Annotated in this window: 49 protein-coding genes, 1 tRNA gene and 1 riboswitch (1 of these 51 running past the window's edge); of the genes, 26 read left to right on the forward strand and 24 right to left on the reverse strand. The window is 63.2% G+C overall.

Features of this window, described 5'->3' with window-relative positions; genetic code table 11:
• Positions 1-175: 175 nt before the first annotated feature.
• From HNQ95_RS23435 to HNQ95_RS23445, 3 genes are read right to left on the reverse strand one after another with little or no spacing between them, the layout of a single operon-like run.
• Entirely contained in the window at positions 176-463 is a 288-nt protein-coding gene (locus HNQ95_RS23435; protein ID WP_067958390.1) for a PTS sugar transporter subunit IIB, read from the reverse strand.
• A 21-nt stretch (positions 464-484) separates the two neighbouring features.
• Positions 485-946, reverse strand: a complete 462-nt coding sequence (locus HNQ95_RS23440; protein ID WP_182575417.1) for a PTS sugar transporter subunit IIA — start codon at positions 944-946, stop codon at positions 485-487.
• 57 nt (positions 947-1,003) lie between these two features.
• On the reverse strand, positions 1,004-2,440 hold the full coding sequence (locus HNQ95_RS23445) for a PTS galactitol transporter subunit IIC (protein WP_067958385.1): 1,437 nt from the start codon (positions 2,438-2,440) through the stop codon (positions 1,004-1,006).
• Between the two features lie 258 nt (positions 2,441-2,698).
• Here HNQ95_RS23445 and omp10 point away from each other — a divergent pair, with 258 nt between their 5' ends.
• From omp10 to HNQ95_RS23485, 8 genes are all read left to right on the forward strand, one after another.
• Entirely contained in the window at positions 2,699-3,088 is a 390-nt protein-coding gene (gene omp10, locus HNQ95_RS23450) for an outer membrane lipoprotein Omp10 (protein WP_067958382.1), read from the forward strand.
• Positions 3,089-3,301: 213 nt separating this feature from the next.
• Positions 3,302-5,266 (forward strand): 5'-nucleotidase C-terminal domain-containing protein, encoded by a 1,965-nt coding sequence (locus HNQ95_RS23455; protein WP_067958378.1) that lies wholly within the window; start codon positions 3,302-3,304, stop codon positions 5,264-5,266.
• A gap of 221 nt (positions 5,267-5,487) precedes the next feature.
• Positions 5,488-6,552 (forward strand): ferrochelatase, encoded by a 1,065-nt coding sequence (gene hemH, locus HNQ95_RS23460; RefSeq protein WP_182575416.1) that lies wholly within the window; start codon positions 5,488-5,490, stop codon positions 6,550-6,552.
• Between the two features lie 65 nt (positions 6,553-6,617).
• On the forward strand, positions 6,618-7,832 hold the full coding sequence (locus HNQ95_RS23465; RefSeq protein ID WP_182575415.1) for an NAD(P)/FAD-dependent oxidoreductase: 1,215 nt from the start codon (positions 6,618-6,620) through the stop codon (positions 7,830-7,832).
• A gap of 113 nt (positions 7,833-7,945) precedes the next feature.
• Complete coding sequence (locus tag HNQ95_RS23470; RefSeq protein ID WP_067958370.1) at positions 7,946-8,896, forward strand: SPFH domain-containing protein; 951 nt, start codon at positions 7,946-7,948, stop codon at positions 8,894-8,896.
• A 36-nt stretch (positions 8,897-8,932) separates the two neighbouring features.
• Complete coding sequence (locus tag HNQ95_RS23475) at positions 8,933-9,397, forward strand: NfeD family protein (protein WP_067958367.1); 465 nt, start codon at positions 8,933-8,935, stop codon at positions 9,395-9,397.
• 121 nt (positions 9,398-9,518) lie between these two features.
• Positions 9,519-10,124: a TetR/AcrR family transcriptional regulator gene (locus HNQ95_RS23480; RefSeq protein WP_182575414.1), complete on the forward strand. Its 606-nt coding sequence runs from the start codon at positions 9,519-9,521 to the stop codon at positions 10,122-10,124.
• A 93-nt stretch (positions 10,125-10,217) separates the two neighbouring features.
• Entirely contained in the window at positions 10,218-11,426 is a 1,209-nt protein-coding gene (locus HNQ95_RS23485) for an MFS transporter (protein WP_154387493.1), read from the forward strand.
• A gap of 33 nt (positions 11,427-11,459) precedes the next feature.
• On the opposite strand, the gene HNQ95_RS23490 is transcribed toward HNQ95_RS23485, so the two are convergent.
• Complete coding sequence (locus HNQ95_RS23490) at positions 11,460-12,458, reverse strand: KpsF/GutQ family sugar-phosphate isomerase (RefSeq protein ID WP_067958356.1); 999 nt, start codon at positions 12,456-12,458, stop codon at positions 11,460-11,462.
• 150 nt (positions 12,459-12,608) lie between these two features.
• On the opposite strand from HNQ95_RS23490, the gene HNQ95_RS23495 reads away from it, so the two are divergent.
• A complete protein-coding gene (locus tag HNQ95_RS23495) occupies positions 12,609-14,294 on the forward strand; it encodes an outer membrane beta-barrel protein (protein WP_067958352.1) in 1,686 nt (561 codons plus the stop codon).
• On the opposite strand, the gene bluB is transcribed toward HNQ95_RS23495, so the two are convergent.
• Positions 14,291-15,046, reverse strand: a complete 756-nt coding sequence (gene bluB, locus HNQ95_RS23500) for a 5,6-dimethylbenzimidazole synthase (RefSeq protein ID WP_376769270.1) — start codon at positions 15,044-15,046, stop codon at positions 14,291-14,293. The genes HNQ95_RS23495 and bluB overlap by 4 nt on opposite strands.
• Positions 15,047-15,072: 26 nt before the next feature.
• Positions 15,073-15,255, reverse strand: a riboswitch (cobalamin riboswitch).
• A 63-nt stretch (positions 15,256-15,318) separates the two neighbouring features.
• Positions 15,319-16,206, reverse strand: a complete 888-nt coding sequence (gene galU / locus HNQ95_RS23505) for a UTP--glucose-1-phosphate uridylyltransferase GalU (protein ID WP_067958348.1) — start codon at positions 16,204-16,206, stop codon at positions 15,319-15,321.
• 247 nt (positions 16,207-16,453) lie between these two features.
• On the opposite strand from galU, the gene HNQ95_RS23510 reads away from it, so the two are divergent.
• Together HNQ95_RS23510 and HNQ95_RS23515 are read left to right on the forward strand one after the other, a co-directional pair.
• The gene (locus HNQ95_RS23510; protein ID WP_067966192.1) at positions 16,454-17,671 is read left to right on the forward strand and encodes a lytic murein transglycosylase; all 1,218 of its coding nucleotides are present in this window, start codon (positions 16,454-16,456) and stop codon (positions 17,669-17,671) included.
• A 15-nt stretch (positions 17,672-17,686) separates the two neighbouring features.
• Positions 17,687-18,928 carry an SGNH/GDSL hydrolase family protein gene (locus HNQ95_RS23515; protein ID WP_067958347.1) on the forward strand — a complete coding sequence of 414 codons (1,242 nt, stop codon included), beginning with the start codon at positions 17,687-17,689 and terminating at the stop codon, positions 18,926-18,928.
• A gap of 66 nt (positions 18,929-18,994) precedes the next feature.
• Here HNQ95_RS23515 and HNQ95_RS23520 read toward each other — a convergent pair whose 3' ends face one another.
• Entirely contained in the window at positions 18,995-20,449 is a 1,455-nt protein-coding gene (locus HNQ95_RS23520; protein ID WP_067958344.1) for a glutamate synthase subunit beta, read from the reverse strand.
• 116 nt (positions 20,450-20,565) lie between these two features.
• On the reverse strand, positions 20,566-25,296 hold the full coding sequence (gene gltB / locus HNQ95_RS23525; protein ID WP_067958341.1) for a glutamate synthase large subunit: 4,731 nt from the start codon (positions 25,294-25,296) through the stop codon (positions 20,566-20,568).
• A gap of 501 nt (positions 25,297-25,797) precedes the next feature.
• Here gltB and HNQ95_RS23530 point away from each other — a divergent pair.
• Complete coding sequence (locus tag HNQ95_RS23530) at positions 25,798-26,847, forward strand: threonine aldolase family protein (protein WP_067958338.1); 1,050 nt, start codon at positions 25,798-25,800, stop codon at positions 26,845-26,847.
• A 74-nt stretch (positions 26,848-26,921) separates the two neighbouring features.
• Here the strand turns inward: HNQ95_RS23530 and HNQ95_RS23535 are convergent, their stop codons facing one another.
• On the reverse strand, positions 26,922-27,389 hold the full coding sequence (locus HNQ95_RS23535) for an Hsp20 family protein (RefSeq protein ID WP_154386971.1): 468 nt from the start codon (positions 27,387-27,389) through the stop codon (positions 26,922-26,924).
• Between the two features lie 464 nt (positions 27,390-27,853).
• On the opposite strand from HNQ95_RS23535, the gene HNQ95_RS23540 reads away from it, so the two are divergent.
• The gene (locus HNQ95_RS23540) at positions 27,854-28,813 is read left to right on the forward strand and encodes an alpha/beta fold hydrolase (protein WP_182575413.1); all 960 of its coding nucleotides are present in this window, start codon (positions 27,854-27,856) and stop codon (positions 28,811-28,813) included.
• 6 nt (positions 28,814-28,819) lie between these two features.
• Here HNQ95_RS23540 and hisN read toward each other — a convergent pair whose 3' ends face one another.
• Together hisN and HNQ95_RS23550 are read right to left on the reverse strand one after the other, a co-directional pair.
• Positions 28,820-29,590: a histidinol-phosphatase gene (gene hisN / locus HNQ95_RS23545; RefSeq protein ID WP_182575422.1), complete on the reverse strand. Its 771-nt coding sequence runs from the start codon at positions 29,588-29,590 to the stop codon at positions 28,820-28,822.
• Positions 29,591-29,815: 225 nt separating this feature from the next.
• Positions 29,816-30,706 carry an N-formylglutamate amidohydrolase gene (locus HNQ95_RS23550; RefSeq protein ID WP_182575412.1) on the reverse strand — a complete coding sequence of 297 codons (891 nt, stop codon included), beginning with the start codon at positions 30,704-30,706 and terminating at the stop codon, positions 29,816-29,818.
• A gap of 228 nt (positions 30,707-30,934) precedes the next feature.
• Between HNQ95_RS23550 and cpdR the strand changes: the two genes are divergently transcribed.
• Complete coding sequence (cpdR, locus tag HNQ95_RS23555) at positions 30,935-31,297, forward strand: cell cycle two-component system response regulator CpdR (RefSeq protein ID WP_018429348.1); 363 nt, start codon at positions 30,935-30,937, stop codon at positions 31,295-31,297.
• 126 nt (positions 31,298-31,423) lie between these two features.
• A tRNA-Val gene (locus HNQ95_RS23560) sits at positions 31,424-31,498 on the forward strand.
• An 83-nt stretch (positions 31,499-31,581) separates the two neighbouring features.
• Here the strand turns inward: HNQ95_RS23560 and HNQ95_RS23565 are convergent.
• Together HNQ95_RS23565 and HNQ95_RS23570 are read right to left on the reverse strand one after the other, a co-directional pair.
• Positions 31,582-33,069: a flavin-containing monooxygenase gene (locus HNQ95_RS23565; protein WP_182575411.1), complete on the reverse strand. Its 1,488-nt coding sequence runs from the start codon at positions 33,067-33,069 to the stop codon at positions 31,582-31,584.
• 109 nt (positions 33,070-33,178) lie between these two features.
• Positions 33,179-33,631 (reverse strand): cupin domain-containing protein, encoded by a 453-nt coding sequence (locus HNQ95_RS23570; RefSeq protein WP_067958320.1) that lies wholly within the window; start codon positions 33,629-33,631, stop codon positions 33,179-33,181.
• Between the two features lie 247 nt (positions 33,632-33,878).
• Between HNQ95_RS23570 and HNQ95_RS23575 the strand changes: the two genes are divergently transcribed.
• From HNQ95_RS23575 to HNQ95_RS23585, 3 genes are all read left to right on the forward strand, one after another.
• Positions 33,879-34,829 carry an AraC family transcriptional regulator gene (locus tag HNQ95_RS23575; RefSeq protein WP_246340947.1) on the forward strand — a complete coding sequence of 317 codons (951 nt, stop codon included), beginning with the start codon at positions 33,879-33,881 and terminating at the stop codon, positions 34,827-34,829.
• 102 nt (positions 34,830-34,931) lie between these two features.
• Positions 34,932-35,183 (forward strand): hypothetical protein, encoded by a 252-nt coding sequence (locus HNQ95_RS23580; RefSeq protein WP_182575409.1) that lies wholly within the window; start codon positions 34,932-34,934, stop codon positions 35,181-35,183.
• A 360-nt stretch (positions 35,184-35,543) separates the two neighbouring features.
• Positions 35,544-36,311: an aspartate/glutamate racemase family protein gene (locus HNQ95_RS23585; RefSeq protein ID WP_067958311.1), complete on the forward strand. Its 768-nt coding sequence runs from the start codon at positions 35,544-35,546 to the stop codon at positions 36,309-36,311.
• Here the strand turns inward: HNQ95_RS23585 and HNQ95_RS23590 are convergent.
• Positions 36,308-37,048 (reverse strand): GntR family transcriptional regulator, encoded by a 741-nt coding sequence (locus tag HNQ95_RS23590; RefSeq protein WP_182575408.1) that lies wholly within the window; start codon positions 37,046-37,048, stop codon positions 36,308-36,310. The genes HNQ95_RS23585 and HNQ95_RS23590 overlap by 4 nt on opposite strands.
• Positions 37,049-37,180: 132 nt before the next feature.
• On the opposite strand from HNQ95_RS23590, the gene HNQ95_RS23595 reads away from it, so the two are divergent.
• From HNQ95_RS23595 to HNQ95_RS23630, 8 genes are all read left to right on the forward strand, one after another.
• The gene (locus HNQ95_RS23595; protein WP_154386965.1) at positions 37,181-38,194 is read left to right on the forward strand and encodes an ABC transporter ATP-binding protein; all 1,014 of its coding nucleotides are present in this window, start codon (positions 37,181-37,183) and stop codon (positions 38,192-38,194) included.
• 470 nt (positions 38,195-38,664) lie between these two features.
• Positions 38,665-40,230 (forward strand): ABC transporter substrate-binding protein, encoded by a 1,566-nt coding sequence (locus tag HNQ95_RS23600; RefSeq protein ID WP_182575407.1) that lies wholly within the window; start codon positions 38,665-38,667, stop codon positions 40,228-40,230.
• Between the two features lie 60 nt (positions 40,231-40,290).
• Positions 40,291-41,256 carry an ABC transporter permease gene (locus tag HNQ95_RS23605; RefSeq protein ID WP_067958301.1) on the forward strand — a complete coding sequence of 322 codons (966 nt, stop codon included), beginning with the start codon at positions 40,291-40,293 and terminating at the stop codon, positions 41,254-41,256.
• Positions 41,253-42,176 carry an ABC transporter permease gene (locus tag HNQ95_RS23610; RefSeq protein WP_182575406.1) on the forward strand — a complete coding sequence of 308 codons (924 nt, stop codon included), beginning with the start codon at positions 41,253-41,255 and terminating at the stop codon, positions 42,174-42,176. Before HNQ95_RS23605 ends, HNQ95_RS23610 begins: the two co-directional genes overlap by 4 nt.
• A gap of 18 nt (positions 42,177-42,194) precedes the next feature.
• The gene (locus HNQ95_RS23615; protein WP_182575405.1) at positions 42,195-43,394 is read left to right on the forward strand and encodes an amidohydrolase family protein; all 1,200 of its coding nucleotides are present in this window, start codon (positions 42,195-42,197) and stop codon (positions 43,392-43,394) included.
• Positions 43,391-44,353: an ABC transporter ATP-binding protein gene (locus HNQ95_RS23620; protein WP_154386963.1), complete on the forward strand. Its 963-nt coding sequence runs from the start codon at positions 43,391-43,393 to the stop codon at positions 44,351-44,353. The genes HNQ95_RS23615 and HNQ95_RS23620 overlap by 4 nt, the downstream gene beginning before the upstream one ends.
• Before the next feature lie 64 nt (positions 44,354-44,417).
• Positions 44,418-44,993: a glycosyltransferase gene (locus tag HNQ95_RS23625; RefSeq protein WP_246719267.1), complete on the forward strand. Its 576-nt coding sequence runs from the start codon at positions 44,418-44,420 to the stop codon at positions 44,991-44,993.
• A 100-nt stretch (positions 44,994-45,093) separates the two neighbouring features.
• Positions 45,094-45,597 carry a hypothetical protein gene (locus tag HNQ95_RS23630; protein WP_182575423.1) on the forward strand — a complete coding sequence of 168 codons (504 nt, stop codon included), beginning with the start codon at positions 45,094-45,096 and terminating at the stop codon, positions 45,595-45,597.
• A 54-nt stretch (positions 45,598-45,651) separates the two neighbouring features.
• Here HNQ95_RS23630 and HNQ95_RS23635 read toward each other — a convergent pair whose 3' ends face one another.
• From HNQ95_RS23635 to HNQ95_RS23680, 10 genes are all read right to left on the reverse strand, one after another.
• On the reverse strand, positions 45,652-47,307 hold the full coding sequence (locus tag HNQ95_RS23635) for a GMC family oxidoreductase (protein WP_182575404.1): 1,656 nt from the start codon (positions 47,305-47,307) through the stop codon (positions 45,652-45,654).
• Between the two features lie 8 nt (positions 47,308-47,315).
• The gene (locus tag HNQ95_RS23640; protein ID WP_182575403.1) at positions 47,316-48,092 is read right to left on the reverse strand and encodes a 3-ketoacyl-ACP reductase; all 777 of its coding nucleotides are present in this window, start codon (positions 48,090-48,092) and stop codon (positions 47,316-47,318) included.
• The gene (locus HNQ95_RS23645; RefSeq protein ID WP_182575402.1) at positions 48,089-49,594 is read right to left on the reverse strand and encodes a GMC oxidoreductase; all 1,506 of its coding nucleotides are present in this window, start codon (positions 49,592-49,594) and stop codon (positions 48,089-48,091) included. The genes HNQ95_RS23640 and HNQ95_RS23645 overlap by 4 nt, the downstream gene beginning before the upstream one ends.
• 1 nt (position 49,595) lies before the next feature.
• Positions 49,596-50,711, reverse strand: a complete 1,116-nt coding sequence (locus HNQ95_RS23650) for an ABC transporter ATP-binding protein (RefSeq protein WP_067958279.1) — start codon at positions 50,709-50,711, stop codon at positions 49,596-49,598.
• A gap of 4 nt (positions 50,712-50,715) precedes the next feature.
• The gene (locus tag HNQ95_RS23655; RefSeq protein ID WP_067958276.1) at positions 50,716-51,597 is read right to left on the reverse strand and encodes a carbohydrate ABC transporter permease; all 882 of its coding nucleotides are present in this window, start codon (positions 51,595-51,597) and stop codon (positions 50,716-50,718) included.
• On the reverse strand, positions 51,594-52,511 hold the full coding sequence (locus HNQ95_RS23660) for a carbohydrate ABC transporter permease (RefSeq protein WP_067958274.1): 918 nt from the start codon (positions 52,509-52,511) through the stop codon (positions 51,594-51,596). The genes HNQ95_RS23655 and HNQ95_RS23660 overlap by 4 nt, the downstream gene beginning before the upstream one ends.
• A gap of 164 nt (positions 52,512-52,675) precedes the next feature.
• Positions 52,676-53,929, reverse strand: a complete 1,254-nt coding sequence (locus HNQ95_RS23665) for an ABC transporter substrate-binding protein (protein ID WP_182575401.1) — start codon at positions 53,927-53,929, stop codon at positions 52,676-52,678.
• Positions 53,930-54,014: 85 nt separating this feature from the next.
• Positions 54,015-55,535, reverse strand: a complete 1,521-nt coding sequence (locus HNQ95_RS23670) for an aldehyde dehydrogenase family protein (protein ID WP_067966190.1) — start codon at positions 55,533-55,535, stop codon at positions 54,015-54,017.
• On the reverse strand, positions 55,535-56,314 hold the full coding sequence (locus tag HNQ95_RS23675; RefSeq protein WP_067958266.1) for an enoyl-CoA hydratase/isomerase family protein: 780 nt from the start codon (positions 56,312-56,314) through the stop codon (positions 55,535-55,537). The genes HNQ95_RS23670 and HNQ95_RS23675 overlap by 1 nt, the downstream gene beginning before the upstream one ends.
• Positions 56,307-57,671, reverse strand: partial view of an acyl CoA:acetate/3-ketoacid CoA transferase gene (locus HNQ95_RS23680; protein WP_067958265.1) — the 3' portion only. The gene runs 246 nt beyond the window's last position; only the last 1,365 of its 1,611 coding nucleotides appear in the window; the start codon falls outside the window, past its right edge; it ends in the stop codon at positions 56,307-56,309. The genes HNQ95_RS23675 and HNQ95_RS23680 overlap by 8 nt, the downstream gene beginning before the upstream one ends.

Raw genomic sequence — 57,671 nt, forward strand, 5'->3', positions numbered from 1 at the left:
AAGGTGATCAACTGGAACCAGTTGATCGAGCGTGACGATCTCAAGTGCGGTTTGTTCAGGGCCGGCTCGCTTCAACATCACCCACTGAATCACAACCCCCCAACTCTCGCCAGGGGTTTGTCAGCAGTCTGAGCCCGCCGGATGGCGGGCTTTTTGCTTGCTCGCGGAGGTGGAGCTACTTGCGCAGCTCGGCCTCGATGTCGTCGAGCGCCTTGTCCTTGCCGATGCCGGTCAGGAAGGCGAGCCCCTTGATGACAGGGACAGTCACCGACGCCGAAATGGGCGTGGTCGACACGATGAGGTCGACATTGTCGGCGAGGCTCGGCACTTCGGTCGCCTTGCACTGCATGGCGTTGAAGATCAGCCCGCGCGATTTCATGGCTTCGGTGACGGTGGCGTTGACCGCCGTCGAGGTGGCGACGCCGGTGCCACAGGCAAAGAGAACGGTCTTCTGTTTGGCCATCGAGTAAATCCCTTCCTATGGCTAGCCGAGCACTGCGCCGATGTCTTCGATCGACCTGGCGTTGCTGAGGCTGGCAAGCGCCGCCTCGCTCTGGATGGTGTCCATGATTTCCTGAAGCATATCTATCTGCTTGTCCTTGTCGTTGATGGCAAGCAGGAACACGTAGCCGACCGGCACCGCCTCGTCGGGATCTTCCATGTTGGCGAAGTCCACCGGCTTTCGCAGCACGGCCAGCGCGATCCCCGGTTTCAGGACATGCTCCGGGTCGGTGTGCGGAATGGCGACATTGAGGGCGTAGCCGAGCGGCAGGCCGGTCGGCATCGTCGCCTCGCGCTTTACCACGGCGCCCGAATAGGATGGCCGGACATAGCCGAGCGCCTCGAGCTTGCCGGCCAGCAGGCGGATGACCGCTTCGTTGTCTTGTGCCTCGACCCCCAGGGCAATGGCTTGGGGATCGAGAAAGTTCATCAGGGCTCGCGCCATTCAACTACTCCAGTGTCCGAAACCGGCGGCACGCGCCGCCGGTCCGGGTTTTCGATGTCAGGCGTGTGCCGAAGCCTTGGCGCGGACGGCAGGGGCTGCCTGCTCGGCTTCGTCCTCGGCACCCGCCGCGCGTTCCCATGCCGCGCTGTTGCGGCGGTAGAGGACGAACAGCAGGGCAATCACCGCCGCGAGCAGAACTAGGCCGGCGATGGCGAGGCCCTGGATCGCTTCGATGATCACGTAGGGGATCCACAGGAAGCCGTCGACGACAGAGGTGATCTGCACCGCATTGGCCGGCATCTGGAAGCCCGACGAGACGGCAGCACTAGTGAACAGCGGCGCCAGCGCGTTGGCGACGTAGAAGCCGAGCGCCAGCGTGACGGTGCCGACGATGACCATGCGGAAGACGTTGCCCTTGAGCAGCGGCGCGGTCATGGCGACAATGAACGGAATGACTGCAAGATCGGCGAACAGGATGACGCGGTTGCCGGGCAGGATGACCGACAGCACGATGGCGATCGGTACCAGGATCAGCGACGACGAGATGGCGGCGGGGTGACCGATCAGGATCGCCGAGTCGAGGCCGACGAGCAGCTCACGGTCACCGGTGCGCTTGCGGACGAATTCCTGGGCGGCGTCCGAAACTGGCAGCAGGCCTTCCATCAGCACCTTCACCATGCGCGGCAGAAGCAGCATCACAGCAGCCAGCGTCATGCCCGTCGTCAGCACCTTGGACAGCACGGTGCCGAAATCGCCGGCGTTGTAGTACGCGATCACACCAAGCACGAGGCCGATGATCAGGCCGAGCACGACCGGCTCACCGAACACGCCGAAGCGCTTCTCGATGGTCTCGGTCGAGATATTGATCCTGTTGATGCCAGGAATGCGGTCCATGATCCAGTTCAGCACGATGGCGATGGGCAGGATCTGCGCCGAGGCCAGATGCGGCACCGACACACCGGGAATGCCGTAGAACTGCTGCACCGCGCGTGCCGACCAGTCGGCGAACAGCAGCGCAAGCGCTGCGACGAGCGCTGCGACCGCCAAGCCGTAGCCGAGGCTGCCGGTAGCGGCGGTGGCCAGCGAACCGACGAAGGCAAAGTGCCAGAAATTCCAGACGTCGACGTTGAGCGTGCGCGTCAGTCGCAAAAGCAGCAGCGCGATGTTGACGGCAATACCGATCGGAATGACCCACAGGCCGACCGACGAGCCGAAGGCAATGGCGGCAGCCGACGGCCAGCCGACATCGACGATGTCGCGCTGGATGCCGGTGTTGGTGACGATCGCCTTGGCGACGTCGCCGATCGAGCCGAGCATCAGCCCAAGCACCAGGTTGATGCCGATGAAGGCGACACCGATGGTGATGGCGGCGCGGAACGCCTTGCCCACCTTGGCGCCGAGAACCACAGCGATGATGAAAATGACGATGGGCAACAGTACCGTTGCTCCAAGCGTGTCCACGGCCGCTTTCAGGCCGGTCAGAAACGAATCCATGTTGCCTCCCCAAGGCGTCTAAGTTGCTCCAGGCACATCCCTTGCCTAGAACATTTGTGTTTTACGGCATACGAAAGTTGCATCGTTTACAAAAACTGTCAATCTACCCATGCGGTCCCGACGGCCCAACGGGCGGGCAAATCGGCCACAGTCGCAGTCAATTCGCAATTGCCCGACCGACGATGTCGGCCGGCAAAGCCTTGCCTTGAAAGCAAAATCGGGCGATTGAAGGCTGCGGACTGAGGAGAGGATTCTTTCATGACGACTTCGCGCAAAATTGCTTCGGCCGGAGTGCTTGCCTTGCTTGCGGCCGCCATTGCCGGCTGTTCGACCAGCGGCGGCGGATCTTCGGGCGGCGGTGGCGTGAGGCCAGCGCCGACGGGTGTGGAAGGTGCCTGGCTCGACGCCAAGGGCACTGGGCTCTCCACCTTTGCCGCCGGCTCGTTCCAGACGGTCGCGACCGACACCGGCCAGAAGCTCTCGGATGGTACCTACATCCTGACTGGCGCCAACTCGGTCCAGATCAACGGCACGTCGCTGATCCGCCAGTCGCCGATCAGCTTCAACTGCCTGCTGATCTCGGCCAACCAGCTCAACTGCACCAGCTCGGCCGGCCAGCAATTCACCCTGACCCGGCGTACCGCCTGACGGCATTCCAAGCCCGCTTCGGCGGGCACGGCATCTCCTTTCAGGCTTCCGGCGCGGCCGGAAGCCATGCCCGGCAAGTAAGCCGGCTTTTCGTTTCCGATTCTCCCTTGCATCCGAAAATTCGGAATGTGAACATGGCGCCAAGGAATGTGTAACATTCCGATCAAGCGAAGACGCTAAACGTCTCGCGGGGGTCATTCGGGAGATTTCATCATGAAAAGATTGGCTGCCATTGCGGCTTTGTCGGCCTCGGCATTCGGCTATTCCGCCGCGCCGTCATTCGCCGACTATACGTTGACCATCATGCATATCAATGACTGGCACAGCCGCATTGAGAGCAACAACAAGTTTGAATCGACCTGCTCCGCCGAAGAAGAGGGCAAAGGCGAGTGCATCGGCGGTGCCGCGCGCCTGGTCACGGCGATTGCCGAACAGCGCAAGAAACTCGAAGGCCAGAACGTTCTCTTGCTCAATGGCGGTGACAACTTCCAGGGCTCTTTGTTCTACACCACCTACAAGGGCGCGGTTGAAGCCGAATTCCTCAACCAGATGAAGTTCGACGCCATGACCGTGGGCAACCACGAGTTCGACGACGGCGAAGAAGCGCTGGTGCCTTTCCTCGAGAAGATCCAGTTCCCGGTTCTCTCGGCCAACGTCCACCCGAATGCCCAGTCCAAGGTCGGCGACCGCATCAAGCCGTCACTGGTGCTCGAGGTCGGCGGCCAGAAGATAGGCATCATCGGCGCCGTCACCACCGATACCCCGGAAATCGCCTCGCCCGGCCCGAACATCGCCATCGAAGACGACATCAAGACGATCACCGCCGAAGTCGAGAAGCTGAAGGCCGAGGGCGTCAACAAGATCATCGCGCTGACCCATGTCGGCTATCCCCGCGACAAGGAACTGATCGCCAAGATTCCCGGCGTCGACGTTGTCGTCGGCGGCCACTCGCATTCTCTGTTGTCGAACACCGACGCCAAGGCTGAGGGCCCCTACCCGACGATGATCGACAACCCCGAGGGCTACAAGGTTCCGGTCACCCAGGCCGCGTCCTACTCCAAATATCTCGGCGAGTTCACCGTCACCTTCGACGACAACGGCGTGGTCAAGGGAGCCAAGGGCGACCCGATCTATCTCGACAACTCGGTCAAGCCGGACGAGGCGGTTCTCGCCCGCATCAAGGAACTCGGCGCGCCGATCGAAGAGCTGAAGAACAAGGAAGTCGCCGAGGCCACCGACCTGATCGACGGCAGCCGCGATAATTGCCGTGCCCGCGAATGTGCGATGGGCAACCTGATCTCCGACGCCATCCTCGACCGGGTCAAGGACCAGGGCGTCACCATCGTCTTCCAGAACGGCGGCGGCATCCGCGCCTCGATCGACAAGGGCGTGGTGACGATGGGCGAAGTTCTCACCGTGTTGCCGTTCCAGAACACGCTCGCCACTTTCCAGCTCTCCGGCAAGGACATCGTCGCCTCGCTCGAGGCAGGCGTCAGCGAGATCGAGGAAGGCAAGGGCAAGTTTCCGCAGGTCGCCGGCCTGAAATACTCCTTCGACAAATCGGTCGCCGCCAATGCCGGCCGCATCAAATCGGTCGAGGTGATGGACGGCGGCGCCTGGAAGCCGATCGACGAAGCCAAGGTCTATACGGTCGCGACCAACAACTACGTCCGCCAGGGCGGCGACGGCTACAAGCTGTTCGCGTCGAACGCCACCAACGCCTACGACTATGGTCCGAGCCTCGAACAGGTCGTTGCCGACTATCTCGGCAAGAACCGTCCGTTCACGCCCAAGCTCGACGGCCGCATCACCGAGATCGCCGCGACCGTTGCCGCAGCGCCTGCTGCCGAGCCGGCCAAGCCGGCTGAAGCCGCCCCCGCGGCAACGACCGAAGCCACACCGGCAACGCCTGCGCTGCCGAGCGCCTCGGGCGAGATCGCCGGCACGCCTCCGACAGTCGAGCCAGCCAAGCCTGCCGAGGCAACTGCACCCGCTGCGGCGTCACCGGCTGCCGCCGGCAAGTCGCACACCATTGCCCGCGGCGACACCTTCTGGGATCTGGCCAAAACCTATCTCGGTGACGCGACCAAGTGGCAGGCGATTGCCGCGGCCAACCCGGACGCCAAGGCCGAGGACCTGCATATCGGCGGAACGCTTTCGATCCCGTCGGCAAACTGAACAGGGCCACTTGCTTAAGACAAACCCGCCCGGCATGCCGGGCGGGTTATTAGATTCCGGGCAGGAGAATCGGGCAATAGGGCAGTAAGCAATAAGGTACTGGGGCGACAAAACCCTACTCCCAGCTGCCCTGTTGCCCTATTCCCTTGCAGGGTGCGGCCAGACGCGACATTGAATGCCCACCCCATTCAATTAGGTATCCCGCGTAACGGAGACACCGAATGAACCTGACGACCACAATCGACGAGACATCGGCCAAGGCACTGGGCGCGTTTCCAAACGGTCATCCGGCGGTGCGCAAGGGCAAGGTCGGCGTTCTCCTGGTCAATCTCGGCACGCCCGACGGCACCGACAAGAAGTCGATGTGGCGCTATCTCCGCGAATTCCTGTCCGACCCGCGCGTCATCGAGATGCCCAGGGTGCTTTGGTATCCCATCCTCTACGGCATCGTTCTCAACACGCGGCCGAAGAAGTCGGGCGAGAACTACAAGAAGATCTGGAACACCGATCGCGATGAGTCGCCGTTGCGCACCTTCACCCGCGCCCAGGGCGAGAAGCTGGCAGAAGCGCTCAGCGACCTGCCTGACGTCGTCGTCGACTGGGCCATGCGCTACGGCAACCCGTCGACCGAGAGCGTCGTCAAGAAGCTGATCGCCCAGGGCTGTGACCGCATCGTCATGTTCCCGCTCTATCCGCAGTTTTCGGCAACGACGACGGCGACCGCCAGCGACCAGCTGTTCCGCGCGCTGATGAAGATCCGCGCCATGCCGTCGATCCGCACGGTTCCCGCCTATTATGACGAGCCGGTCTATATCGAAGCGCTGGCCCGCTCGATCGAGCAGCACCTGGCCAAGCTCGACTTCGAACCGGAGGTCATCCTCGCCTCCTATCACGGCATCCCGAAGCCCTATTTCGAGAGGGGCGACCCCTATCACTGCCATTGCGTGAAGACGACACGGCTGCTGCGCGAGCGGCTGGCGATGAGCGACAAGAAGCTGATGACCACCTTCCAGTCGCGCTTCGGTGCGCAGGAATGGCTGCAGCCTTACACCGACAAGACCGTCGAGCGGCTGGCCAAGGAGGGCGTCAAGTCGATCGCCATCGTCAACCCCGGCTTCTCGTCCGACTGCATCGAGACGCTGGAGGAGATCGCCGGCGAAAACGCCGAGATCTTCCACCATGCCGGCGGCAAGAATTTTTCCCACATCCCTTGCCTCAACGACAGTCCGGAAGGCATGGCGGTGATCGAGACGATCACGCGTCGCGAGCTCATGGGCTGGGTCTAACCGCCGGCGGCGGAACCTCCATCGGTGCGCGGCGTTGACCACGGGCCAGGGAGATCCGCCCGTCTATGACCCGCAAGCTTGACCTCAGGACCGGACGGCCCGTCTGGCACGCCTACCGCGCACCGTCCGTGCCGACAGGTAAGCTCACCCGCGACATCAGGACCGACGTAGCCATCGTCGGCATGGGCATCAGCGGCGCATTGATCGCCGAAGCCCTGACCGATGCTGGCCATGCTGTCGTCTGCATCGACAGGCGCGGACCGCTCCTCGGCTCGACTGCGGCGACCACCGCACTCGTCCAGTTCGAGATCGATCAACCGCTGTCGAAACTCGCCGGCAGCATCGGCCGTGAACAGGCCGAACGTGCCTGGCGACGTTCGCGTCTTGCGGTGTTGAACCTCAGGACGCGCGTCGGCGAACTTGGCATCCGTTGCAACATGGAAACCAGGTCTTCGCTCTATCTTGCCGGCGATGTTCTGGATGCGCCGGCATTGCGCGACGAGGCAGAAGCCCGGCGCCTTGCCGGCATTCACGCCACCTATCTTGCCGCATCCGAACTGCAAGACCAGTGCGGCATCCGACGCCAGGGCGCCATCCTGAGCCACGACAATCTGGCACTCGACCCGAGAAAGCTGACCGCCGGGCTGTTGCACAGGGCGCTGGAGTGCAAGGCACGCTTCTACGCCCCCGTCGAGGCTGTCTCCATCCAGACCGGACGCGAAGAGGCGGTGGTGGTGACGGCGGAAGGCCCGACGATTACGGCCGGCCATGTCGTGCTGGCGACCGGCTACGAACTCGTCGCCAACCTGATACCCGCCACCGACCACAAGATCATCTCGACCTGGGCGATCGCAACAAAACCACAAAGGCAGGCGCTTTGGCCGGGCAGGCATCTGATCTGGGAGGCCTCCGACCCCTATCTTTACTTGCGCGCGACGGCGGACGGTCGGGTGATCTGTGGCGGCGAGGACGAGGATTTCGCCGATGAGGTTCGGCGCGACGCGCTGATCGCCGAAAAATCGGATCGCATTTCGGCGAAGCTGAAGCGGCTTTTCCCGCGACTCGATGCCAAACCGGCATTCGCCTGGGCCGGTTCGTTCGGGACCACGCCGACCGGCCTGCCCTATATCGGCACCATTCCCGGCCACCCGCGCATCCATGCAGCCATGGGTTATGGCGGCAATGGCATCACCTATTCACGCATCGCGGCGGAGATCGTCAGCGCCGGCATTTCCGGCCACCGGGATGCCGACGCCGACCTGTTCGCCTTCCCACGCTAAGCCGGACGACATTTCCGGCTTGCTGTGTTGTATCGCCGCTGAAACGCCCTTAAGTCTTCAACGCATGTGGCGCGACTTGTGAATCGCGCACTCAACTTGCGGGGGAGTTTCGCATGGGCTTCAGCGGCTTCGATATCGTCATCCCGGTACTTGTCGTTCTCGTGCTCCTGGTGCTGTTCGCCGGCATCAAGACGATTCCCCAAGGTTACAACTACACTGTCGAGCGTTTCGGTCGTTACACCCGGACGCTGACGCCCGGCCTCAACCTGATCATCCCCTTCATCGACCGCATCGGCGCCAAGATGAACATGATGGAGCAGGTGCTCGACGTGCCGACGCAAGAGATCATCACCAAGGACAATGCGATGGTCGCCGTCGACGGCGTTGCTTTCTATCAGGTGTTGAACGCGCCGCAGGCGGCCTATCAGGTCGCCGGCCTGCAGAACGCCATTCTCAACCTGACCATGACCAACATCCGCACCGTGATGGGTTCGATGGATCTCGACGAGTTGCTGTCGAACCGCGACGCCATCAACGAGCGCCTGCTGCGCGTCGTCGACGAAGCGGCACACCCCTGGGGCATCAAGATCACCCGCGTCGAGATCAAGGACATCAATCCGCCGGCGAATCTGATCGAATCGATGGGTCGCCAGATGATGGCCGAACGCAACAAGCGCGCCCAGATTCTCGAAGCCGAGGGCATGAAGCAGGCGCAGGTGCTGGAAGCAGAGGGCCGCAAGGAAGCCGCCTTCCGCGACGCCGAGGCGCGTGAACGCTCCGCCGAGGCCGAGGCACGCGCCACCCAGGTGGTTTCGGAAGCCATCGCCAAGGGCGACGTCCAGGCGATCAACTACTTCGTCGCGCTGAAGTACACCGAGGCGCTGGCCAAGGTTGGAACAGCCAACAACAGCAAGCTTGTCCTGATGCCGATGGAGGCGTCGTCGCTGATCGGCACACTTGGCGGTATCGGTGAGATCGCCAAGGAAGTCTTCCGCGACGGCGGCACGGCAGGCGGGCAGCGCCAGGCCTCCCGGCCACCGAGGATTCCGCCCGAGCAGGGCTGAGCCTCTGACCGGACGAGGTGAATTGAGGAACCGCACATGATCGCAAGCATCGTTGCCGAACTCGGTCCCTGGAACTGGATGCTGCTCGGCTTCATCCTGCTGTGTCTGGAAATCTTTGCGCCGGGCGTATTCCTGCTGTGGATCGGCATCGCCGCGCTGATCGTCGGCTCGGCGTCGCTGCTGCTCTGGGACGCGGCGTTCTGGACCTGGCAGGTGCAGGTCCTGATTTTCCTGGTGCTCTCGCTTGCCTCCGCCTATGTCGGCAAGAAGCTCGTTCGCGACCGCGAACAGGCATCCGACCAGCCCCTTCTGAACAATCGTGGCGCCCAGATGATCGGCCGCACGGCAACGCTGGCCGAACCGATCAGGGAAGGCCGTGGCCGCATCAAGCTCGGCGACACGACTTGGCGGGTCTCCGGCCCCGATCTGCCCGCCGGCGCGCAGGTGCGTGTCATAGGCGCTGCCGACACCGACCTGGAACTGGTGGTGGAGCCGGTCTGAGGCAAGCTCTCCTGATCGCTTGAGCGGCACCTCGCCAGCCCCCTGGAGCATCCCTTTGACTTGACCACATGACTACGCTCAATTATTAGATTGATCAATCTAATAATAAACGAGAGCGCGGATGCGCAAGGTCGACCCAGAAAAGTTCGAGGCAAAAAAGCAGCAGATCCTGACTGCGGCGATCACCTGTTTTACCCGGAAAGGTTTTCACGGCACCTCGACCGCGGAAATCTGCGCCGAAGCAGGCATGAGCCCCGGCAACCTGTTTCACTACTATCCGACCAAGCACGCCATCATCGCGGCAATCGTCGAGCAGGATCGCCGCGAGACGGCGGCCTATTTCGCACAGATCGACAACAGCCAGGACCTGTTCGGCGAGATCCTCAAATTCATGGACATCGTGCTCGAACTGGCCGCCGACCCGGCCTATTCGAGCCTCGCACTCGAAATCGCGGCGGAGGCGATGCGCGACCGGCAGATCGCAGCCCTCGTCACGGCCCATGACGCCGAAATGCGCACAGCACTCGCCCTGATCCTGCGCGATGCCGCCGCGCGCGGCGAGATCGGGCCGGGGCTCGATCCTGCCGACGGCGCCCAATGGATCTCCGCGCTCATCGACGGCGTGTTCGGCCGCGTCGCCGTCGACCCCGGCTTCAAGCCGCTCGAGCAAAAGAAGACATTGCATCTGCTGTTGACCCGCTTTCTCAGGCCGGGAGCAACTACATAGGCGAGACAGACGGGCACAGGCCGGCAAGGCTTGCCCCGGAAATCCTGGAAACCAGAACCAGCAAAGGATGCTGCGGCTCGCAGCGAAACTGTCATGAACACCTTGCGCCTTGCCAGGACACGCGCCCCATTTGCCGGGCTGCAGCTGGCCAGTATCTTCTTCAGCCTGGGCAATGCAATCACCGCCATCGTCTATCCCTGGCTGGTCTACGACCTCACCGGCAGCGCCAGCTGGATGGGCATCGTCGCCTTCGTGACACTCGCTCCGGCTATTCTCGGCAGCGCGTTTGGCGGCCCTGTCGCCGAAAGACTCGGCATCCGCCAGACCGCCATGATCGCTGTCGGGCTCGGCTGCGCAGCGTCGATTGCCGCCGCCCTGCTTTACGGCTTCGGCATGCTGACCATCGGTGCACTCGTCGCGCTTGCCTTGCTCGGCGCCATATTCGACGGCCCCGGCAGCGTCGCGATCGAATCCCGCGTTCCCGAAATCGCGCGTCTGGCGCGCATGCCGCTGCTGCGCGCCAATGCCATCGACGACCTTGTCGACAACGGCGCCGCCATCGTCGGGCCGGCGATCGCTGCCTTGCTGGTGGCGATCGTCGAGACCTCTACGCTGTTGTGGATCATCGCCGCACTCAACATCGTGACCGCATTGATGACCGCGCTCAGCCTGCCCCAGTTCCGCCTGCGGCAGATGTCCTCAACCGCGTCCACTGAACTGGCTGGCGCGATGCGCATCATCTTCGGATCGGTCCGCCTGCGGACGGCCCTGCTGCTGGCAAGCCTTGGCACCGGCACCTTCGTCGCACTCGAAAATGTTGCCCTGCCGGCAATTCTGCGCGCCGAAGGGCAGTCGGCTTCGACATTGGGGCTCTATCTCACCGCCGCCGCGGCCGGTGCCATAGCGGTCAACCTTGCAATGGCCGTAATCGGCGGTCGGCCCGCCTTGCGCAGTGTCTTCGTTGCCGCCTTCGTCGGCCTGGCCGCCGGCGTCATCATGCTCGTGATCGACCGCGCGGTGCCCACGCTGATTGCATCAGGTGCAGTTCTCGGCATCGCCGCCGGCCCGCTCTCGCCTGTTTTCACCACCCTGTTGCAGACCAGTGCGCCGAAGAACCTGCGCGCCCATGTCATCGGCGCATCGATCGGAATGATCCTCGTCACGGCCCCGCTTGCCGCTCTCGTTGTCGGTGCCGCGCTGGATCTGTTCGGCCCGACAGCTGTTCTATCGGCATGCGCGGCCATGCTTGCCGCCTGCGCGGTCATCGGCGCGCTCGCCCTCGGTCCGGACGAAGCTGAGTAGGGGGCCGTCAGGCAGTTGGCAGCAGGGCGCCGGTCAGGCGGCGCCAACCCGGAGCAGATCGTGGAAGTGGATGATGCCGACAGGCTTGTCGCCTTCGACCACCGGGATGGCGCTGATGTTGTGCTCGTTGAGCATTGCCGTCGCAGTGCCCGCCAGCATCTGCGGCGGCACCGTCTTGGGCTGTCGGGTCATGATGTCCTCGACATTGGTCTCGGCGAGATTTCGATCGAGATTGCGCGCCAGGTCACCGTCGGTGACGATGCCGGCCAGCCGGCCCTGCTCGTCGACGACAACGACGCAACCGAAACGCTTCTTGGACAGTGTCTTTACTGCCTCCGGCATCTTGGTGCCGACGGCGACGATCGGCATTTCCTCGCCCTTGTGCATCAGGTCGCCGACCGGCATCAGGCTCGCGCCGAGCTGGCCGCCGGGATGGAAGGTGCGGAAATGATCGGCAGTGAAGCCGCGCGCCTCGAGCAAAGCCACGGCCAGCGCGTCGCCGACGACGAGTTGCAGCAGCGTCGACGTCGTCGGCGCAAGACCGTGCGGACAGGCTTCCGGCGCCCGGGGCAATGACAGGACGACGTCGGCCTGACGCGCCAAGGCGGACGTATCGCCGGCCGTCAGCGCAATCAGCGGGATCGAAAAGCGCCTCGAATAGGCAACGATACCCTTGAGCTCTGCTGTTTCACCCGACCAGGAGAGTGCGACGATCGCGTCTTCCCTGGTGATCATGCCGAGATCGCCGTGAATGGCTTCCGAAGGATGGACGAAATAGGCCGGAGTCCCGGTGGAGGCGAAGGTCGCCGCCAGCTTGGAGCCGATATGCCCACTTTTGCCGACGCCGGTGATGATCGCCCGGCCGCTGAGCTGGCCCAGGATCGAGACAGCCCTGGCGAATGGCTCGGCGAGCGGGCCTTCAAGCGCTGCGACAAGCGCGGCGATGCCGGCCTGCTCGATGGTGACGGTGCGGAGCGCGGAGGCGATCGACGCCTGCCCGTCCGGCTCTTTTTTCAGCGATCCAGCGTGCATGGCGCATGCGTTAGCGCGTCGGCGTGCGGCTGTCCATGATTATCCGCCCAAAACGAGGCCTCTCAGGGCGTGCGGGAAACGCTCCGTTAACCATGGCGATTTACCAGTTGGTAAGTGCGACGCCCTTGCGTCGGCGAAGCAGTGGGAAAGATGGCGCAGATCAGGCCGGAGCAACGGACACAGACCACGGCACTCCGCATCTTGCTGGCGACGGCAAGCGTGGCGACGTTGCTGTGCGCCGCACCGCTGCATGCCCAGGAAACCGCCTTGCGCGGACCGGTCAGCGAAGACGACATCAACAACACCCTGCGGCTTTACAAAAGGCGCCCTGCGGCCGAGCAGGCGCAGGACCAGGCACCGGCCTACCAGCCGGTCAGCCCCGGCGCGATTCCAACCCAGGCTGACGCTGAGGCCACCGATTTGTTCAGCGAACCGCCCAACGCCGACGGCACATCGGCCGGCTCCTTGCCATCCGCCCGTCCGCCCACGACCGCGCGCCAGCGCGCCCGCGAGGCACGTGAGCGGCCGGCCGGCACCGCCGCGCCGACGGCTGCCGAGCGGCCAGCAGTGCCGGCAGCCGACGAAGAGCTGACCACCGGCACCGTGCGCCAGGGCACCGTCGATTCCGAAACGGAGATCGAGAACGGACCCGAAGCCGAGCGCCAGCGCGCCATCGAAGGCCGCAGGCCTCAGCCGGATGCGAACCCGTTCGAGCCGACTGGCATCCGTTTCGGCACCTTCGTTCTGAAGCCGAGCCTTGAACAGGGCGTCACCGCGACGTCGAATGCGGATTCCAGCTTTAACGGAAAGTCGGCCGTTCTGTCCGAGACGACTCTCAGGCTGAACGCCGCGTCCGATTGGGAAAGCCATTCGGCGACCATCGACGCCTATGGCAACTACCGAAAATCCATCTCCGGCCAGGAGGTCAAGGATCTCAGCGGCGGCATCGACGGGCGGCTGCAGCTCGATCTCGCCGACGACATGCGCGCATTGGCGCGGCTCGGCTACAGCATGCGCCCGGAATCGACGTCGTCGCCCGTGGTCATCTCCGGCACCGCCGAGCGGCCGACCCTGCACACGCTGAACGGCGCGCTGGGTGTCGAAAAGGCCGTCGGCAAGTTCCGCTTCGGAGTGACCGGCGAAGCTGTCGACGAAAGCTACAGCGACGCCGAACTGACCGACGGCACCACGCTCTCACAGAAGGACCGCGACTCCAGACTCTATACCGGCAAGGTCCGCGTCGGCTACGAGGTCTCACCGGCGTTGACGCCCTTTGGCGAGGTCGAATTCGGCCGCCGGGTCTATGACCTGCGCTTCGACACCGCCGGTTTCGAGCGCTCGTCCAAGCGTACCGGCGCCCGCGCCGGCGTCGAGATCGACATGGGCGAAAAATTCGGCGGCGAGATTTCGGCCGGCTGGATTTCGGAGGATTTCGACGACGACCGGCTGAAGACGGTTTCCGCCGCGACGATTGCCGCTGATCTCAGATGGTCGCCGATGCGCGGCACGATCGTCGGCCTGACCGGCGAAACCCTGGTCGAAGGTTCGACCACTGCCGGCGACAGCGGTTCGGTGCTCTACAACGGCCGCCTCAGCGTCGAACGGCAGATCCGTTCCAACCTGACTGCATTCCTCGCCGGCGGCGTCGGCTACCGCGACTATGCCAGCTCGAACGACCACGAGCTGAGGCTCAGCGCCGAAGCGGGCCTGACCTGGTGGCTCAACCGCTACGCCGGCCTGACCGGCAAGCTGCGCCATGAGACCTTCGACAGCACCTTGCCGTTCCGCGACGCCAAGACCAACAGCGTCTTCGTCGGGTTGAAAATCCAGCGCTAACCTGCTTGGGGCAAACCGCCGATCGCGGCGGCTGCGGCCCTCAAGGCCGTCTCCCCCTGCCCCGCATAGACCTCGCTCATGATCAGCTCGGCAAGCGGCAGACGGCATCCCCAGCCATGGCGCTCGAGATCGGGCTTGTCGGCGAATTCGCTGACGTGGCCGACGCAGAGATAGGCCACCGGCACGACGTGATCGGGAATGCCTAGCAACTGCTTCAGCGCCTCGCGATCGAGGATGCTGACCCAGCCGACGCCTATGCCCTCGGCACGCGCGGCGAGCCAGAAATTCTGAACCGCGCAGACGGTGCTGAAGAGGTCCATCTCGGGATTGTGCCATCGCCCGAGCGGAGAGTTTGCCGAACGGCTGCGGTCGCAGGTGATGACCAGGTTGAGCGGGCTTTCGCAGATGCCTTCGAGCTTGAGCTTGCGGTACAGCTCCCGCCGCTCCTCGGCGATCTCAGGCAGTTCCTGCTGCCGCGCCGCAAAGAACAGGTCGCGGACCCGCTCGCGTCGTTCGCGATCTCTGATGACGATGAAGTTCCACGGCTGCATGAAGCCGACCGACGGCGCGTGATGGGCAGCCAGCAGCAGCCGCGCCAGCACATCGTCGTCGATCGGATCAGGCAGAAAATGGCTGCGAACGTCGCGGCGCGTGAAGATGGCGCGGTAAACGGCATCCTGTGCGGCGATATCGAAACAGCCTGAAGCGGCCTTCAACTGGTCAGCAAGCATCGCATATCCCCTGGCGAGCATGTCGGTTCCCTCCGCCTGACCATGCGGAGGTCGATGTCTGCCGGGCCGGTCTTCTGGCTCGAGTTCAACCCGTCTGCGGCGCCTTCCCGTTGGATGAACAGTGGCCTCTGCCGATACGGTCCCTCTTACAGCGTTGGGCACGCCACGGATTTGCACCGTGTTCCCGATTCTCCCGCATCGCTGCGGGCACCTGGCAGGGTATTTCTAGCGGCAGCAGCGGCCGAAAGCCATCGCACCGTGCGTCCAATCCTGACGCACAGGCGACATGTGGCTTATTTGCCCGGCTTGATCTCGCCGAGCAGCCCTTCGATGACGCCGGCCATGCTCCTGCTGAGATCGGAGCGCGACAAGGCAAAGGCAACGTTGGCTTCGACGAAACCTTCCGGCGAGCCGCAGTCGAAGGTGCGGCCGCGATAATGATAGCCGTAGAAGGACTGCATCTTCTCGAGCTTGAGCATGGCGTCGGTCAGCTGGATCTCGTCGCCGGCGCCACGCTCCTGGCTTGCCAGGATCTTGAAAATCTCCGGCTGCAGAATGTAGCGGCCATTGATGAACAGGTTCGAGGGTGCCGTGCCCTGCTTGGGCTTTTCCACCATGCCCTCGATCTCGAAGCCGGTGTGAACCGACTTGCCCTTGCCGACGATGCCGTATTTGTGCGCCTCGGCCGGGTCGCATTCCTGGACGGCGATGATGTTGTTGCCGGTCTCGGCATAGAGCTCGACCATCTCGCGCATGCAGCTCTTTTCCGACTGCATGATCATGTCGGGCAACAGCAGCGCGAAGGGCTCGTCGCCGACCAGCTCGCGCGCACACCACACTGCGTGGCCAAGGCCGAGCGGTACCTGCTGTCGCGTGAACGAGGTCTGGCCCGGGGCCGGCTGCAACCGCTGCAGGCGCTCCAGTTGCTCGGTCTTGCCGCGCTGGGCCAGCGTATCATAAAGTTCGAACTGGACGTCGAAATGGTCTTCGATGACCGCCTTGTTGCGGCCCGTGACAAAGATGAAATGTTCGATGCCCGCTTCGCGCGCCTCGTCGACCACGTACTGGATCACAGGGCGATCGACCACAGTCAGCATTTCCTTGGGGATAGACTTGGTGGCAGGCAGAAAACGCGTGCCAAGGCCCGCGACCGGAAAAACTGCCTTGCGAACTCTTTTCATTGCGTGGTCGTCCGATAGAGGGATGTATCGGACGCCAACTTTGCCACGCCCGAATTGATGAATACTGAATGCGTTCACATATTCGGCGACAGCGGGCAAGACCATTGATCACGCGATCTTGATTGTCCGAACAGCTAGGTGGACAATCCCTCAACCCGCTTTTCGTTCCCCAACGGGTCTATGGTAAACTGATTGATAACCGGCATCGGCGATGAATCGTGTTTCTGATCTCTCCAAGGAGGAAAGAATGCCCCTTCGCAAGACCGCCAAAGGCCTCCTGAGCGCCGCTGCCCTTTCGCTGGCATTGATGCTTCCGGCCGGCCCGGCGGCCGCCGAAGCCGGTTTCCAGCGCTGGGTGGCGAGCTTCCGCTCCGTCGCCGCAGACAACGGGATTTCCGGTTCGACCTATGACCGCGCCTTTCGTGGCGTGACCTCGGCCGACCCCGAAGTACTTGAAAAGGCCCGGTTCCAGCCCGAATTCACCGCGCCGGTCTGGGATTATTTCGACAATCGCGTCCATGACCAGTCAATTGCTGTCGGTCGCGAGATGGCGCGCAAGTGGAAACCCTGGCTCGACCGCATCGAGGCCAAGTATGGCGTCGACCGCTACATCCTGCTCGCCATCTGGTCGATGGAATCGAACTACGGCGAGATTCTCAAGAACGACAAGGTGATGCGCAATGTCGTGCGGTCGCTGGCGACGCTCGCCTATGGCGACCAGCGCCGGGCGAAGTTCGCGCGCACCCAGCTGATCGCGGCGCTGAAGATCCTGCAGCGCGGCGACATCGACGAAAGTCACCTCGTCGGCTCCTGGGCCGGCGCGATGGGCCACACCCAGTTCATCCCGACCAGCTACCAGGCCTACGCGGTCGATGCCGACGGCAATGGCAAGCGCGACATCTGGAACTCCGTGCCCGACGCGCTCGCCACCGCAGCCAACCTTCTGAAGAAGAACGGCTGGCAGGCCGGCAAGACCTGGGGTTACGAAGTGGTGCTGCCCGCGGGTCAGAAGTTCCCGACGGGATCGCTGACGCTCGACAAATGGGCATCGCTCGGCATCGAACGCGCCAACGGCAAGGCCTTCAAGCGCGGCTCCGACGTCGCCACCCTCAAGGTGCCGGACGGCCGCGGCGGACCGGCCTTCCTGATGACCAAGAATTTCTCGGTCATCAAGCGCTACAACAACGCCGACAAATACGCGCTCGCCGTCGGCCTTCTTGCCGACGAGATCGCCGGCTATGGTGGCCTGGTGCAGGACTGGAAGCGGCCGTTCACCAAGCTCAGCTTCGAGGAAAAGCAGGAGTTGCAGAAACGGCTGTCGGCGCATGGCTATTACGACGGCAAGAGCGACGGCAAGATCGGCGAGGGTTCGCGCTCGGCAATCAAGGCATTCCAGGCACAGCTGGGCTTGACGCCGGACGGTCATCCGAGCATGGAAGTGCTGAAGTTCCTGCGGCGTAACTAGCAACCGGAGGCTGTATTGGCATTGACGCGTCGTCCGCGGTTTTCGCTGTTGCGCCTGACGACGCCACTGGTCGCGGTGGCGGTCGCCTTGACCGCCATTTCGTCGACAATGCCGACGCCGGCCGTGGCGCAGGAAGGCATTCTGCGCAAATGGTCCCTGCGCGACCTGTTCATGCCGCGCCGCGAACCGCGCGTCGATCCCTTCATCATTGACGAGCCGCAGCCGCGCAAGAAGATCCGCAAGACGCCACGCAAGCCAAAGGCAACCGCCGGCAATATCGGCAGGGCTGCCGATCCGGCCGTTCCGGTGGTCGAAAAGCTGGCTGACGCGCGTGTCGTGTTGGTCATCGGCGACTTCCTCGGCGGCGGCATTGCCGAGGGGCTGGGCACGGTCTTTGCCGAGAATGCCAAGATCAGGGTCATCGACAAGACCAACGGCTCGTCGGGCCTCGTCCGCGAGGACTATTACAACTGGCCCGAGAAAGCCAAGGCGCTGATCGAGCAGGAAAAGCCTGCCGCCGTCATCATCATGATGGGCTCCAACGACCGCCAGCAGATGCGGGTCGCCGACACCCGCGAGCCACCGATGAGCGCCGCCTGGACCAAGGAGTACGCGGCGCGCGCGGACAAGCTGGCCAAGGCCATCGCCGACACCAAGGTGCCGTTCCTGTGGGTCGGCATGCCCGCCTTCAAGTCGTCGAAGATGAACACCGACATGCTCGCCTTCAACGACATCTACCGTGCTGCAACGGAAGCCGCAGGCAGCGAATTCGTCGATGTCTGGGACGGCTTCGTCGACGAGGCCGGCGCCTTCGTCACCAGCGGCCCCGACATCAACGGCCAGCCGGTGCGCCTGCGCGCCGACGACGGCATCAACGTCACCCGCGCCGGCAAACGCAAGCTCGCCTTCTTCGCCGAAAAGCCGCTGAACAAGCTGCTCGGCATCACGCCTCAAGGTACCGAAACCGTCGTGCCGGCAAGCCTGCCGCAGGCGACGCCCGGCGAACTCAATGTGCCTGTCAACATCGACCGGACGGTGCCGGTCTCGCTCTCCGATCCGGAACTCGACGGTGGCACGGAGCTTCTCGGCGGCCAGACGGCTGCCACGTCCGACCCGCGTTCTCCAGGCGAAAAGCTTGCCGTGCAAGGCATCGCCCCCGCAGCACCTGCCGGCCGCATCGACGACTTCTCCTGGCCGCCAAAGCCGCTGCCTGCAGCGCAAGGAACCGAAACGACGACCGCCATCATCAGGCGCTAAAGTTGTCGACCGGAAACGAAAAAGGCGCCTCGCGGCGCCTTTTTTGTTTGCTTGGTTCCGGCCAGCTTAACGCGGCAGGACGCTCGACCCCATCAGGTCGGCATCTATCGAATGCGCGGCCTGGCGGCCTTCGCGGATCGCCCAGACCACAAGCGACTGGCCGCGGCGCACGTCGCCGGCGACATAGAGCTTGTCCACATTGGTCTTGTAGTCGCGGTCGTTGGCGGCAACATTGGTCGAACGGCGGCTGTCGGTGGTGATCTCGAGCTTGCCCTCGAGTTCCTTGACCATACCGTCGGCGAGCGGCCCGGCGAAGCCGATGGCGATGAAGGCGAGATCAGCGCGGATGACGAACTCGGTGCCCGGGATCGGCTTGCGCTTGTCGTCGACTTCGCAGCACTTCACGCCGGTCAGCTGGCCTTCCTCGCCGATGAACTCCAGCGTCGCCACCTGGAACTCGCGCTGCGCGCCTTCGGCCTGCGAGGACGAGGTGCGCATCTTGGTCGCCCAATAGGGCCACACGGCGAGCTTGTTCTCGCGCTCCGGCGGCTGCGGGCGGATGTCGAGCTGGGTGACGCGCACGGCACCCTGGCGAAATGCGGTGCCGACGCAGTCGGACGCCGTATCGCCGCCGCCGACGACGACGACATGCAGGCCACCAGCGACGATCGGTTCCGACTGCCAGGCAACCGACTGGATGTCTTCGCCGCCGACGCGCTTGTTCTGCTGGACGAGGTAAGGCATCGCGTCATGCACGCCCTTAAGGTCGTCGCCGGGAATGCCCGCCGGACGCGGCGTTTCGGAGCCGCCGCAGTAAAGCACGGCATCATACTCGGCCAGGAGCTCGGTCACCGGCTTGTCGACGCCGACATTGACGCCGCAATGGAACGTCACGCCTTCGCCCGTCATCTGCTCGACACGACGGTCGATATAGTGCTTCTCCATCTTGAAATCAGGAATGCCGAAACGCAGCAGGCCGCCGGGACGGCTCTCGCGCTCATAGACATGCACGTCGTGGCCGGCGCGGCCGAGTTGCTGCGCCGCTGCCATGCCGGCAGGGCCGGAACCAATGACAGCGATCTTCTTGCCGGTCTTCTTCTCTGGCGGATAAGGCCTGATGTAACCGGTCTCGTAAGCCTTGTCGGCGATCGCCTGCTCGACGGTCTTGATGGCGACAGGAATGTCCTCGAGGTTCAGCGTACAGGCTTCCTCGCAAGGTGCCGGGCAGATGCGACCGGTGAATTCGGGGAAGTTGTTGGTCGAATGCAGGTTGCGGATCGCGTTGTCCCAATCGCCATTGTAGACGAGGTCGTTCCAGTCCGGGATCTGGTTGTGCACCGGACAGCCCGTCGGGCCATGGCAGAACGGAATGCCGCAATCCATGCAGCGCGCAGCCTGCTTTTCGACTTCCTTGTTCGACATCGGCAGCGTGAATTCGCGGAAGTGCCGGATGCGGTCGGAAGCCGGCTGGTACTTGTGCACCTGCCGGTCAATTTCGAGAAAACCTGTAACCTTGCCCATCGTAACTCTCGTCAGTCATGCCCAGCACCTCGGCGCGGGCTTAGAATTCCACCACTTCAAATGAAGCATGCGATGGCAGGCGCCCTGTTCGGGCGCCGCCGGAAGATCGTCACGGCTTACTCCGCCGCGACGCCCATCCTCATGCGCTCCATCTCGATCAGTGCGCGGCGGTACTCCACCGGCATGACTTTGCGGAATTTGGGTCGGTAGCTCGCCCAGTCGTCCAGGATCTGCTTGGCACGGGTCGAACCGGTGTAGTGCATATGGTTCGAGATCAGCTGAACCAGGCGCTCCTCGTCATGGCGTGTCATGTCGCCCGAGACGTCGACACGGCCCTTGTGGGCGATGTCGCCACCGTGATGGTGCAGCTTCTCCAGCATGTCGTCCTCTTCAGGGACCGGCTCGAGCTCGACCATCGCCATGTTGCAGCGCTCGGCGAAATCGCCTTCCTCATCGAGGACATAGGCGACGCCGCCCGACATGCCGGCTGCGAAGTTGCGGCCGGTCTTGCCGATGACCACCACCACGCCGCCCGTCATGTATTCGCAGCCATGGTCACCCACGCCTTCGACGACGGTAACGGCGCCCGAGTTGCGGACGGCGAAACGTTCGCCGGCGACACCGCGGAAGTAGCACTCGCCTTCGGTCGCACCGTAAAGCACGGTGTTGCCGACAATGATTGAATCCTCGGCAACGATCCGGGCGTCATCCGACGGGCGGATGACGATGCGGCCGCCGGACAGGCCCTTGCCGACATAGTCGTTGCCGTCGCCGACCAGCTCGAACGAGATACCGCGTGCCAGGAAGGCACCGAAGGACTGTCCGGCGGTCCCGGTCAGCTTCACCGAGATGGTGTCCTCGCGCAGGCCCTTGTGCCGGAAGCGCTTGGCGACCTCACCCGACAGCATCGCACCGGCTGAGCGGTCGACGTTGCGGATGGTTGCCTCGATCTTCACCGGCTGGCGCGTTTCGAGCGCCGCCTTCGCCTCGGCGATCAGCTTGCGGTCGAGAACGTCGTCGATCGGATGCTTCTGGCGCTCGGTCCAGTGGACGGCTTCGCGCGGCGCATCGGGCTTGTAGAACACCTTGGAGAAGTCGAGGCCACGCGACTTCCAGTGGTTGATCAGCTCACGCTTTTCCAGCAGGTCGGCGTCACCGATGATCTGATCGAGGTGGGTGTAACCCATTTCGGCCAGCAGCTCGCGCACCTCTTCAGCGACGTAGAAGAAGTAGTTGATGACGTGCTCGGGCGTGCCCTTGAAGCGCTTGCGCAGCACCGGATCCTGGGTGGCGACGCCAACCGGGCAGGTGTTGAGATGGCACTTGCGCATCATGATGCAGCCCGCCGCGATCAGCGGCGCGGTCGAGAAGCCAAACTCGTCGGCGCCCAGCAGAGCGCCGACGACGACGTCGCGGCCGGTACGCAGGCCGCCGTCGACCTGGAGCGCGACACGCGAACGCAGGCCGTTCAGCACCAGCGTCTGATGCGTCTCGGCGAGGCCCATTTCCCATGGGCTGCCGGCATGCTTGAGCGAGGTCAGCGGCGATGCACCGGTGCCGCCGTCATAGCCTGATATCGTGATGTGGTCGGCGCGCGCCTTGGCGACACCTGCCGCAACCGTGCCGACGCCCACTTCCGACACCAGCTTGACCGACACGTCGGCTGCCGGGTTGACGTTCTTCAGGTCGTAGATCAGCTGCGCCAGGTCTTCGATCGAATAGATGTCATGGTGCGGCGGCGGCGAAATCAGGCCGACACCTTGGGTCGAGTGGCGGGTCTTGGCGATCGTCGCGTCGACCTTGTGACCAGGCAACTGGCCGCCCTCGCCGGGCTTGGCACCCTGCGCCACCTTGATCTGCATCATGTCGGAGTTGACGAGATACTCCGTCGTCACGCCGAAGCGGCCGGAAGCCACCTGCTTGATCGCCGAACGCTCGGGGTTCACGCCGCCACCGGGCAGCGGCAGGTAGCGGTCGGGCTCCTCGCCGCCCTCGCCGGTGTTCGACTTGCCGCCGATCTTGTTCATCGCAACGGCAAGCGTGCTGTGCGCCTCGCGGCTGATCGAGCCGAAGGACATGGCACCGGTCGAGAAACGCTTGACGATCTCGGCCGCCGGCATGACGTCGTCGAGCGCGGCCTTCTTGCGCCCGCTCTCCTCGGCCAGCTTGATGCGGAACATGCCGCGGATCTGCTGGGCACGTGCTGTTTCGCTGTCGATCTGGGCGGAGAACTCCTTGAAGGTCGCCCACGAGCCCGAACGCACGGCGTGCTGCAGCGAGGCAACCGCGTCAGGCGTCCACACATGGGCTTCGCCGCGCATGCGATACATGTACTCGCCGCCGACTTCGAGCGCGTTGCGCAGAACCGGGTCTTCGCCGAAGGCCGATTCGTGACGGCTGACGGTCTCGGTCGCCACCTCTTCCAGCCCGACGCCTTCGATGTTGGTCGCCGTGCCGGTGAAGTACTTCTCCACGAAGTCGGTCTTCAGCCCGATGGCGTCGAAGATCTGCGCGCCGCAATAGGACTGGTAGGTGGAGATGCCCATCTTGGACATCACCTTGAGGATGCCCTTGCCGATAGACTTGATGTAGCGGCCGACGACCTCCGAGCCATCCACTTCAGGCGGGAACTCGCCCCGCTTGTGCATGTCGGTCAGCGTGTCGAAGGCCAGATACGGGTTGATCGCCTCCGCGCCGTAGCCGGCAAGGCAGCAGAAGTGATGCACCTCGCGCGGCTCGCCCGATTCGACGACAAGGCCGACCGAGGTGCGCAGGCCCTTGCGAACCAGGTGATGGTGCACGGCCGCCGTCGCCAGCAGCGACGGGATGGCGATGCGGTCCGGACCAAGCTGGCGATCGGACAGGATGATGATGTTGTAGCGGCCCGCGACCGCCGCCTCGGCGCGCTCGCACAGACGCTCGATCGCACCCTGCATGCCGGCAGCACCTTCCGATGCGGCATAGGTGACGTCGATCGTCTTGGTGTCGAAGCTTTCCTCGGTGTGGCCGATGGAGCGGATCTTCTCCAGGTCGGCGTTGGTGAGGATCGGCTGACGCACTTCCAGACGCTTGCGGCGCGACGTGCCGACGAGGTCGAGAATGTTCGGGCGTGGACCGATGAACGAGACCAGGCTCATCACCAGCTCCTCGCGGATCGGATCGATCGGCGGGTTGGTGACCTGGGCGAAGTTCTGCTTGAAGTAGGTGTAGAGCAGCTTCGACTTGTCCGACATCGCCGAGATCGGCGTGTCGGTGCCCATCGAGCCGACTGCTTCCTGGCCCGTCGTCGCCATCGGCGACATCAGGAGCTTGGTGTCTTCCTGGCTGTAGCCGAAGGCCTGCTGGCGATCGAGCAGCGAGACGTCCTTGCGCAACGCACGCGGTTCGACCGGCTTCAGTTCCTCGAGGATCAGCTGGGTGTTGGACAGCCACTTCGTGTAGGGGTGCTTGGTCGCGATCTCGGACTTGATCTCCTCGTCCGAGATGATGCGGCCCTTGACCAGGTCGATGAGCAGCATCTTGCCGGGCTGCAGACGCCACTTCTTGATGATTCTCTTTTCATCAACCGGCAGCACGCCGGCTTCGGACGCCAGGATGACCCGATCGTCGTCGGTGACCATGTAGCGGGCGGGACGCAGGCCGTTGCGGTCGAGCGTGGCACCGATCTGGCGGCCGTCGGTGAAGCACACCGCAGCCGGACCGTCCCACGGCTCCATCAGGGCCGCGTGATATTCGTAAAAGGCCTTGCGGTCGGCATCCATCGACTTGTTGCCGGCCCAGGCTTCCGGGATCAGCATCATCATGGCATGCGCCAGCGTATAGCCGCCCTGGAACAGGAACTCGAGCGCGTTGTCGAAGCACGCCGTATCCGACTGCCCCTCATAGGAGATCGGCCAGAGCTTGGAGATGTTGTTGCCGAACAACTCGCTGTCGACCGAGGCCTGGCGCGCCGCCATCCAGTTGTTGTTGCCGCGCACCGTATTGATTTCGCCGTTGTGGGCAACCATGCGGTAGGGGTGCGCCAGCTTCCATGACGGGAACGTGTTGGTCGAGAAGCGCTGGTGGACGAGGATCAGCGCCGTCTCGAAGCGCGGATCGGAAAGGTCCTTGTAATAAGCGCCGACCTGGAAGGCCAGGAACATGCCCTTGTAGACGATGGTGCGCGCTGACAGCGACACGCAATAGGCGCCGATGTCCTTGTTGTTGTGCTCGGCATAGATGCGGCCGGAAATGACCTTGCGCAGCAAATAGAGGCGCGCCTCATACTCCTCATCGTCGTCGACTTCGGGCGTGCGCCCGATGAACACCTGGCAATGGAACGGCTCGGAAGCAGCGATATCAGGTGCCTTCGACAAAGAGGCGTTGTCGACCGGCACATCGCGGAAGCCGATCAGCGGCAAACCTTCCGACTGCGCCGACTCGCGGATGATGTCCATGACATGTTCGCGCGTCGCAGCATCCTGCGGCATGAACCAGTGGCCGACGCCATACTGGCCGGGTGCCGGCAGATCGATGTCCTGCTTGGCCATCTCCTCGCGGAAGAACCGGTCGGGGATCTGCACCAGGACACCGGCGCCATCGCCCATCAGCGGATCGGCGCCGACGGCGCCGCGATGCGTCAGGTTTTCGAGCATGAACAGACCGTCCTTGACGATCTGGTGCGACTTGATGCCCTTCATCTGGGCGATGAAACCGACGCCGCAGGCGTCATGTTCGTTGCGCGGATCGTAGAGGCCATGCGCTGCATAGCCGGTGGTGGTTCGGAGATGATCGGTTTTATTGTTGGCCGCTTTCGTCTGCGCGGCCGGCACAAAACCCGTCGTCACAGATGGCGTCAACTCCGTCATCGTCTATCTCCATTCCAGCCCGATCCGGGCAGTTTGCCTTGGGACGGCAGTATGCCGATCCGTTCACCTTCAGATATGCTCGATATGCAGCGGCCCAGCGCCGTTCGTCGGCGCTAAACCGCAGTCGGGACAGACGTGAACGGATTGCTCCGACCTCAGCCCTGACCCTAGCCCGCAGCGGAAGCCGGACGCGGCGTCATCATACGCCAAATCCGGTTCGTATTGGGCAGATAAATAAGACAGCACTGCTGTCCTAAATTTTGTATGACAGAATTCTTGAATACGCACAAGACCGATTCACGAATTTTCCGCCTCTGCAAAGACCGAAAATTACGTCAAACCGTCGCATGGCGTAATTTTTGAACACCCGGTCAAAACAGCACTTTTCCTGCCTCAATCGATTTCTGGACCCCGCACTTGCCGAAGATCGGCAAATCCGGTCTAGCTCGCGCCTACCCCCTGCCACGCAGTCTCCCGCAGCCATATTACGGACCGACGAAAATGTTCTTCGCATCAGACAATTGGGCCGGCGCTCACCCCAAGATTTCCGAGAGACTGCATGCCAGTGCTGCGGGCTTCAGCCGCGCCTATGGCGACGGCGAGCTCGACAAGGCGGTCTATGCACGGTTCTCCGAAGTTTTCGAGCGCGAGGTGGCGGTGTTCTTCGTCGCCACAGGCACCGCGGCTAATTCGCTTTCGCTCGCCGCATACGGCAAGCCAGGTGGCATTTCCTTTGCCCACCGCGAGGCGCACATTCTCGAGGATGAATGCGGCGCGCCTGAGTATTTTTCCCATGGTTCTCGGCTCTACCCGGTCGATGGAACGCTCGGGCGCATGGACATCGGCAATCTCGAGCGAGCGATCGGCCGCTACGCCTCCGAAAACGTCCACGGCGGACGCCCGGCGGCGATTTCCATCACCCAGGCGACCGAGGTCGGCACCATCTATCGTCTCGACCATATCGCGGCCGTCTCCGCCGTCGCCCGCAAGCATGCGGTGCCGCTGCATATGGATGGCGCCCGCTTTGCCAATGCGCTGGTGTCTCTCGACGTCTCGCCGGCGGAGATGACCTGGAAACGCGGCGTCGACATCATCTCCTTCGGCGGCACCAAGAACGGCTGCTGGTGCGCCGAGGCGATCGTCATGTTCGATCTCGACCGTGCCAGGGAAATGGCCTTCCTGCGCAAGCGTTCGGCCCAGCTGTTCTCCAAAGCGCGTTTCATCTCGGCGCAATTCGACGCCTATTTCGACGGCGGCCTGTGGCTGGAAACGGCGCGTCACGCCAATGCGATGTCGGCGAGTCTTGCCCAGGCTTTCGAAAGCTCGGCCGTTGCGCGCCTCGGCTGGCAGCCTGAGGCCAACGAGGTCTTCGCCATCATCAGGAAGGATGTTGCCGAAAAGGCCCAGGCGGCAGGTGCCGCCTTCTACACCTGGCCGACCCCGACGTCGCTCGCCGGGCAGATCAGCGATGACGAGGCGCTCTATCGCTTCGTCACCTCCTTCGCCACCACCTCAGACGACATCGGCCGGTTCAGCGAACTGCTGCGTTAGGCGCAGTTACGGATAGCGGACAACAAAAAAGGCGGCGCTGGAGGCGCCGCCTTTGCTGCTTGGGAGGAGCAGTCTTAGTTGACCGTGTTGGCCTCGATCTGCTTGGCCTTCGCTGGAGCAGCGGAGATCTCGATCTTGCGAGGCTTGTGCTCTTCAGGAATGTTGCGCTTGAGATCGATATGAAGCAGGCCGTTCTTGAGGGTCGCGCCGACGACCTCGACATGGTCGGCAAGCTGGAAGCGTCGCTCGAAGGCACGCGAGGCGATGCCGCGATAGAGCAGCTCCGAACCTTCGCCGGCGCTTTCATTGGCGCGCTCGCCCTTGACCGTCAGCACATTGCGATGGGCTTCAATCGAAATCTCGGTTTCCGAGAAGCCTGCGACCGCCATGCTGATGCGGTAGGCGTCCTCGCCGGTGCGCTCGATGTTGTAGGGCGGATAGGTGGTGCCGCCGTCAGGCTGGCCAAGGCCATCAAGCATGTTGAACAGACGGTCGAAGCCGACAGTCGAGCGGTGGAGCGAGGAAAAATCAACGTGACGCATGGGTGTTCTCCAGTGAGCAACAAGGTTTGCGCATGACCTGTGCCGAAACCCATTCTGGCGTCCCGGCGGTGATCAGCGGCCCCGATATTGGGCGCCGCAGGAGACATTTGGGGGGCGCCCAAAGCCATTTCAAGACATCTTTGCGAGAGCTTTTTCACCGCCGCCAGGATGAACCGAAGATGAACCGCCCCTTCGGTATCCGTTCAGGTCGGCCGGCCTAGAGTGCACCCAAGTTCAAGAACAGGCGGCACCACAGAATGCCGCCGACGAAGCCGAACCGGGTTGCAACGTCCCTTCCTCCCGGAACGACAGAGGCCGAAGGCAACCCGCAAGCTGCCTTCGGCCTCATTCGATTCCGATTGGCGTTTCCGCTTCGCACGGATTTCCTTTGATTTTCTCGGTGCGGCTTTCTATCACCCTCGTATCGCCAGATCCCACGGCAGCGAGTGCCAAGCCGAGCGCTGATGACGGACGTGTTCCACGAAATCCCCGGCAATCCGGTACCCGAGCGGGCAACCGTCGGCCACTTCAACGCACATGACAGCAAGCAGTTGCGTTATGGCCTGTTTCCCGCGACTTCGCACCCGTTCAAGGGCACGGTGATTCTGCTGCCGGGCCGCAACGAGTGTATCGAGAAGTATTTCGAGACCGTTCGCGATTTGTCAGTACGCGGCCATGCCGTCGCCACCTTCGACTGGCGTGGCCAGGGTGCATCCGAGCGGCTGCTGCGCGACCGTCACCGCGGCCACGTCAAGACATTCGACCACTATGTTAGGGATCTCGAGGCCTTCTTCGAGCAGATCGTCTTGCCCGACTGCCGCGGCCCATTCTTCATCCTTGCCCATTCAAGCGGTGCCTTGATCGCCCTTCTCGCCGCACCGGCGATGATCAACCGCGTCCAGCGCATGGTGCTGGTGGCGCCGTTCCTGTCGGTCGTCGGCGCGCCGTTCTCGATGTCGGCGATCAGGCGCATCACAACGCTGCTGTGCTGGATCGGCCTCGGCAGGCTCTACGCCGCCTGGGGCCCGCGGCCGCGCGAAGGCACGCCCTTTGCTGTCAACAAGCTGACCAGCGACGAACGTCGCTATCGCCGCAACATCCTGCTCTACGAGACCTATCCCGAACTTTCCGTCGGCGGGCCGACGATCGCCTGGCTGCGGGCGGCTGCGACGGCCTCGGAAACCGTGCGCGACCCGGCCTTCATGGCCTCGCTCAAGGTGCCGATGCTGATTGTCACGGCCGGCGCCGACCAGGTGGTCTCGACGCGCGACGTCGAGCAATATGTCCACGGATGCCGTGTTGCCTCAATGCTGACCATCGATGGCGCCCGCCACGAGATCCTGCAAGAAGTCGATATCTACCGCGAGCAACTGCTCGCGGCGTTCAGCGCTTTCGTGCCGGGAACGCCCGTGATGGTCGAATAGCCTGCTTCAGCCCATCAGCACCTTCAGGGCCGCAGCATGCAGCTCGGGCGTTGCCGCCGCGATGATGTCGCCACCATTTTCCGCCGGGCCGCCCTCGAAGGTCGTGACGATGCCACCGGCCTGCTCGATGATGGGGATCAGCGCCACGATGTCGTAGGGCTTGAGCCCCGGATCGACGACGATGTCGACCTGGCCCGCCGCAACCATGGCGAAGGCGTAGCAATCGGTGCCGTAGCGCGCGAGTTGCACCTGCGTTTCCAGATGGTCGTAGCGTTTGCGCATCTCGCCCTTGAACAGGCTTGGCGTCGTGGTGAACATCGTCGCATTGGCGAGCGACGTTGTCTTGCGCACGGCAAGCTTGCGCGGCCCGCCCGGGCCCTCGTAATGCGAACCCTTGCCGTCGGCATAAAACAGCTCGCCGGTGAATGGCTGCGACATCAGGCCGGCAACCGCATCGCCCTCGACGGTTAGCCCGACCAAGGTGCCCCACACCGGCAGGCCGGAAATGAAGGCGCGTGTGCCGTCGATCGGGTCGATCACCCAGACATGGCTGTTGCCGAGGTTTTCGCTGCCATGCTCCTCGCCGAGGATGCCATGATCGGGAAATTCGGCGTTGATCAGCGCGCGAATGGCACTTTCGGCCTCCTGGTCAGCCTCGGTGACCGGATCGAAACCACTGGCAAGCTTGTTTTCCACCGCCTCAAGGCGGCGAAAACGCGGCAGCGTCTCGGCTGCTGCTGCAGTTGCGATCCGTCGCATGAACCCGGCGTCGACCATCAATCACCCCATCTCCAACTGTGGCGTGAATGACACGCCACGACCCCGCTCGGCAATAACCACATCACCGTGAATTAAAAAGCCCAAAGGCGCCTTGACTTTTGTGCAGCGCACAATAATCTCGACTTCGGACAGTTCTCCTGTCCATGCCCTCCTTGGGCGTTTCCTCCCTAGACTTCGACCGCTCTCCGGAGCGGTCTTTTTTTAACCGCCGGCCTCGGGCGGCTACTCTGCGGCCAATGGCAGGTCGAGGAAATGATAGTCTGGCATTGCCATGAGATCCCCGGAAAACCGGGCCAGATCGTCGGCAAGCGCATAAAATCCAGCGGATTTCTTGAACGTTCGTTCGTCCATATAGAGCCCGCGATTGATCTCGATCTGCAGCGCATGAAGCTTCCGGGCCGGGCGGCCGTAGTGTTCGGTGATAAAGCCGCCGGCGTAAGGTTTATTGTGCGCCACAGCATAACCCATGGCCGCCAGCAGCCCGATTGCCCGCTCTGACAGAGCAGATGCAGCAGAGGTCCCGAAACGGTCACCGACGATGAAATCAGGCCGTGTGCCATTGTCGCCGAGACGGACCGATGCCGGCATCGAATGGCAGTCGACGAGCACGGCATAGCCAAACCGGGCATGGGTCCGGGTAACCAGCCGCTTCAACGTCTCATGATAGGGCTTGTAGACGGATTCGATTCGCCCGATCGCCTCCGACAGCGGCAGCCGGCCGGGATAGATATCCAGCCCCTCGCCCACCAGCTTCGGCACCGTGCCCAGCCCTCCGGCGACGCGCGCCGAGCGGACATTGGCGAAAGGCGGCACCGGCTCGGCGAACATCCGGGGATCGAGTTCCCACGGCTCGCGGTTCACATCGAGATAGGCGCGTGGGAAGTGAGCGGTCAGCATCGGCGCGCCCAAGGCGACGGCCGCGCCGAACAGCTCGTCGACATAGCAGTCCTCCGAGCGCCTGATCGCCATGGCATCGAGCCTGGACATGGCCAGAAACCGGTCGGGATAACAACGTCCGCTGTGCGGCGAATTGAACACGAATGGCACACGCTGCTCGGCACTCGTCCGGACTTCGAACGGCGGCAGCTCGGCGAAATCTTCGGCTGGCGTCATCTTTCGTGATGGACCTGCGAAATGCACTCACTCATCTATCGAAAGTGCCACCTGCGGCGGCCAGTGTCCAGTCGTTCAGGCGGTGGAAAGTCGGCTCTTATTATGCCTTTGCGTCACTCTGCTGACACGGCATTCACTTGATGTTTACCGTCCAGGACTCATATACAAGATGGTTAACGAAGCCCCTGCTGGGGGGCGGCTTCGACCGCTGATTCGGACGGGATACTTATGGCACGCATTCTTCTGGCAGAAGACGACGACGATATGCGTCGCTTCCTGGTCAAGGCGCTGGAACGCGCAGGTTACCAGGTGAGCGACTTCGACAATGGCGCAAGCGCTTACGAGCGGCTGCGCGAGGAACCCTTTTCGCTGCTTCTGACCGACATCGTCATGCCGGAAATGGACGGCATCGAACTGGCGCGCCGCGCAACCGAGATCGACCCCGATCTCAAGGTGATGTTCATCACCGGCTTCGCGGCTGTCGCCCTGAACCCTGATTCGAAGGCACCACGCGACGCAAAAGTGCTGTCGAAGCCCTTCCATCTGCGCGATCTCGTCAACGAAGTCGAGAAGATGCTCCACGCCGCATAGGCGTTTCCCCAGCGTCGCCAAGGGAATTGATCGCGCCGCTGAAGGAATTGACGATCCGGCGCGTTTTTCCGCCAAACACGCTATTGACGCGCCGGATCAAAAATGGTGTATCCGCCCCCATCGGATGGGCGTGTAGCTCAGCGGGAGAGCACTGCATTGACATTGCAGGGGTCACAGGTTCAATCCCTGTCACGCCCACCATCCGAACTCCCTGATATCACTTGCTAATATCGACCAGCGCCCGACGGACAGCCGGACTTGGCACAGTTGTTTGCGTCGTCCTTTTACGCCGCCCGATAATCCGGCGCGCTGTTGAGATAGCCCGCATAGGCATCGGCGTTTGGCGGCGCGAAGTTTTCGGCCAAGACGTTGCGCCGCCGTTTGGTTGCGCCGATGTCAGCCAGCAGTTCGTCGAAATGCTTGAAATGATAAGGCGCGACGCACAGGCCACCATAGACGCCAGCCGCCGGCCGTTCGTCGCGCTTCCAGCGCAGCATCATCTCGATGTTGTCGGTCATCTCCTGGTGCGTCGGCTGACGCCCCAGCTTGCCGTCCGCATATCGCACCAACCAGTTGGCGGCGAGTTCAGCACTCAGAACAGTGCAGAATGAAGAGTTGAAGCCGACGAAGCCCATGTCGGGCAAATCGGGGTTGGCGATGACGCGATAAAGCCGGTACTGCCCGTCGGGCTCGACCAGCTTGCGCCGGTATTCCTCCGGAAGGAACGGCACGCCGGATTTCCAGCCGACGGCGAGAATGGCCATGTCGGCCTTGACCCGCTCGCCGCCCGACAGGACCACCGTGTCCTTCGCATAAGAAGCGATGGTGCCCTGGATTGCCTTGATGCGCCCATCGGCGACCATGTCGAAGAAGCCGGGCGTGACGATCGGTACCGAGCAGTTGATGCTGGTCTCGATCGGCACCTTCGGCCTGAGGCCGGTCTTCTTCAGCTTGAGTTGCAGCGAAAGCAGGCTTTCCAGCCCGCGCCAGTTGGCCCAGACGAACGGCTTGGCCATGGCATGCGCCAGTCGCGCCAGCAGAGGCTGGTTCCAGCTCGGGAACATCACCTCCTGGGCACGGACATAGAGGATGCGCTTGAAGTTGATCAGGCCGCCGATGAAGTAGGGAATACGCCAGACCGGCTCGAGATAGACGATGGTGACGGCGGCTGCACCCGAATTGACGGCGTTGACGGCGATGTCTGTCGCCGACTTGGAGAAGCCGAGCACCACGACCCGCTTGCCCCGCACCGTCGCCGGATCGGTGTATTCGGACGAGTGCAGCACCTGGCCGCCGGCCGCGACGAACGTGTCCTGACCCGGATGCACCAGCTCGCGTTTCTCGCTGAAATTGCCCGTGCAGACGGCAACGAAGTCAAAATCCCCAGTGACCGTCGTGCCGTCGCCAGTTTCCAGTTCGACGGCCCAGCCTTTGGCGCCATTGCGCCGCTGCATGGAAACAACCTTGGTACCGTAGCGGATCAGCGGCACGAGCCCGTTCTGCTCGGCGTAACTCTTGAGATAGGCGTGGACCTGCGTGCCTTTCGGCCATTCCGGATAGTTCTCCGGCATCGGCATCGAGGTGTAGCGATAGAGATCCTTTGGGCTTTGCGTCTGAACGTCGGGATAGGATCGCGACGGCTCCCAGACCCCGCCCAGGTCGTAACCGCGCTCGACGATTTCGACATCATGTCCGCGCTGCCTGAAGGCATGTGCTGCCGCAAGCCCGCTGACGCCGGCGCCGATGACGCAGACTTTCTTCTTCTCGACCATCTTGCTGTTCCTTGTGTGCCAGGATGCAGGGTTCGCCAGGACGCGAGCCGGCCTTCGCACGCGACCCGTGTCGCGCGCGCCAGGCAGATTCCCGTTGGAAGCTGGCAGCCTAGTCGTTGGCTTCGGGCGGCAGGAAGTTGACCTCGTGCTGAGCCGAGACCTTCACCACCTCGGCCGGGTCGGCGAGGTTGTCGAGCCGGTTGAACAGTTCTTCCAGCATTCCAGCCGGCGAAACCCAGAACAGGGCCTTGGTCGGCTTGTCGGACTTGTTGAAGTAGCCGTGCGGAATGCCCCTGGGCATGCGCACAAGATCGCCCGCCTTGGCCTTGACCCATTCGCCGTCGAGCTTGAGGTCGAGCTCGCCTTCCTGCACCAGGATGAACTCTTCCTGGTTCGGATGGATGTGCACGGGCACGAACTGGCCCGGCTCGCTGTTGGTCTCGAAGGCGAAGGTGGCGTCGCACACCGCCTTCGGGAAATAGACCTGTCCAAGGATGTTCCAGGTCTTGCCGGCATAGCCGGTGCCCTGGCGCGTGATGCCCTTGGCGAGTTCATTGCTCATGTGATGCTCCCTTTGCTTTCGAAGGGCCTACCCGAGGCGACCCTTTCATTTGTTCCACGCATAGATTGCTGCGGGTATCTTCAAAGCACTAGCCGGAATGCGCGATGACTATCCAGAAAGCGCAAAAATGCTGCCGGCACGACCTACTGCCGCTCATTTTCATTGGCAGCTGGAGGATCGGTGCTAGTCTGCCCGAATGCTGATGGAAGAGGCGTCCGTCCGAAGGGTACCGCTTTCAGACCATGTCTTGTTTCAGTCGAACGATCTCGACTGCGCCAGGGAGCGGGTCGCCCAGAAGTTTTGCAATCACCGACTGGACATCATCGGTGAGAGGACAGCTTTTCGCGTCACGCACAATCATGCGCCCGGCGAGATGATCTCGCTGAACTACATCAGCTATGGCGCCGACGTGCTGATCGATCCGGGCGAACTCGGCGACTTCTACCTGATCCAAATGCCGATCTCCGGTTCAGCCACCGTCCGCAACGGCACACGCGAGTTTCTGACCGACCGCAGCGTCGCCTCCGTCCTCAACGCCGACCTGGCGACAAGGATGAAATGGTGGCAGGGCTGCGCCCAGTTGCTCGTCCAGGTGCGAAAGGCGCCGCTGCATGCCTTTGCCATGCGCTTGCTCGACCGCGATATCCAGGGGCCGCTGATCTTCGACCCGCTGATCGATTTCTCCCGGCCCGAGATGCAGGCATGGCGCCGTCTTGCCAATTCGCTGTTCCATGCCGCCGATGCGAAGGAACCGCTGCACGGCCCGGGCCTGCACAACGTTCTGCATGAGCAGCACCTGCTCGAACTGTTCCTGCGCAACCAGCCCAACAACATGAGCCTGTTCTTCAACGAGCACAGGCCGGGTGCAGCCCCCCGCCACCTGAAGCGGGCAGAAGAATTCATCCGCGCCAATGTCGCGGCACCCATCGGTCTGCATGAGATCGCCGAAGCCGCCGGCGTAGCCCCCAGGACCTTGCAACTGGCTTACCGCAACGCCTTCGGCATCTCGCCCATCCGTGCCCTGACCCGCGAACGCATGCGCCGTGCCCGTTTCGACCTCGTGGCGGGCGAAGCCAGCGTCACCGACGTCGCGCTGAAGTGGGGCTTCACCCATTTCGGCCGCTTCGCCGCCGAGTACCGGCACGAGTTCGGCGAGCTCCCTCGCGAGACGAGAAAAGCCAGCGCTCTGCCGCAGTAGCTTGCAGGCGCTTGGCGCAACGCTTTACCCTCCTTCCCGACAAGCAAAACCGCCAGATGGTGTTCGTCGCCCGAGTCACTCGACAATCACTGGAGCATACCTATGCCCGACCTCCCCCGGATGGCGTCGCCCTTGCAGGCGATCCTGATGTCGGAGCTATCAAGGGGAAACAGTATTCTCTCGGTCGGCGACTGGCCGCCGGGCTGTCGACTGTTCGTCATGCTGGCGCGTCCGTTCAGGAAGAAATACGCCATGTCTGGCGATGTGGAATATGCCTTGGTCAACGACCCGCACTATTGGAAAGCCGAATATCGCTACAGGAACGGCGAGGAATGCCTTGCCTGCGGTTTCTAGGTCTGTTCTCGACCGAAGCTGAGCTACTCAACATGTATACAATTAGCATAGCCTCCAGAGGCGCAAGCCGCCCCGGAAAACCACGCAATAATTGGCTTTACGCTACAGCCCGTTGCAGTGCAGCAAAATCCCAAATCCTTCAAATGCTTGTGCTGCCAGCTAGGATAGCCCGGGCATCCGTGCGCAAACCCGCCGCCATCAGTCCTGCGACGGGCGGCCACTCGTATTCGTCTATCCCGCAAAATCGCCGGATACCGTGTTGACAACAGCAAATTACATCCAATACGAATACATGATAGTATACAATTTTAGGCTGGGAACTACCGACACCCGGCGAGGCCAGCGGCTTCAGAGGATCGCATGAGAATTAAGCTCATCAATCCCAACACCACCCAGTCGATGACCGATCTCATCGGTGATGCGGCGCGGGCGGTTGCAGCACCGGCAACCGAGATCCTGGCGGTGACCTCCCGCTCCGGCGCCGCCTCGATCGAAGGCCACTACGATGAAGCGATGAGCATCATCGGCCTTGTCGACGAGATCATGGATGGGCCGGCCGCCGACGCCTACATCATTGCCTGTTTTGGCGATCCCGGTCTGCTTGCGGCGCGCGAGATATCAGGCGCGCCGGTGTTCGGCATTGCAGAAGCCGCCATGCACGCGGCAAGCTTCGTCGCCACCGGCTTTTCAGTGGTGACGACGCTCGAACGCACGCGCATCATCGCCGAACAGCTGGTCCGCAACTACGGCATGCAGCATCATTGCCGCCGCGTGCGCGCCACCGACGTTCCGGTGCTGGAGCTGGAAAAGCCGGAATCGAACGCCCGCGCGATCATCCTTGCCGAGTGCGAGAGGGCGCTGTCCGAAGATCGCTCCGAGGCCATCGTGCTCGGTTGCGCCGGCATGGCCGATCTTGCGCATTATCTCGAAGACCGGCTGCAGGTTCCCGTCATCGACGGCGTGGTTGCCGGCGTCAAATTTGCCGAGGCCATTGTCGGCATGGGCCTGAAGACCTCCAAGCGCGGCGATCTCGCCTATCCGCTGCCCAAGACCTATCGCGGCAAGCTCGCCGGCTATGCACCCGAAACGCGCCTCGCAAACGCCGGAACGACGAGAAAGGTCAGTTAGGCCAACGGTTTGAACAGCGTCTTGAAGTCGACGCGCACGGGGTGGTCGGACAGGTCGATCTGAGCCTCGATATGACGGAGATGGTGGTCCATGTACTGCGCAGCTTTTTTGCCGTCCCGCCGCTTCAGGGCGTCCACGATCTCCTTGTGCTCGCTGTACGAGCACGGCACCGCACCCGGCGATTCGTACAGCGCGATGATCAGCGACGTCCGCGACACCAGTTCGTGCACGAAGTCACGCAGCACCTCGTTTCCGGCAAGCGAAGCGAGTTCACGATGAAAATCCCCGGAGAGCTGCAGCCGCCTATGTTTGCTGTCTTGCTCGACTGCCTCCGCCTCGGCGCTCACCATGGCCGTCAGCCGATCGACGTCTTCCCTGGTTATCGTCGAGGCGAGCTTTTCCGCAAGGATGCATTCCACGCCGCGCCTGGCTTCGAACACCTGCCGCGCCTCCTCGATCGAAGGCTTGGCGACGAAGGCGCCCTTGTTGGGGATCAGGTCGACCAGCTTCTCGTGCGACAGCCGCTGCAGAACCTTGCGGATGATGGTGCGGCTGACGCCGAAGGCAGTCGCCAGCGCGTCCTCCTGCAAGGGCGTGGCGGGGCGGATCTGGTGGTTGATGATCGCCGCGTAGATTTCGCCGTGAATATGCTCGTCGGTCGGGCCGCCGCGCTTTTTGGTCTTGCCGCTCTGGCTCGACGAAACGGCGGTCTTCGAAGCGTGGGGCTCGCGTAGCATGTCACGATCCTGATGAATTGACCTGGTGAATTGGGCATAAGGAGGACTTGGTATGTATTCTATCCTCTACAGTCGCTGCTTGGAACATGCCTTTTCCCTTGGCACAACCCTTGAACGCATGGCGGTGCTCCCATGACTGGACTGGCCTTTGATCCGGGAGCGGCGGCGCAAGCTGCCGCCGTCCTCGATGTACACAATCTGCGCATCGAGTTTCCGCTGCGCCAACGCTCGCTCGTCGCCGTCGACGACGTTTCCTTCAGCATAGGCCAGGGCGAAATCCTCGGCGTCGTCGGCGAATCCGGCGCCGGCAAGTCGCTGACCGGAAGCGCCCTGATCGGGCTGCTTCAGCCGCCCGGGCGCATATCGGGCGGCACCGTCCATCTCTCCGGCCAGCGCATCGACGACCTGCCCCAGGCCGAACAACGCAAGCTGCGCGGCCGCCATATCGGCGCGATTTTCCAGGACCCGCTGACCAGCCTCGACCCGCTGTTCACCGTCGGACGCCAGTTGACAGAAACCATCCGCGCGCATCATCCGGGCAATGCCGAGACCGCACGCGCCAAGGCGCTGCAGCTGCTGCGCGAGGTCGGCATCGCCGATCCGGAAAACCGCTTCAGCCAGTATCCGCACCAGTTCTCGGGCGGCATGCGCCAACGCATCGTCATAGCACTGGCGCTTGCCGGCGAGCCGGAGCTGATCATTGCCGACGAGCCGACGACGGCACTCGACGTTTCGGTCCAGGCCCAGATCATCGGGCTGTTGAAGCGGCTTGCGGCGACCCGTGGCACCGCGATCATGCTTGTCACCCACGACATGGGTGTCATCGCCGAAACCGCCGACCGGGTCGCGGTGATGTATGCCGGCCGCGTCGTCGAGATCGGCCCCGTCGACGAGGTCATCCACCGGCCACGCCACCCCTATACTGCCGGGTTGATGGGCTCGATCCCGTCGCTCAATCGCAAGGCCGACCGGCTTGCCCAGATCGATGGCTCGATGCCGCGCCTGGGCAGCTGGCCGGAAGGCTGCGCCTTCAATCCGCGCTGCCCCAAGGCCGGAGACCGCTGCCGCAGCGAACTGCCCCGGCTCGCCGATGCCGGCGGCACATCCGCCGCCTGTTTCATCCACCAGGGCGGCACGACGCTCTGACGGCAGAACAGCCGCCCCAAGGATGGCGCTGCCGCGGTCTGAACATGGCCTTCGATTTCGATAGCGTCGCCCGTTGCGACGGCGCTGGTTTCGCCACGCCCATGCCCCTGCCGCACAGCTCAAATTTCAGGCATTGTTTGTATACAATTTATGCCATTTTACGCATACAACACTGTAGACGAAGCGTATTCGATGTGAAATCATCCCTCCTGTCGGCTCTCAACAGGCTAGGCTCCAAGTGACAAGTGCTCGAGATCAGAACGGATCGAAATGGGCATTCCCCGAACCTCGGGGGATGAGAGGATCGCGGTTTCGTTCCTGTCACGCCGGCCACACAGCCTTGTTGAACCAGTTCTCGAACCCGATGGATGCGGCGGCTTTCGGCATGCTCGACGCCCTGGCCATCGGCATGCCGACGCCCGAACGAGACAAGACAAGTCCAACAATCAAGAACTGTGTGGGAACAGCCGATGAACCGTTATCTGAAACTCCTTCTCCTCACCTCCTGCGCCGGCCTCGCCATCAGCGCGGCTGAAGCCAAGACGCTGCGGTTCGCTGAATCGCAGGAAATCAGTTCGATGGACCCTCACGCGGCGCGTGAGGATTTCACGCTCAGCCTGATCGGCAACGTCTATGAAGGCCTTGTCCGCTGGAACAAGGAGCTCAAGATCGAGCCGGCCCTGGCCGAAAGCTGGGAAACGCTGTCCGACACTCAGTGGCGCTTCCACCTGCGCAAGGGCGTGGAGTTCCACAACGGCAACCCGTTCACCGCCGACGACGTGATCTTCTCCTATGAGCGTGCCGGTTCGCCGGGCTCGCCCTTCGCCGGCCTGCTCGAGCCGATCGCCGGGATCGCCAAGGTCGACGACCACACCATCGACATCACGCTCAAGCGCAAATACGCGCTGCTGCTCAACGATTTCGCCGGCTGGTACATCCTCGACAAGGAATTCCAGGAATCGATCGGCGCCCAGAAGCCGCTCGACCTGTCGACCAACACCGGCGGCGCGATGATCACGCAAGGGATCGGCACCGGACCGTTCAAGGTCGCCAGCCGCGAGCCCGACGTGAAGACCGTCTTCGTCGCCAACGAAAAATGGTGGGACAAGCGCGAGCACAACATCGACGAGATCGTCTACACGCCAATCGCCAACAATGCCACGCGCGTCGCGGCCCTGCTCTCCGGCGAGGTCGACTTCATCCGCAACGCGCCGCCGCAGGACGTCGCGCGCGTCGAGGGAACACCCGGAATGCAGATCATGCGCGCGCCACATCTGCGCAACATCTTTTACGGCATGGACCAGCAGTCCAAGACCTTGCCCGGCCTCGATTCCAACCCGCTCGCCGACGTACGCGTCCGCAAGGCGATCTACCAGGCCATCGACATCGACGGCATCAAACGCTCGATCATGCGCGACAACAGCCGCCCGTCGGCGATCATGATGGCGCCGCAGTTGCCCTTCTACGACGCCAGCCTCGACGTCCGCTTCCCCTTTGATATCGAGGCGTCGAAGGCACTGCTCAAGGAAGCGGGTTATGCCGACGGCTTCACCTTGCCGATGGATTGCCCGGCCGGTTCGTTCATCAATGACGAGCAGATCTGCCAGGCAACTGTCGGCATGCTCGCCAAGGTCGGCATCAAGGCGCAGCTGACGATGCACCCGCCTGTGCAGTTCGACACCGAGCTGCCCGCCGGCAAATACTCTTTCTACATGCTCGGCTGGGCCGGCCTGCCGACGCTGGACGCCTACAACATCATCTCGGCGACCTTCCACACACCCACCGGCGACCTCGGCGCCTGGAACCCGAAAGGCTATTCCAACGCCCGCGTCGACGAGCTGATCCCGCAGATCGGCACCGAATACGACACCGAGAAGCGCCAGGAGATGATCTCCGAGGTGATGAAGCTGCACCGCGACGAGGTCGGCAAGATCATGCTGCACCAGCAGTTCCTGACCTGGGGTATGAGCGACAAGGTCCACGCCATCGTACCAGCCGACGAATACACGCGGTTCTGGTACTACACGATGGACTGACGATTGATCGGAGGCTGGGCGCCACGCGCGCCCGGCCTCTTCTCCATTTCAGAGGCTGAGATGATTTCCTTGCTCGCCACGCGACTGACCAGCGTCATCCTCGTGATGCTGGTCGTGTCGGCGCTTTCGTTCTCGATCTTCAATTTCCTCGGCGACCCGGTGAACAACATCCTCGGCGTCAACGCCACGCTTGCCCAGCGCGAGGAACTGCGTGTCGCCCTTGGTCTCGACCAGTCGACTTTCGTCCAGTTCTGGCGCTTCGTCGAACGTGCCGTGGTCGGCGATTTCGGCATCTCCTATCGCAACCGCCAGCCGGTGGTCGACCTGATCCTCGCCCGCCTGCCGGCGACGCTGGAGCTCGTCATGTGCGCGACCGTCATTGCCCTTGCCATGGGTATCCCGATGGGCGTCTATACGGCGCTCAAGCCACGTGGCCTGTTGAGCCGCAGCCTGCAGTTTGGGTCGCTGCTCGGCATCTCCATGCCGCAGTTCCTGATCGGCATGCTTCTGATCCTGGTGTTCTCCGTCGAACTGCGCTGGCTCTCGGCCTTCGGCCGCGGCGAGGTCGTGACGCTGGGTTGGTGGACGACTGGCCTGCTCACCACATCAGGCATCAAGGCTCTGATCATGCCGACCATCACGCTCGCCGTGTTCCAGGTGTCGATGATCATGCGGCTCGTGCGCGGCGAAATGCTTGAGGTGGTACGCACGGATTTCGTCAAGTTCGCCCGCGCCCGTGGCCTGTCTGACCGCGCCGTCTATCTGACGCATGCGCTGCGCAACAGCCTGTTGCCGGTCATTACCATCACTGGCCTGCAGATCGGCTCGCTGATCGCCTTCGCCATCGTCGTCGAGGCGGTCTTCCAGTGGCCCGGCATGGGCATGCTGATCCTGCAGGCCATCGAATTCGCCGACTTCCCCGTCATGGCCGCCTATCTCGCCTTCGTCGGTTTCAGTTTCGTCACGATCAACCTGGTCGTCGACCTTATCTATCTCGCCGTTGATCCAAGGTTGCGCGCAAAATGAGCCAGCTCGTCCTCCGACTGAAAGCCTTTGGCAACAGCGAACTGGCCTGGCGTTTCAGGAACTCGCCGCCGGTCATCTTCGCCGCTGTCGCGCTGATCGCGCTGGTGTTCTGTGCCGCCGCCGCAAGCCTGATTGCGCCTCACAATCCGTTCGATCCGGCCACCCTCAACATCATGGACGCCCGCCTGCCGCCGGCATGGATCGACGGCGGCAGTTCGACCTACCTGCTAGGCACCGACGAGCAGGGCCGCGACATCCTCTCCACCATCTTCTACGGTATGCGGGTGTCGATCCTGGTCGGCATCGCCGCCGTCGCCTTCTCGATGACCATCGGCGTCGCACTCGGCCTGATCGCCGGCTATCTCGGCGGCTGGGTCGACACGGTCATCATGCGGCTCGGCGACATCCAGCTCAGCTTTCCGACCATCATGATCGCCTTTTTCATCGACGGCGTCGCCAAGATCGTCATGCCGATCGGCATGCGCGAGGAGATGCGTTTCTACGTCGTCATCCTGGCGATCGGCGTCGCCGACTGGGTGCAGTTCGCCCGCACCGTGCGCGCTGCCACCATGATCGAGCGCCGCAAAGACTATGTCGCCGCAGCCCGCATCAGCGAGGTCGGCAACGTCCGTATCCTGCTTGCCCACATCCTGCCCAACACCATCGGCCCGGTGCTGGTGCTGGCAACGCTCGGCCTCGGCGTCGCCATCCTCACCGAAGCGATCCTGTCCTTCCTCGGCCTCGGCATGCCGCCGTCGCAGCCCTCGCTCGGAACCCTGATCCGCGCCGGCAACGACCTGCTGCTGTCGGGCGAATGGTGGATCTCGCTGTTCCCCGGCGCCGCACTCGTGCTTCTGGTGCTGGCCGTCAACATCGTCGGCGACTGGCTTCGAGACGTCCTCAATCCTCGCCTTCGCTAAGACCACGGAACAGCAATCATGACCAACCTTCTGCTCACCAATGTCCGCCCCGATGCCGGGAGCGCGGGCAACATCCTGATCGAGAACGGCCGCATCGCGGCGATTGGCAGCAATGTGACGGGCCCTGACGGCATCACGGTCGTTGACGGCAAGGGCGCGATCGCCATTGCCCCCTTCGTCGAGGCGCACGTCCATCTCGACAAGATCCTGTGGGGCCTGCCCTGGCACAGCATCAATGTGCCGGATTCACTCCGCTCCATGATCGACAACGAGGTCGAGATCCGCCGCAGCTTGCCCTGGTCTGTCGCCGAGCGCGCCGGCAATCTGATGCGCCAGTGCGTCGCCAACGGCTCGACCCACATTCGCAGCCATGTCGACATCTCGCCCGAATACAAGCTCGACAATCTGCATGGCGTGCTCGCCGCATGGGAAAAGACCAAGCACGCCGTCGACCTCGAGATCGTCGCCTTCCCGCAACTCGGCATGCTGATCGAGCCGGGTACGGCAGAGCTTATGGAAGCAGCCCTTGACGAAGGCGCCTCTGTAATCGGCGGCATCGACCCGGCCAGCGTCGACGGCGACGCGAAGGGCCATCTCGACACCATTTTCGGCATCGCCCACCGCAAGCAGGCCAAGATCGACATCCACCTGCATGAGCGCGGCGAGCTCGGCCTCTACGAACTCGGCCTGATCGCCGAGCGCGCCAAGGCGCTTGGCATGCAGGACAAGGTCATCGTCAGCCATGCCTTCTGTCTCGGCACCGCATCGCGCGACGAGCTCGCCCGCATGATGGACCTGCTCGCCGAGGCCGGCATCGGCATCATCTCGGCGGTGCCCGGCGACATCCCCTTCCCGCCGATGTTCGAGCTTGCCGACTATGGCGTGCGTTGTGCTGTGGCGTCGGATTCGTTGCGCGACACCTGGAACCCGCATGGCAATGGCGACATGCTGGAGCGCTGCTGGCTGTTGTCCTGGCGCAGCAACTGCCGCACCGACGCCGAGCTGACGGCTGCCCTCGACATGGGTACGAAGCGCGGCGCCGACCTGCTCGATCTCGCCGGCCATGGGCTGGATGTCGGCTGCGACGGCAGCCTCGTGCTGATCGAAGGTGAAAACCAGGCCCAGATCGTCGTCGACCGGCCCAAGCGCGCACTGGTGGTCAAGCGCGGCCGTATCGTCGCCCGCGACGGCAGTTGGATCGATGGTGGCGGCGCATGAACGCAATCGTTACCGAACAGCCCTTGCTCAAGGTCGCCAATCTCGGCCGCACCTTCGATGTTTCAGCACCCTTCCTGCAACGCCTGGCAACCGGCGCCCCGCGTCGCAGCGTCAAGGCCGTCGACGGCGTCAGCTTCGCCATTCGCCCCGGCACCACCTTCTCGCTGGTTGGCGAATCCGGCTGCGGCAAGTCCACCGTCGCACGCCTCGTCGCCGGACTGGAAAGGCCGACCGTAGGCGCCGTCGAGATCCGCAAGGACAGCGGCGAGCGTGTGCGCTTGCAGATGGTGTTCCAGGATCCGGTCGGCAGCCTCAATCCACGCTGGCGCATCGGCCAGAGCATTGCCGAGCCCATGGCGCGAAAGCTTGGCCGCATTGAGCGCCGCAAGCGCATCGGCGAGCTGCTGGTCACCGTAGGCCTGGCACCCAGCGACGCCGACAAATATCCGCACGAATTCTCCGGCGGCCAGCGCCAGCGCATCTCGATCGCCCGCGCGCTTGCCGCCGAGGCCGAGCTGCTTTTGCTCGACGAACCGACATCCGCCCTCGACGTGTCTGTGCAGGCACAGGTGCTCAACCTGCTCAAGGATCTGCAGCAGAAACTAGGGCTGACCTATCTGTTCATCAGCCACAATCTGTCGGTCGTGCGTTTCCTCACCGACCGCATCGGTGTGATGTATCTCGGCCGCCTCGTCGAGGAAGGACCGGGCGAAATCATCCTCGAAAACCCGCAACACCCCTACACCAGGCTGCTGCTCGAAACCGTGCCCGACCTCGAAGCGCCGAAGCGCGACCGCGCGCCCTTGGGCGGCGACATTCCGAGCCCGCTCAACCCGCCCAGCGGCTGTACCTTCCACCCGCGCTGCCCGCTGGCGATGGACGTCTGCAAGAAGGAACGGCCGGAACTAAGGCACTCGGCAGCCGGCGCCAACGTCGCCTGCCACGCCATTCAAGACTGAGCAGCAACGCACAACGCAAGGCCAGTTCCCGCACATTAGATCCGAAAGGTTGCCAACCTTCGGCATGCGCCGGCCGTTCATTCGGGCGGTCGGCAAAGAAGGGCTCGACCTTTCGGTTGACGAGCCTCTCGTCACACGCCAGAAAGTGTTCACCAAAGCCGCGCTTCGCCTTCTGGTTGCTCGCCACGGCTCTGCTGGACGGCCGCATGCCGGGCACCTGTCTTGGGCCTATGGAGCTTCGCACCCCATGAAAATTCCCCGGAAGCTCGGTCATATCTGGATAGGCCCGAAGCAGCAGCCGTCGCAGTGGATGCAGAGCTGGATCGAGCGGCACCCGGACTGGGAATACACGCTCTACGACAATGACTTCCTCCGTAACGGCACGTTCAGGACTCGCGCCCAGATCGACGAGTACATGAAGCGCGGCGCTTATGCCGGTGCCGCAGACCTGCTGCGCTTCGAAATCCTGTACGCCCAGGGCGGCTACATGGCCGGGCGGACAGCATTTGCGTCCACCCGGTCGATGAATTGTTCGATGACGGTGGAAGCCTCTACACTGTCTACGAAAACGAATTCCTGCGCGGCCAGTTGGTTGCCCCGATCGTTGCGGCTGCGCCGGGCCATCCATTCCTGGACCTGATCCTCTCCATACTGGAAAAGCCCCCCCGGCCGAACTGGACGAGCCCTGGAGGAACGGCATCCTCGCCACCGCCGGAGGCCCCGCCTTCATCGTCGATACGGTGAAGGCGCCCAACGACAGCATTCCGGCCGCCATCGCCATTCTCCGCAATGCCCAGCCAGCCAACAAGCGCGCAGTGATCGGCTTTATCTCCGACTATACTGGTGGCCCGAGGAAGGGCACCGCACTTGCATACGACCTCGCCTACCAATGTTCGGACCAGTTCATCTTCGTCGGCGAAAACGGCCATCGCGCCCGCCCTACCGCAGAGGACAGGAACAGCGGCAAGTTCATCGACTTCCTCTTGCCAAAGGAGGCATCTGACTATGTCAAGGCAACCTCGCGGCCGAACGAACTGATCCTTCTGAAGGGGTCACAGACCCAGCATCTTGAACGGATCGCGCTCAGTTGGACACACGATGTCCAGTGCTGGGAAACCAATTGCGGCAAGTACATCGACTGTCTGCAATGCGGAATGGTCGAGGTTCCCTACCACGATCATCGCAAGGCCCGGAAAGCTCGTTCGCGGGCCATGCGGAACAAAGGCAGCCAATCCACGGACTGAGGGCATGCCCCCTCGAGCAGGAGTGACGGGCGAGGCCTGGCCCTCCGGGTGAAACTAGCTTATCTCGGCCCTGGCCCGTGGTCGGGTGTCGTTGCGCTCATATGTGAAAATCGCCGGTGGCAGCGGGTCGCGGTTGCGGATGATGTCGGCGCCTTTCTCACCCATCATGACAGTCGGGCCATTGGTGTTGCAGGAGGGCACGCGCGGCATGACCGAGCTGTCGCAGACACGCAAGCCCTCCATGCCATGTACCTTGAGCTCAAGGTCGACGACAGCCATATCGTCGGTGCCCATCTTGCAGGTGCCGACAGGGTGATGGTCTGTCTTGGCGTTGGCGCAGCCATAGTCGAACAGCTGTTCCTCGGACACCTTGTCCGGTCCGGGCAGCCGCTCGGCCAGCACGAACGGCTTGAGCGCTGCCTGCTGCATGATCTCGCGTGCAACCCTGAGACCTTCGATCGACATCTTGCGGTCGTGCGGATCGGCCCAGTAATTGGGGTCGATCAGCGGAGCCGCCGCCGGGTCGCTGGACGCGAGCCGCACCGTGCCGCGCGAGCGCGGATGCAGATAGGCGGAGTTGAGCGTCACGCCGGCGTTCTTGAGCCTGGCGACGCCGGCCTCGATGCCCGAACCAAGGCCGAGATGGAACTGGATGTCCGGCGAACGCGCGTCGGGATCGGCGTACCAGAAGCCACCCGTTTCAAAGAGGCTTGACGTCACCGGCCCGGTGCGGAACAGCACATATTGCAGTCCTGCCCACAGCGTCCGATGCAGCTTGGCGACGTTGTCGTAAGTGTGATCGCCGGTACATTCGGAAATGACGAACAGGTCGAGATGGTCCTGCATGTTTTCGCCGACACCCTTGAGGTCGTGGACGACAGGCACACCGACGCTCTTCAGGTGATCGGCCGGGCCGATGCCCGACTGCAGCAGAAGCTTGGGCGAGCCGATGGCCCCGGAGGAAACCAGCACCTCGCGCTCGGCGCGGATGATTTCGCTGCCATTGCCGCTCGCGACCTCGACACCGACAGCCCTGCCCTTCTCGACCACGATGCGCGTTACCCGTGCGCCGAGCCGGACGGTCAGGTTGCGCCTGTCCTTGATCGGGGCGAGATAGGCCATCGAGGCCGACGAGCGCCGCTTGTTGCGCTGGGTCAATTGATAGAAGCCGACGCCGGCCTGCTGTTTGCCATTGAAGTCGTGATTGTAGGGAATGCCGAGCTCCTGGCCGGCGCGGATATAGGCATCGCAGATCGGCAGGGCAGCCGACGGCATCGACACGCCGAGTGGCCCGCCATAGCCATGATAATCGTCGGCGAAACGCTGGTTGTCTTCCGAGCGCTTGAAATAGGGCAACACCGAGCGGTAGTCCCAGCCGGTGCAGCCGTCCTCGCTTGCCCACAGATCATAGTCTGCGGCGTTGCCGCGCGTGTAGAGCTGGGCGTTGATGCTGGAGCCGCCGCCGATCACCTTGGCCTGGGTGTAGCGCAAGACGCGGCCTTTCATGTGCTTCTGCGGCACGGTTTCCCAGCCCCAGCTGGCCACGCCCTTGGTCATCTTGGCAAAGCCCGCCGGCATGTGGAACAGCGGGTTCCAGTCGCCGCCGCCGGCCTCAAGTAACAGTACGCGCACATCGGAATCTTCGCTCAACCGGTTGGCCAGCACGCAACCGGCTGGACCCGCACCTGTGATGATGTAGTCGTAAGTCATCTCTGATCTCAAAGTCGCGCGACCGACAGCGCACCGTCAGCCCTGATGATGGAGCCGGTGGCAAAGCCGAAGCCGCCGCTGGCGAGTGCCGCCGCGATGCGGCCGATGTCGTTCGGCTCGCCCCAGCGTTTGACCGGCACGAGGCCGTCAGCGATGAGCCGGTCGTATTTCTCCGAGACTTTCGCCGTCATTTCGGAGCGGATGATTCCGGGCCGGATTTCGAACACGTCGATGCCGGTGCCGGCGAGCCGCAGCGTCAGCCCTTGGGTGAATGCGGCAAGCCCGGCCTTCGACATGCAGTAGTCGAGCCTGTCGGGCGACGTCATCTCGGCCGAGATCGAGGTGATGTTGATCACCGAGCGCGGATGCAATGTCGGTGGTGCGATGAGCATGGCCCGCAGCACCGCCTGGGTGAAGAACACCGTGCCGCGCAGATTGACCGCCATGATGGCGTTGAAATTCTCGGGCGTCATCTCGAGGAAATCGCCGCGCACCCCGGACGCGACACCGGCATTGTTGACCAGGCAGTCGATCTGCCCGAAATGCCCGACGATCCTGTCGACCGTGCCGGCATGGCCGTCGAGGTCGGCAAGGTCGGAGGCGAGGAACAGCACGCGCGCACCGTGTTTCTCCAGCCCCGATACCGCCTCTGCCGAGGCAACGTCTTCCTCGCGATCGGTGATGGCGAGGTCGAAGCCCGCCCTGGCAAGCGCTTCGGCAACGGCAAGGCCGATGCCGCGCCGCGCGCCGGTCACCAGTGCCACCGGTTTTGCCGCCACTTTCATGCCGCCAGATCCTTTTCAGCGATGTGGTCGGCAACCCGCAGCGCCTGCGCCGCGATCGTCAGCGCCGGATTGACCGCCGCCGATGTCGGCAGGAAGCTCGCATCGACCACGAACAGGTTCGGATGGTCGAAGGCGCGGCAGAAGACGTCGAGCGGGGCGTCCTTGGGGTCGCTGCCTATCCTTACCGTGCCGCACTGGTGCGACGGCGTGCGCTTGTCGAAGGCGCGTGAGACGACGACCGGGAAACCTGCGCTGCGCAGCACCTGCTTGAGCTTGGCTACCAGCCGCTCATGCGCCTGCCAGTTGCTGCGCACCCATTTCAGCACGATGCGGTCGCCATCGACCATGACCCGGCTTTCCGGCGACGGCAGGTCCTCGCTCATGGCGTAGAAGTCGATCGAATGCGCCGTCGTCAGATTCAACAGCCACTCCGGCACGGCGGGCATCGCGCCCTTCAGGATGGTGCCCGAGATGCGCCCGAGCAGCTGGACGTTGCCCAGTGGCGGCCCGCCCTCGCCGTCGGAGAGATAGAAATCGTTGAAGCCGAAGGTCTTCTGGTAAACCGAGTCATTGCGGAACCAGGGGCTCATGGCGATGACAGCCGTCGAATTGTGGTTCATGAAGTTGCGGCCGACCTGATCGGAGCGGTTGGCGAGGCCGCTGGGGTTGCTGTCGTTGGCCGAGCGCAGCAGAAGCACCGCCGATTGCACAGCCCCTGCCGACAGGATCGCCAGCTTCGGTCGCAGCACTGTTGCCTCGCCATTGCGCAGGTAATGAACCGCAACGATCCGCCCGTCGGCGGCCGCCTCCAGATGCGTCACACGCGAGCCGGTCTGCAGCTTGACGTTCTCATGCTTCAGCGCCGCGGCCAGCGCCGTCGTCTCGGCATCCATCTTGCCGTCGAAGCTGTTGGGGTGGGCGTCCCACGGCGTCTTGCCCTTGGCCAGCCAGCGCTCGATATCGACACCGAGCGGCAGCGAAAAGGGATGCATGCCGTTGGCCTTGAGGCGTGCCCGCACCTTCGAGATCGCGGGCTCGTCGGCAACGGGCTTCAAGCCATAGGGCTGCGAATGCACGGGCTCTGTCGGGTCTTCGCCGAGCGTACCGCGCACCTGATAAAGCTCTTCGGCCCTGCCGTACCACGGCTCCAGGTCTTCATAGGCAATCGGCCATGCCGGCGACACACCGTCGAGATGCTGCATCTCGTCAAAGTCCTCGCGGCGGTAGCGTGTCAGCACGGCGCCGTAGAACTTCGAATTGCCGCCGACATTGTAATAGTTGCCTGGATTGAAGCCGGTACCGTCGGCCTCATACCAGGTCTCGTCAGGGCGGAAATGCCCGCGCTGGAAGATGGCGCGCTGGTCGCGGTTCTCCGGCCGGTCGGCGATATGGCCACCAGCCTCGAGCACGAGAATCTCCGCGCCGGTCGCGGCGAGCCCTGCAGCAACAGTGGCGCCGCCGACACCCGAGCCGATGATGACGATGTCAGGCTGTCCGGACATGTCAGGCGATGCGCAGCTGGCTCTTCGGGTCGAAGAACACCGCCTTGTCCAGGTTGAAGGCGAGCTTCGTCTTCTGGCCGGCATGGATCGCGGCGTCGGCACGCAGCCGCGCCACCACTTCCTTGCCGCCGAGCTTGGTCACAGCGAAGGTGTCGGAACCGGCAGGCTCGACCACCTCGATCAAACATTCGCCCTCGGCGATCGACCTGGCGTTGCGATCGGCACCATCCGGGTCGGTCAGTGCTTCCGGACGGACACCGAAGATGATCTCCTTGCCCGAATAGCCACCGAGCACACCATTGGCATTCTTGATCGGCAGCGCCAGCGGCTTCTCGCCCGGCCTTTCGAGCATGACGTTGAGCCCGCCCTCGCCGTTTTCGAGGCGCGCGGTCAACAGGTTCATCGCCGGCGAACCCATGAAGTCGGCGACGAACATGTTGGCCGGGCTGTTGTAGATCTCGGCCGGCGTGCCGAACTGCTGCAGGGTGCCGTCCTTGAGCACGGCGATCTTGGAGGCCAGCGTCATCGCTTCGATCTGGTCGTGGGTGACATAGACGATCGTCGTCTTCATGCGCTGGTGCAGGCGCTTGATCTCGGTGCGCATGTCGACGCGCAGCTTGGCGTCGAGGTTGGACAGCGGCTCGTCGAACAGAAAGACCTGCGGATTGCGCACCAGCGCCCGGCCCATGGCAACACGCTGGCGCTGGCCGCCGGAGAGCTGGCTCGGCTTGCGGTCGAGCAGGTGGCCTATCTGCAGGATGTCGGACACCTGCTTGATCGCCTTGTCGCGCTCGTCCTTGGGCACGCCGCGGATTTCCATGCCAAACGCGATGTTTCCGGCCACCGTCATGTTCGGGTAGAGCGCGTAGGACTGGAACACCATGGCGATGTCGCGCTTGGACGGATGCAGCCCGGCGACCGAATTGCCGTTGATGGAGATCTCGCCCGAGGTGATCGGCTCGAGCCCGGCTATGGTGTTGAGCAGCGTCGACTTGCCACAGCCCGACGGGCCGACGAGCACCAGAAAGCCGCCCTTGTCGATCTCGATATTGATGTCCTTGAGGATCTCCACCTGGCCATAGTTCTTGTAGAGATTGCTGATCTTGAGAAACGACATGGGCTTACCCCTTGACCGCGCCGGCCATCAGGCCGCGCACGAAATAGCGTCCGGAGACGATGTAGACGATGAGGGTGGGCAGGGCGGCGAGGATCGCGCCGGCGAAATGCACGTTGTATTCCTTCACGCCGGTGGACGAGTTGACGAGGTTGTTGAGCGCTACCGTCAGCGGGATCGAGTTGAAGCCCGAAAACGACGAGCCGAACAGGAAGTCGTTCCAGATGTTGGTGAACTGCCAGATGACGGTGACGACGATGATCGGACCCGACGACGGCAAAAGGATGCGCCGAAAGATCTGGAAGAAGCTCGCGCCGTCGATCTGTGCTGCCCGCACCAGTTCGGTCGGGAACGCCTCGTAATAGTTGCGGAAGAACAGCGTGGTGAAGCCGAGGCCGTAAATGGCGTGGATCAGCACAAGGCCGGTGATGGTGCCGGCAAGGCCGGTCAGGCCGAGGATGCGCGCCGACGGGATCAGCACGATCTGGAACGGAATGAAGCAGGCAAGCAGCATCAGGCCGAAGACGATGTTATCGCCCTTGAAGCGCCATTTGGTCAGCACATAGCCGTTGAGCGCTCCGAGGATGGTCGACAGCGCCACCGCCGGAACCACCATCATCACCGAGTTCAGGAAATAGGGTTTCAGCCCCGTCGGCGAGACGCCGATCTGCGCAGTCGACCAGGCGGACAGCCAGGGCGCTATCGTCCATTGCTGCGGCAGCGCCAGCATGTTGCCCTGGCGGATCTCGTCCAGCGGCTTCAGCGAATTGACGACCATCACATAGAGCGGCAGCAGGTAGTAGACCGCAAACAGGATGAGAACGGCATAGATCAGCGCACGGGCGAAGATGCCGTTACGGGTTGCGACGTCCTGGGAGGCGGCACTCATTTCTTCTTCCCCCCGAGTTCGGAGTAGAGGTAGGGCACGATGATGGCGAAGATCATCATCATCATGATGATCGCGGACGCAGCACCCATGCCCATTTCATTGCGGCCAAAGGTGAACTTCTGCATGAACAGCGCCGGCGTCCAGGTCGCAGTCCCCGGTCCGCCGTCGGTCATCGCCACCACAAGGTCGTAAGACTTGATGGCGAGGTGGGCGAGCACCACGAAGGCCGACAGGAACACCGGCCGCATCAGTGGAATGATGATCCGGCGATAGATGGTGAGCGTCGAGGCGCCGTCGATCTGGGCGGCCTTGATGATTTCGTTGTCGACGCCGCGCAGGCCGGCGAGGAACATCGCCATGACGAAGCCCGACGATTGCCACACCGCAGCGATGACGATGGTGTAGATCGCCATCTGGCCTTCCTTGATCCAGCGGAACGAGAAGCTTTCCCAACCCCATGACTGCATCACGTGCTCGAGGCCGATGCCGGGGTCGAGAAACCACTTCCAGGCGACGCCGGTGACGATGAATGACAGCGCCATCGGGTAGAGATAGATCGGGCGCAGCACGCCCTCGCCGCGGATTTTCTGGTCGAGGAAGATCGCCAGCGCCAGCCCGATGAAACTGCAGATGACGATATACAGCACCGAGAAGATCGCAAGGTTCTTCAGCGCCGTGATCCAGTTGGGATGGTTGAACAGCCTGACATAGTTGTTCAGGCCGACCCAGGTCGAGAAATCGGGCAAAAGCTTCGAGCCCGAGAACGACAGGAAGGCCGTGAAGACGATGAAGCCGTAGACGAAGATCAGGATCAACGCGAAGCTCGGCGCCAGCACGATCTTCGGCAGCAGGTCCTGCAACGTCGCGCGCGGGTTCGTCACCGCGCGGGGTGCGGTCGTGGTGAGATCGGCCATGGGGTCCAGCCTCTGGGTTGTCAGGTCAGGATGTGCCCCGACCGAAGCCGGGGCACGAAGTTCGGTGAAGGGCCTGCCGTGGCCCCGCTGCTACGCAGCTCCCAGGCGTTCGCCGCCTGCCATCGTGCCACCGGCACGATGGATTTGCTGCGCATACCGGCGTCTCACCCCTTGGCGGCGGCAACCGCTTCGGCCAGCGCCTGGGCGGCGGCCTTGGAGTCGAGTTCGCCGTTGAAGTGACGGGTAACGACGTCGTAGAGCGCGTTCTTCACCGCGGCCGGTGCGGCATAACCATGTGCCATCGAGCCGAACAGCTTGCCACCGGAGCTGGCTTCGGCCAGGTCCTTGATGCCCTTCTTACCGCAATCGTCAAAGGCGGTGTCAGGCACGTCGGTGCGTGCCGGCACCGAGCCCTTGACCACGTTGAACGACGACTGGAAGGCCGGATCCTCGATGTCGGCAGCCATCTGCAGCTGCGCCTTCTTCTTGTCGTCGCCAACCTTGAACATCATGAACATGTCAGAGTTGAAGGTGACGGCGCCCTGCGTCCCGGGGAAGCGGATGCAGACGAAGTCGGTGCCCGGCTTCTGGCCGGCCTTGAGGAACTCACCCTTGGCCCAGTCACCCATCATCTGCATGCCGGCCTTGCCCTCGATGACCATGGCCGAGGCAAGATTCCAGTCGCGGCCAGAGAAGTCCTTGTCGACATAGGTCTTGAGCTTGGCCATGCGGTCGAAGGCTTCGACCATCTTGTCGCCGCCAAGTGCGGCCGGATCGAGATCGATCATCGACGACTTGTAGAAGTCGGTGCCGAGCGACAGCACGACGGCGTCGAAGATGGTCGCATCCTGCCAGGCCTGGCCGCCATGGCCGAGCGGGGTGATGCCGTTGGCCTGCATCTTGTCGAGCACCGCGACCAGCTCGTCCCAGGTCTCGGGCGCCTTGCCGCCGGCAGCGTCGAGCGCCTTTTTGGAGATCCAGACCCAGTTGGTCGAGTGCACGTTGACAGGTGCTGCAATCCACTTGCCGTCATGCTTGGCGAAGTTCTGCAGTGCGGCCGGAACGACCTTGTCCCAGCCTTCCTTGTCGGCCACTTCGCCGAGATCGCCGACGACGCCCTGGTTGGCCCAGTCGGTGATGTCGAAGCCAAGCGCCTGCACGGCGGTGGGCGGATCGCCTGCGGTGACACGGGCGCGCAGCGCGGTCATCGCCGCTTCGCCGCCGCCGCCGGCAACCGGCATGTCTTTCCAGGTCACGCCCTGGCCTTCCAGGTTCTTCTTCAGCACGTCGAGTGCTGCTGCCTCACCGCCTGACGTCCACCAGTGCAGAACTTCGACGCTTTCCTCGGCCTGTGCCATCGGCATAGGCGCGGCAAACAGTGCCGCCACGGCTGCCGTACTCATCAAAAACTTACGCATTCCAGTTCCTCCCGGGTTGCAAGTTCCTCACGCGTCATTGCGTGTCATAAAATCCCTTCGGCCCCGCCTCTGGGAATTCCTCCGTTCAGCCGCGCGCCTCCTTCGGCATCCAATGGCCGGTGCGCGGTCCGATATGCATGTTGAGCGTCTTGGTTTCGGTGTAATCCTCGACCGCATGGCGGCCGAGCTCGCGGCCGATGCCCGATTGGCGGTAGCCGCCGAAGGGCAGCTCCGAGGCGCCGTCCATGAAGGTATTCATCCAGACGGTACCGGCACGGACTCTACGGCCGACTGTCAGGCAGGTGTCGAAGTCGCGGCTCCAGACGCCTGCCGACAGACCATAGTCGATCGAATTGGCGATACGGATCGCCTCGTCAGTGGTCTCGAAGGCAAGCACCGAAAGCACCGGTCCGAACACCTCCTCTTTCGCCACCGCCATGTCGGGGGCGACCGACGACAGGATCGTCGGCTCCATGAACTGGCCGAGGCCGAGATCAGCGGCAGACCCGCCGACAGCAACCCTCGCACCGTTCTCGCTCGCACCTTTCACGTAACCAACGATCTTCGCAAGATGCTGCGGCGTGATGATAGCACCAACCTGCGTCGATGGGTCGAGCGGATCGCCGACCTTGACCTTGGCCGACAGAGCGGCAACGCGGCTGGTCACCTCGTCGGCGACGTCGCGATGCACGATCAGGCGGGAGCCGGCATTGCAGCACTCGCCGGCGTTGAAATAGGCGCCGAAGACGGCCGCATCGACGAAGTCATCGAGATTGGCATCAGGGAAGACGATCTGCGGGTTCTTGCCGCCGAGCTCCAGTGACACTTTCTTCAACGTTTGCGCGGCGTTGGCCATGGTCAGCTTGCCGATACCGGTCGAGCCGGTGAACGACACCATGTCAATGTCGGGGTGGCTGGTCAGCGGCGCACCAGCCTCCGGCCCGGTTCCGACGATGATGTTGACCACGCCCTGGGGGACCCCTGCCGCCTCCAGAATCTCGCCGAGTACCAGCGTCGAGCCTGACGTCAACTCCGACGGCTTGACCACTGCCGTACAGCCGGCGGCCAGCGCAAAAGGCAACTTCTGGCTGACGATCAGGAACGGGAAATTCCACGGCGTGATGATCGACACGACGCCGATCGCCTCGCGCAGGACCACGCCCAGCGTGCCGTCGCCCAGCGTGTTGTAGCTCTCGCCATGCAGGTCCCGCGCAAGTGCTGCCGCATAGCGCCAGATGTCGGCGGCACCGCCAAGTTCGCCCTTGGCCTGGGAGATCGGCTTGCCTGACTCGATACAATCGAGGAAGGCGAGTTCATCGGCACGCGCGTCAATGATGTCGGCGGCCCTGAGCAGGATGCGCGAGCGCTCGGCGCCGGTCATGCGCGGCCAATGTCCGTCGTCGAACGCCTTGCGTGCCGAGGCAATGGCGCGGTTCGCATCGATAGCGGTCGCGGCCTCGTAGCGGCTGACAACGGCGCCATGGCCGGGGCTGGCGCGCTCGATGGCCTTGCCTTCGGCGCCGGCGGTCCATTTGCCGTCGATCAGCATCTTGAACTCGCGGACCTTGAAGCCGTCGAGCGGCTTGGGACGCATCAGGACCGTCATCACCATTCTCCTGCAAATTTGGCGGCACGCTTCTCGCTGAAGGCCGCGACCCCCTCCTTGAGGTCTCCGGTCTTGGCCACGAGAATCGAGCCCAGCGCCTCGACGGCGGTGCCATTGTCTTCACCATTCGCGGTGGCGATCATCAGTTTTGCGACCTCAACTGCCGCAGGCCCCCGCGCCGCGACCCGGGCCGCATAGGCGCGCGCCGCAGCCACCGCCGCGCCGGTCTCGACCACATGGTCGACCAGCCCGAGCCCTGCTGCCTCGTCGGCGGAAAACACCTCGCCGCCCAGCGCCATACGCCTCACCACCTGCGCACCGGCGCGCCTCACCAGACGCTGTGTGCCCGACCAGCCCGGCACCATGCCGAGCCCGGTTTCCGGCAGGCCGATCTTCACATGACGCTCGGCAATGCGGATGTCGGCGGCTATCGCCAGCTCCAGTCCGCCGCCCAATGCATGGCCGTTGATGGCAGCGATCACCGGTACGCGCAGCGTCGCCAGGCGTTCGAACACGCGGTGGCCGAAACGCACCCAGGCATGGCCGAACTCGTTGGGTGTCATTTCGCCCCAGGCCTTGATGTCGCCGCCGGCCGAAAACGCTTTGCCCTCGCCGGTGAGGATGGCGACGCGGATTTCCGCATTGGCCTCGACCTCGTCGCAGGCCTGGGACAGCGCCTTCAGCATGTCTATATCGAAGGCGTTGAGCTTGTCCGGCCGGGCCGCCGTGATGATCGCGACAGGACCCTCGAACTCGACCCTGATGCGCTGGTCAGCCATGGATGCCCTCCAGCTTGCGCACCGGCTTGCGCGGCAGCTTCAACCTGATCGGCGCTTCGGCGAACAGGGCAGCATCCATCTGCTTGAGTTTGTCCGACACGATCAGCGGGAATTCCGACTGGTCGAGAATATGCGTCTGCAGTTCGACGCCCGGCGCGATCTCGGTCAGCACAATGCCTTGAGGCATAAGCTTCATCACACAGCGTTCGGTGACATAGGTGATGTCCTGGCCCTGTTCGACGCCGCGACGCCCCGAGAAGGTGACATGCTCGACCTCGTTGACCAGCTTCTTGAGCTTGCCTTCCTTCTCGACCACCAGCTTGCCAGCCTCGATGTCGAGCTTGGCGCCGGCATTGAACATGCCGGAGAAGACGATCTTCCTGGCTCGCGCCGTGATGTCGATGAACCCCCCGGCACCCGCCGTCACATGTGGCCGGAAGCTGAGCTTGGAGACGTTGACCGAGCCGTTGCGGTCGATCTCGAGGAACGACAGCAGCGAGGCGTCGAAACCCGCGCCCTGGAAGTAGGTGAACTGGTAGGGCGACGGCATAAAGGCATCGGCATTCGACGCGCAGCCGAAAGCGAAATCGAGCAGCGGCACGCCGCCGACGGCACCCTGCTCGATCACCCAGGTGACCTCACCATGCAGCCCTTCTTCAAGCAGGATGCGCGGCACGTTGGCCGAAATGCCGAAGCCGAGATTGACCGCGCTGCCGGCCTCGAGTTCCTGAGCGACCCGGCGGGCGATGACCTTCTGAAGGTTGAACTCGGGCACGCGGAAGCTGTCGAGAGGCCGCATGATCTCGCCTGAAATCGCAGGGTCGTAGAGCGTCTGCGTCGTCTGCTTCTGCTCGGGGTCGACGACGATGTAGTCGACCAGCATGCCCGGCACGCGCACATCGTGCGGGCGCAGCGAGCCGTCCTTGGTGATACGCTTGACCTGGGCAATGACGATGCCGCCATTGTTGCGCGCGGCGAGTGCCTGGTCGAGCCCGCCGAGATAGGCGCCTTCATGTTCGTAGGTCAGGTTGCCGCGCTCGTCTGATGTCGTTGCCCGAATGATCGCCACTTCAGGCTTGATAGCTGGGAAGAACAGCCAGTCCTCGCCCTCGAAGCTGACCTTCTTGACCAGCGGTTCGGCCGCAGCACGCGCATTCATGGCGCAGCCCTGCCGCTCGGGATCGACGAAGGTGTCGAGCCCGACCTTGGTCATGACGCCCGGCCGCTTGGCGGCAGCCTCGCGATGCATGTCGAACATGATGCCGGACGGCACGTTGTAGGCAGCCACCTCCTCATTGCCGATCATCTGCCAGATCAGCGGCGGCTCGGCGCTCGACGGCCCCGACGGATAGGAGCC

Source organism: Aminobacter ciceronei, from assembly GCF_014138625.1.
Lineage (GTDB): Bacteria > Pseudomonadota > Alphaproteobacteria > Rhizobiales > Rhizobiaceae > Aminobacter > Aminobacter ciceronei.

Coding starts and splice junctions, on each gene's coding strand:
- HNQ95_RS23435 (WP_067958390.1), bottom strand. CDS start 463: ATGGCCAAACAGAAGACCGTTCTCTTTGCCTGTGGCACCGGCGTCGCC.
- HNQ95_RS23465 (WP_182575415.1), top strand. CDS start 6,618: ATGACCCGCAAGCTTGACCTCAGGACCGGACGGCCCGTCTGGCACGCC.
- HNQ95_RS23565 (WP_182575411.1), bottom strand. CDS start 33,069: ATGGTCGAGAAGAAGAAAGTCTGCGTCATCGGCGCCGGCGTCAGCGGG.
- HNQ95_RS23635 (WP_182575404.1), bottom strand. CDS start 47,307: ATGACTTACGACTACATCATCACAGGTGCGGGTCCAGCCGGTTGCGTG.
- HNQ95_RS23615 (WP_182575405.1), top strand. CDS start 42,195: ATGACCAACCTTCTGCTCACCAATGTCCGCCCCGATGCCGGGAGCGCG.
- HNQ95_RS23495 (WP_067958352.1), top strand. CDS start 12,609: ATGGCGCAGATCAGGCCGGAGCAACGGACACAGACCACGGCACTCCGC.
- HNQ95_RS23605 (WP_067958301.1), top strand. CDS start 40,291: ATGATTTCCTTGCTCGCCACGCGACTGACCAGCGTCATCCTCGTGATG.
- HNQ95_RS23650 (WP_067958279.1), bottom strand. CDS start 50,711: ATGTCGTTTCTCAAGATCAGCAATCTCTACAAGAACTATGGCCAGGTG.
- HNQ95_RS23660 (WP_067958274.1), bottom strand. CDS start 52,511: ATGGCCGATCTCACCACGACCGCACCCCGCGCGGTGACGAACCCGCGC.
- HNQ95_RS23455 (WP_067958378.1), top strand. CDS start 3,302: ATGAAAAGATTGGCTGCCATTGCGGCTTTGTCGGCCTCGGCATTCGGC.
- HNQ95_RS23675 (WP_067958266.1), bottom strand. CDS start 56,314: ATGGCTGACCAGCGCATCAGGGTCGAGTTCGAGGGTCCTGTCGCGATC.
- hisN (WP_182575422.1), bottom strand. CDS start 29,590: ATGGTCGACGCCGGGTTCATGCGACGGATCGCAACTGCAGCAGCAGCC.
- HNQ95_RS23475 (WP_067958367.1), top strand. CDS start 8,933: ATGATCGCAAGCATCGTTGCCGAACTCGGTCCCTGGAACTGGATGCTG.
- HNQ95_RS23670 (WP_067966190.1), bottom strand. CDS start 55,535: ATGACGGTCCTGATGCGTCCCAAGCCGCTCGACGGCTTCAAGGTCCGC.
- HNQ95_RS23440 (WP_182575417.1), bottom strand. CDS start 946: ATGGCGCGAGCCCTGATGAACTTTCTCGATCCCCAAGCCATTGCCCTG.
- HNQ95_RS23655 (WP_067958276.1), bottom strand. CDS start 51,597: ATGAGTGCCGCCTCCCAGGACGTCGCAACCCGTAACGGCATCTTCGCC.
- HNQ95_RS23480 (WP_182575414.1), top strand. CDS start 9,519: ATGCGCAAGGTCGACCCAGAAAAGTTCGAGGCAAAAAAGCAGCAGATC.
- bluB (WP_376769270.1), bottom strand. CDS start 15,046: ATGCTCGCCAGGGGATATGCGATGCTTGCTGACCAGTTGAAGGCCGCT.
- galU (WP_067958348.1), bottom strand. CDS start 16,206: ATGAAAAGAGTTCGCAAGGCAGTTTTTCCGGTCGCGGGCCTTGGCACG.
- hemH (WP_182575416.1), top strand. CDS start 5,488: ATGAACCTGACGACCACAATCGACGAGACATCGGCCAAGGCACTGGGC.
- HNQ95_RS23445 (WP_067958385.1), bottom strand. CDS start 2,440: ATGGATTCGTTTCTGACCGGCCTGAAAGCGGCCGTGGACACGCTTGGA.
- HNQ95_RS23510 (WP_067966192.1), top strand. CDS start 16,454: ATGCCCCTTCGCAAGACCGCCAAAGGCCTCCTGAGCGCCGCTGCCCTT.
- HNQ95_RS23600 (WP_182575407.1), top strand. CDS start 38,665: ATGAACCGTTATCTGAAACTCCTTCTCCTCACCTCCTGCGCCGGCCTC.
- HNQ95_RS23665 (WP_182575401.1), bottom strand. CDS start 53,929: ATGCGTAAGTTTTTGATGAGTACGGCAGCCGTGGCGGCACTGTTTGCC.
- HNQ95_RS23610 (WP_182575406.1), top strand. CDS start 41,253: ATGAGCCAGCTCGTCCTCCGACTGAAAGCCTTTGGCAACAGCGAACTG.
- HNQ95_RS23550 (WP_182575412.1), bottom strand. CDS start 30,706: ATGACGCCAGCCGAAGATTTCGCCGAGCTGCCGCCGTTCGAAGTCCGG.
- HNQ95_RS23485 (WP_154387493.1), top strand. CDS start 10,218: ATGAACACCTTGCGCCTTGCCAGGACACGCGCCCCATTTGCCGGGCTG.
- HNQ95_RS23620 (WP_154386963.1), top strand. CDS start 43,391: ATGAACGCAATCGTTACCGAACAGCCCTTGCTCAAGGTCGCCAATCTC.
- HNQ95_RS23470 (WP_067958370.1), top strand. CDS start 7,946: ATGGGCTTCAGCGGCTTCGATATCGTCATCCCGGTACTTGTCGTTCTC.
- omp10 (WP_067958382.1), top strand. CDS start 2,699: ATGACGACTTCGCGCAAAATTGCTTCGGCCGGAGTGCTTGCCTTGCTT.
- HNQ95_RS23590 (WP_182575408.1), bottom strand. CDS start 37,048: ATGCTACGCGAGCCCCACGCTTCGAAGACCGCCGTTTCGTCGAGCCAG.
- HNQ95_RS23535 (WP_154386971.1), bottom strand. CDS start 27,389: ATGCGTCACGTTGATTTTTCCTCGCTCCACCGCTCGACTGTCGGCTTC.
- cpdR (WP_018429348.1), top strand. CDS start 30,935: ATGGCACGCATTCTTCTGGCAGAAGACGACGACGATATGCGTCGCTTC.
- HNQ95_RS23585 (WP_067958311.1), top strand. CDS start 35,544: ATGAGAATTAAGCTCATCAATCCCAACACCACCCAGTCGATGACCGAT.
- HNQ95_RS23595 (WP_154386965.1), top strand. CDS start 37,181: ATGACTGGACTGGCCTTTGATCCGGGAGCGGCGGCGCAAGCTGCCGCC.
- HNQ95_RS23625 (WP_246719267.1), top strand. CDS start 44,418: ATGCGCCGGCCGTTCATTCGGGCGGTCGGCAAAGAAGGGCTCGACCTT.
- HNQ95_RS23490 (WP_067958356.1), bottom strand. CDS start 12,458: ATGCACGCTGGATCGCTGAAAAAAGAGCCGGACGGGCAGGCGTCGATC.
- HNQ95_RS23520 (WP_067958344.1), bottom strand. CDS start 20,449: ATGGGCAAGGTTACAGGTTTTCTCGAAATTGACCGGCAGGTGCACAAG.
- HNQ95_RS23645 (WP_182575402.1), bottom strand. CDS start 49,594: ATGTCCGGACAGCCTGACATCGTCATCATCGGCTCGGGTGTCGGCGGC.
- HNQ95_RS23540 (WP_182575413.1), top strand. CDS start 27,854: ATGACGGACGTGTTCCACGAAATCCCCGGCAATCCGGTACCCGAGCGG.
- HNQ95_RS23530 (WP_067958338.1), top strand. CDS start 25,798: ATGTTCTTCGCATCAGACAATTGGGCCGGCGCTCACCCCAAGATTTCC.
- HNQ95_RS23640 (WP_182575403.1), bottom strand. CDS start 48,092: ATGAAAGTGGCGGCAAAACCGGTGGCACTGGTGACCGGCGCGCGGCGC.
- gltB (WP_067958341.1), bottom strand. CDS start 25,296: ATGACGGAGTTGACGCCATCTGTGACGACGGGTTTTGTGCCGGCCGCG.
- HNQ95_RS23570 (WP_067958320.1), bottom strand. CDS start 33,631: ATGAGCAATGAACTCGCCAAGGGCATCACGCGCCAGGGCACCGGCTAT.
- HNQ95_RS23580 (WP_182575409.1), top strand. CDS start 34,932: ATGCCCGACCTCCCCCGGATGGCGTCGCCCTTGCAGGCGATCCTGATG.